The sequence below is a fragment of the Serratia plymuthica NBRC 102599 genome (assembly GCF_001590925.1).
GTDB lineage: Bacteria > Pseudomonadota > Gammaproteobacteria > Enterobacterales > Enterobacteriaceae > Serratia > Serratia plymuthica.
The window spans coordinates 1-53,387 of sequence record NZ_BCTU01000017.1; the positions used below are offsets into that span (position 1 = coordinate 1).

Annotated in this window: 54 protein-coding genes; 36 read left to right on the forward strand and 18 right to left on the reverse strand. The window is 55.2% G+C overall.

What is annotated here, in order from left to right:
* Positions 1-210: 210 nt before the first annotated feature.
* The gene (mltA, locus tag SPL01S_RS12735) at positions 211-1,353 is read left to right on the forward strand and encodes a murein transglycosylase A (protein WP_062868376.1); all 1,143 of its coding nucleotides are present in this window, start codon (positions 211-213) and stop codon (positions 1,351-1,353) included.
* Positions 1,354-1,445: 92 nt separating this feature from the next.
* On the forward strand, positions 1,446-2,252 hold the full coding sequence (gene tcdA / locus SPL01S_RS12740) for a tRNA cyclic N6-threonylcarbamoyladenosine(37) synthase TcdA (RefSeq protein ID WP_004952255.1): 807 nt from the start codon (positions 1,446-1,448) through the stop codon (positions 2,250-2,252).
* On the opposite strand, the gene csdE is transcribed toward tcdA, so the two are convergent.
* The gene (gene csdE / locus SPL01S_RS12745) at positions 2,243-2,677 is read right to left on the reverse strand and encodes a cysteine desulfurase sulfur acceptor subunit CsdE (protein ID WP_063200294.1); all 435 of its coding nucleotides are present in this window, start codon (positions 2,675-2,677) and stop codon (positions 2,243-2,245) included. The genes tcdA and csdE overlap by 10 nt on opposite strands.
* Positions 2,678-2,695: 18 nt before the next feature.
* A complete protein-coding gene (csdA, locus tag SPL01S_RS12750) occupies positions 2,696-3,901 on the reverse strand; it encodes a cysteine desulfurase CsdA (RefSeq protein WP_063200297.1) in 1,206 nt (401 codons plus the stop codon).
* A gap of 194 nt (positions 3,902-4,095) precedes the next feature.
* On the opposite strand from csdA, the gene SPL01S_RS12755 reads away from it, so the two are divergent.
* The 4 genes from SPL01S_RS12755 (at position 4,096) to rlmM (ending at position 7,173) form a co-directional block, all read left to right on the forward strand.
* The gene (locus tag SPL01S_RS12755) at positions 4,096-4,320 is read left to right on the forward strand and encodes a YgdI/YgdR family lipoprotein (RefSeq protein ID WP_004952250.1); all 225 of its coding nucleotides are present in this window, start codon (positions 4,096-4,098) and stop codon (positions 4,318-4,320) included.
* A gap of 392 nt (positions 4,321-4,712) precedes the next feature.
* Positions 4,713-5,630, forward strand: coding sequence for a transcriptional regulator GcvA (locus tag SPL01S_RS12760; RefSeq protein ID WP_004952248.1), 918 nt, complete (start codon positions 4,713-4,715; stop codon positions 5,628-5,630).
* 51 nt (positions 5,631-5,681) lie between these two features.
* A complete protein-coding gene (locus SPL01S_RS12765) occupies positions 5,682-6,077 on the forward strand; it encodes a DUF423 domain-containing protein (RefSeq protein WP_004952246.1) in 396 nt (131 codons plus the stop codon).
* Positions 6,070-7,173, forward strand: coding sequence for a 23S rRNA (cytidine(2498)-2'-O)-methyltransferase RlmM (gene rlmM, locus SPL01S_RS12770; RefSeq protein ID WP_013814279.1), 1,104 nt, complete (start codon positions 6,070-6,072; stop codon positions 7,171-7,173). The genes SPL01S_RS12765 and rlmM overlap by 8 nt, the downstream gene beginning before the upstream one ends.
* 26 nt (positions 7,174-7,199) lie before the next feature.
* On the opposite strand, the gene xni is transcribed toward rlmM, so the two are convergent.
* The 3 genes from xni to queF all read right to left on the reverse strand — a co-directional run bounded on the left by xni (position 7,200) and on the right by queF (position 10,540).
* Positions 7,200-7,958: a flap endonuclease Xni gene (xni, locus tag SPL01S_RS12775; protein ID WP_063200300.1), complete on the reverse strand. Its 759-nt coding sequence runs from the start codon at positions 7,956-7,958 to the stop codon at positions 7,200-7,202.
* Between the two features lie 192 nt (positions 7,959-8,150).
* Positions 8,151-9,515, reverse strand: coding sequence for a nucleotide 5'-monophosphate nucleosidase PpnN (gene ppnN / locus SPL01S_RS12780; RefSeq protein WP_063200302.1), 1,365 nt, complete (start codon positions 9,513-9,515; stop codon positions 8,151-8,153).
* A 179-nt stretch (positions 9,516-9,694) separates the two neighbouring features.
* On the reverse strand, positions 9,695-10,540 hold the full coding sequence (gene queF / locus SPL01S_RS12785) for an NADPH-dependent 7-cyano-7-deazaguanine reductase QueF (RefSeq protein ID WP_004952239.1): 846 nt from the start codon (positions 10,538-10,540) through the stop codon (positions 9,695-9,697).
* A 63-nt stretch (positions 10,541-10,603) separates the two neighbouring features.
* Between queF and syd the strand changes: the two genes are divergently transcribed.
* Both syd and SPL01S_RS25250 read left to right on the forward strand, forming a co-directional pair.
* On the forward strand, positions 10,604-11,155 hold the full coding sequence (gene syd / locus SPL01S_RS12790; protein ID WP_004952238.1) for a SecY-interacting protein: 552 nt from the start codon (positions 10,604-10,606) through the stop codon (positions 11,153-11,155).
* Positions 11,156-11,400: 245 nt separating this feature from the next.
* The gene (locus SPL01S_RS25250; protein ID WP_020439677.1) at positions 11,401-11,556 is read left to right on the forward strand and encodes a hypothetical protein; all 156 of its coding nucleotides are present in this window, start codon (positions 11,401-11,403) and stop codon (positions 11,554-11,556) included.
* A 219-nt stretch (positions 11,557-11,775) separates the two neighbouring features.
* Here SPL01S_RS25250 and SPL01S_RS12795 read toward each other — a convergent pair whose 3' ends face one another.
* Positions 11,776-13,014, reverse strand: coding sequence for an MFS transporter (locus SPL01S_RS12795; RefSeq protein ID WP_004952237.1), 1,239 nt, complete (start codon positions 13,012-13,014; stop codon positions 11,776-11,778).
* Between the two features lie 184 nt (positions 13,015-13,198).
* Between SPL01S_RS12795 and SPL01S_RS12800 the strand changes: the two genes are divergently transcribed.
* The 3 genes from SPL01S_RS12800 to SPL01S_RS12810 are packed head-to-tail and all read left to right on the forward strand — an operon-like array spanning position 13,199 to position 14,781.
* Positions 13,199-13,528 carry a YqcC family protein gene (locus tag SPL01S_RS12800; RefSeq protein ID WP_004952236.1) on the forward strand — a complete coding sequence of 110 codons (330 nt, stop codon included), beginning with the start codon at positions 13,199-13,201 and terminating at the stop codon, positions 13,526-13,528.
* Complete coding sequence (gene truC / locus SPL01S_RS12805; protein WP_062868370.1) at positions 13,528-14,301, forward strand: tRNA pseudouridine(65) synthase TruC; 774 nt, start codon at positions 13,528-13,530, stop codon at positions 14,299-14,301. The genes SPL01S_RS12800 and truC overlap by 1 nt, the downstream gene beginning before the upstream one ends.
* Before the next feature lie 30 nt (positions 14,302-14,331).
* Positions 14,332-14,781 carry a flavodoxin gene (locus SPL01S_RS12810; RefSeq protein ID WP_004952234.1) on the forward strand — a complete coding sequence of 150 codons (450 nt, stop codon included), beginning with the start codon at positions 14,332-14,334 and terminating at the stop codon, positions 14,779-14,781.
* Between the two features lie 113 nt (positions 14,782-14,894).
* On the opposite strand, the gene SPL01S_RS12815 is transcribed toward SPL01S_RS12810, so the two are convergent.
* The 4 genes from SPL01S_RS12815 to map all read right to left on the reverse strand — a co-directional run bounded on the left by SPL01S_RS12815 (position 14,895) and on the right by map (position 19,830).
* The gene (locus SPL01S_RS12815) at positions 14,895-15,284 is read right to left on the reverse strand and encodes a DUF3461 family protein (RefSeq protein WP_004952233.1); all 390 of its coding nucleotides are present in this window, start codon (positions 15,282-15,284) and stop codon (positions 14,895-14,897) included.
* A 129-nt stretch (positions 15,285-15,413) separates the two neighbouring features.
* Positions 15,414-16,238, reverse strand: coding sequence for a 2,3,4,5-tetrahydropyridine-2,6-dicarboxylate N-succinyltransferase (gene dapD, locus SPL01S_RS12820; protein ID WP_004952232.1), 825 nt, complete (start codon positions 16,236-16,238; stop codon positions 15,414-15,416).
* Positions 16,239-16,284: 46 nt separating this feature from the next.
* Entirely contained in the window at positions 16,285-18,963 is a 2,679-nt protein-coding gene (gene glnD / locus SPL01S_RS12825) for a bifunctional uridylyltransferase/uridylyl-removing protein GlnD (protein ID WP_063200305.1), read from the reverse strand.
* A gap of 72 nt (positions 18,964-19,035) precedes the next feature.
* Complete coding sequence (gene map / locus SPL01S_RS12830; RefSeq protein WP_004952228.1) at positions 19,036-19,830, reverse strand: type I methionyl aminopeptidase; 795 nt, start codon at positions 19,828-19,830, stop codon at positions 19,036-19,038.
* Positions 19,831-20,185: 355 nt separating this feature from the next.
* Between map and rpsB the strand changes: the two genes are divergently transcribed.
* The 21 genes from rpsB (at position 20,186) to SPL01S_RS12935 (ending at position 44,467) form a co-directional block, all read left to right on the forward strand.
* Positions 20,186-20,911, forward strand: a complete 726-nt coding sequence (gene rpsB, locus SPL01S_RS12835; protein WP_004952226.1) for a 30S ribosomal protein S2 — start codon at positions 20,186-20,188, stop codon at positions 20,909-20,911.
* A gap of 128 nt (positions 20,912-21,039) precedes the next feature.
* Positions 21,040-21,891: a translation elongation factor Ts gene (tsf, locus tag SPL01S_RS12840; protein ID WP_004952224.1), complete on the forward strand. Its 852-nt coding sequence runs from the start codon at positions 21,040-21,042 to the stop codon at positions 21,889-21,891.
* A gap of 149 nt (positions 21,892-22,040) precedes the next feature.
* Positions 22,041-22,766, forward strand: a complete 726-nt coding sequence (pyrH, locus tag SPL01S_RS12845; RefSeq protein ID WP_004952223.1) for a UMP kinase — start codon at positions 22,041-22,043, stop codon at positions 22,764-22,766.
* Between the two features lie 123 nt (positions 22,767-22,889).
* Entirely contained in the window at positions 22,890-23,447 is a 558-nt protein-coding gene (frr, locus tag SPL01S_RS12850) for a ribosome recycling factor (protein ID WP_006327538.1), read from the forward strand.
* 157 nt (positions 23,448-23,604) lie between these two features.
* Positions 23,605-24,801: a 1-deoxy-D-xylulose-5-phosphate reductoisomerase gene (gene ispC, locus SPL01S_RS12855; protein ID WP_063200308.1), complete on the forward strand. Its 1,197-nt coding sequence runs from the start codon at positions 23,605-23,607 to the stop codon at positions 24,799-24,801.
* A gap of 278 nt (positions 24,802-25,079) precedes the next feature.
* The gene (gene ispU, locus SPL01S_RS12860) at positions 25,080-25,838 is read left to right on the forward strand and encodes a (2E,6E)-farnesyl-diphosphate-specific ditrans,polycis-undecaprenyl-diphosphate synthase (RefSeq protein WP_004952217.1); all 759 of its coding nucleotides are present in this window, start codon (positions 25,080-25,082) and stop codon (positions 25,836-25,838) included.
* Positions 25,839-25,847: 9 nt separating this feature from the next.
* A complete protein-coding gene (gene cdsA, locus SPL01S_RS12865; protein WP_004952216.1) occupies positions 25,848-26,696 on the forward strand; it encodes a phosphatidate cytidylyltransferase in 849 nt (282 codons plus the stop codon).
* Between the two features lie 28 nt (positions 26,697-26,724).
* Positions 26,725-28,080 (forward strand): sigma E protease regulator RseP, encoded by a 1,356-nt coding sequence (rseP, locus tag SPL01S_RS12870; protein WP_004952215.1) that lies wholly within the window; start codon positions 26,725-26,727, stop codon positions 28,078-28,080.
* Positions 28,081-28,115: 35 nt separating this feature from the next.
* Positions 28,116-30,518 (forward strand): outer membrane protein assembly factor BamA, encoded by a 2,403-nt coding sequence (gene bamA / locus SPL01S_RS12875; protein ID WP_063200311.1) that lies wholly within the window; start codon positions 28,116-28,118, stop codon positions 30,516-30,518.
* A 158-nt stretch (positions 30,519-30,676) separates the two neighbouring features.
* Entirely contained in the window at positions 30,677-31,174 is a 498-nt protein-coding gene (gene skp, locus SPL01S_RS12880; protein WP_004952213.1) for a molecular chaperone Skp, read from the forward strand.
* Positions 31,175-31,177: 3 nt separating this feature from the next.
* Positions 31,178-32,200, forward strand: a complete 1,023-nt coding sequence (gene lpxD, locus SPL01S_RS12885) for a UDP-3-O-(3-hydroxymyristoyl)glucosamine N-acyltransferase (protein WP_004952212.1) — start codon at positions 31,178-31,180, stop codon at positions 32,198-32,200.
* A gap of 160 nt (positions 32,201-32,360) precedes the next feature.
* Positions 32,361-32,816: a 3-hydroxyacyl-ACP dehydratase FabZ gene (fabZ, locus tag SPL01S_RS12890; RefSeq protein WP_006327526.1), complete on the forward strand. Its 456-nt coding sequence runs from the start codon at positions 32,361-32,363 to the stop codon at positions 32,814-32,816.
* Positions 32,817-32,819: 3 nt separating this feature from the next.
* Positions 32,820-33,608, forward strand: coding sequence for an acyl-ACP--UDP-N-acetylglucosamine O-acyltransferase (gene lpxA / locus SPL01S_RS12895; RefSeq protein WP_004952210.1), 789 nt, complete (start codon positions 32,820-32,822; stop codon positions 33,606-33,608).
* Positions 33,609-33,611: 3 nt separating this feature from the next.
* The gene (gene lpxB, locus SPL01S_RS12900) at positions 33,612-34,760 is read left to right on the forward strand and encodes a lipid-A-disaccharide synthase (protein ID WP_063200314.1); all 1,149 of its coding nucleotides are present in this window, start codon (positions 33,612-33,614) and stop codon (positions 34,758-34,760) included.
* On the forward strand, positions 34,757-35,350 hold the full coding sequence (gene rnhB / locus SPL01S_RS12905; protein WP_063200318.1) for a ribonuclease HII: 594 nt from the start codon (positions 34,757-34,759) through the stop codon (positions 35,348-35,350). The genes lpxB and rnhB overlap by 4 nt, the downstream gene beginning before the upstream one ends.
* An 87-nt stretch (positions 35,351-35,437) precedes the next feature.
* Positions 35,438-38,926 (forward strand): DNA polymerase III subunit alpha, encoded by a 3,489-nt coding sequence (dnaE, locus tag SPL01S_RS12910; RefSeq protein WP_041417147.1) that lies wholly within the window; start codon positions 35,438-35,440, stop codon positions 38,924-38,926.
* 12 nt (positions 38,927-38,938) lie between these two features.
* Positions 38,939-39,898, forward strand: coding sequence for an acetyl-CoA carboxylase carboxyl transferase subunit alpha (accA, locus tag SPL01S_RS12915; protein ID WP_004952206.1), 960 nt, complete (start codon positions 38,939-38,941; stop codon positions 39,896-39,898).
* Positions 39,899-40,073: 175 nt separating this feature from the next.
* Positions 40,074-42,230, forward strand: coding sequence for a lysine decarboxylase LdcC (locus SPL01S_RS12920; protein ID WP_063200323.1), 2,157 nt, complete (start codon positions 40,074-40,076; stop codon positions 42,228-42,230).
* 108 nt (positions 42,231-42,338) lie between these two features.
* Positions 42,339-42,728: a VOC family protein gene (locus tag SPL01S_RS12925; RefSeq protein ID WP_004952202.1), complete on the forward strand. Its 390-nt coding sequence runs from the start codon at positions 42,339-42,341 to the stop codon at positions 42,726-42,728.
* A 93-nt stretch (positions 42,729-42,821) separates the two neighbouring features.
* The gene (gene tilS, locus SPL01S_RS12930) at positions 42,822-44,132 is read left to right on the forward strand and encodes a tRNA lysidine(34) synthetase TilS (RefSeq protein ID WP_063200336.1); all 1,311 of its coding nucleotides are present in this window, start codon (positions 42,822-42,824) and stop codon (positions 44,130-44,132) included.
* 17 nt (positions 44,133-44,149) lie between these two features.
* Positions 44,150-44,467, forward strand: coding sequence for a c-type cytochrome (locus SPL01S_RS12935; RefSeq protein WP_111738515.1), 318 nt, complete (start codon positions 44,150-44,152; stop codon positions 44,465-44,467).
* A gap of 85 nt (positions 44,468-44,552) precedes the next feature.
* Here SPL01S_RS12935 and rof read toward each other — a convergent pair whose 3' ends face one another.
* Positions 44,553-44,810 carry a Rho-binding antiterminator gene (gene rof, locus SPL01S_RS12940; protein WP_004952197.1) on the reverse strand — a complete coding sequence of 86 codons (258 nt, stop codon included), beginning with the start codon at positions 44,808-44,810 and terminating at the stop codon, positions 44,553-44,555.
* Positions 44,803-45,003, reverse strand: a complete 201-nt coding sequence (locus SPL01S_RS12945; RefSeq protein WP_006318652.1) for a YaeP family protein — start codon at positions 45,001-45,003, stop codon at positions 44,803-44,805. Before SPL01S_RS12945 ends, rof begins: the two co-directional genes overlap by 8 nt.
* A gap of 215 nt (positions 45,004-45,218) precedes the next feature.
* Here SPL01S_RS12945 and SPL01S_RS12950 point away from each other — a divergent pair, with 215 nt between their 5' ends.
* The 3 genes from SPL01S_RS12950 to nlpE are packed head-to-tail and all read left to right on the forward strand — an operon-like array spanning position 45,219 to position 46,897.
* Complete coding sequence (locus SPL01S_RS12950; RefSeq protein ID WP_004952190.1) at positions 45,219-45,767, forward strand: YaeQ family protein; 549 nt, start codon at positions 45,219-45,221, stop codon at positions 45,765-45,767.
* Between the two features lie 3 nt (positions 45,768-45,770).
* Positions 45,771-46,184 (forward strand): alternative ribosome rescue aminoacyl-tRNA hydrolase ArfB, encoded by a 414-nt coding sequence (gene arfB / locus SPL01S_RS12955; RefSeq protein WP_004952187.1) that lies wholly within the window; start codon positions 45,771-45,773, stop codon positions 46,182-46,184.
* A gap of 29 nt (positions 46,185-46,213) precedes the next feature.
* Positions 46,214-46,897: an envelope stress response activation lipoprotein NlpE gene (gene nlpE, locus SPL01S_RS12960; protein WP_013814255.1), complete on the forward strand. Its 684-nt coding sequence runs from the start codon at positions 46,214-46,216 to the stop codon at positions 46,895-46,897.
* A gap of 52 nt (positions 46,898-46,949) precedes the next feature.
* On the opposite strand, the gene proS is transcribed toward nlpE, so the two are convergent.
* The 6 genes from proS to metN form a co-directional block, all read right to left on the reverse strand.
* The gene (proS, locus tag SPL01S_RS12965) at positions 46,950-48,668 is read right to left on the reverse strand and encodes a proline--tRNA ligase (protein ID WP_004952181.1); all 1,719 of its coding nucleotides are present in this window, start codon (positions 48,666-48,668) and stop codon (positions 46,950-46,952) included.
* A 120-nt stretch (positions 48,669-48,788) separates the two neighbouring features.
* Positions 48,789-49,496 (reverse strand): tRNA (N6-threonylcarbamoyladenosine(37)-N6)-methyltransferase TrmO, encoded by a 708-nt coding sequence (gene tsaA, locus SPL01S_RS12970; RefSeq protein WP_062868362.1) that lies wholly within the window; start codon positions 49,494-49,496, stop codon positions 48,789-48,791.
* Positions 49,493-49,897 carry an envelope stress sensor lipoprotein RcsF gene (gene rcsF / locus SPL01S_RS12975; RefSeq protein WP_020439672.1) on the reverse strand — a complete coding sequence of 135 codons (405 nt, stop codon included), beginning with the start codon at positions 49,895-49,897 and terminating at the stop codon, positions 49,493-49,495. Before rcsF ends, tsaA begins: the two co-directional genes overlap by 4 nt.
* Before the next feature lie 115 nt (positions 49,898-50,012).
* Positions 50,013-50,828: a MetQ/NlpA family lipoprotein gene (locus SPL01S_RS12980; RefSeq protein ID WP_004952177.1), complete on the reverse strand. Its 816-nt coding sequence runs from the start codon at positions 50,826-50,828 to the stop codon at positions 50,013-50,015.
* Positions 50,829-50,888: 60 nt separating this feature from the next.
* The gene (locus SPL01S_RS12985) at positions 50,889-51,542 is read right to left on the reverse strand and encodes a methionine ABC transporter permease MetI (RefSeq protein WP_006327515.1); all 654 of its coding nucleotides are present in this window, start codon (positions 51,540-51,542) and stop codon (positions 50,889-50,891) included.
* A complete protein-coding gene (metN, locus tag SPL01S_RS12990; RefSeq protein WP_063200329.1) occupies positions 51,535-52,566 on the reverse strand; it encodes a methionine ABC transporter ATP-binding protein MetN in 1,032 nt (343 codons plus the stop codon). Before metN ends, SPL01S_RS12985 begins: the two co-directional genes overlap by 8 nt.
* Before the next feature lie 187 nt (positions 52,567-52,753).
* On the opposite strand from metN, the gene gmhB reads away from it, so the two are divergent.
* Positions 52,754-53,317 (forward strand): D-glycero-beta-D-manno-heptose 1,7-bisphosphate 7-phosphatase, encoded by a 564-nt coding sequence (gmhB, locus tag SPL01S_RS12995; RefSeq protein WP_063200332.1) that lies wholly within the window; start codon positions 52,754-52,756, stop codon positions 53,315-53,317.
* Positions 53,318-53,387 lie beyond the last annotated feature (70 nt).

Consider the following 53,387-nt stretch of genomic DNA (forward strand, 5'->3'; position numbering starts at 1 on the left):
ATGGAAGCGCACTATACTCTCCGTGCATTTTGTTGCAACCCTTTTTGCAATTAATTGAGTTAAAGCCATCTTTATGCTGAATTAGTCCGCAATTTGCGTTCTTTTTCATCGTTATCCGCCGTGCGGGTTTTTTTATTTGCGGCGATTCCCTTATCTATGGGTGTTTGTTATCGTTCGCCGGTAGATCATATCTGTTTGAGAGTGTGTGCGATGAAAGGACGTTGGGGCAAATACCTGCTGGGCGGGTTGATGGTAGCGGTATTGGCAGGCTGTTCGTCAAAGCCGACCGACCGGGGGCAGCAGTATAAGGATGGGCATCTGGATCAGTCGCTGGAGTTGGTGAATCAACCCAACGCCAAAGGCGTGCCGGTTAACGCCAGGGATTACTCGAATCAGCTGATGGAGATTAGAAACGCTTCTCCCGCACTGTTTAATCGCAACAACAGCACCTTTCAGGCAGTGCAAAGCTGGATGGCCGCCGGTGCCGATACCCGTCAACTGAACCAATACGGTCTCAGCGCCTATCAGATGGAAGGCGTGGACAACTACGGGAACGTGCAGTTCACCGGCTACTATACGCCGGTCGTGCAGGCGCGCTATACCCAGCAGGGTGAGTTCCGTTACCCGCTGTACCGCATGCCGCCAAAAGGCAAAGGCCGCCTGCCGGATCGCGCAGGCATTTACTCTGGCGCGCTGGATGACCGTTATATCGTTGCCTACACCAACTCGCTGATGGACAACTTTATGATGGAAGTTCAGGGCAGCGGCTATGTGGATTACGGCAATGGTCAGCCGCTGGTGTTCTTCGGTTACGGCGGCAAGAACGGCCATGCCTATCGCAGCATCGGTAAAGTGCTGATCGATCGCGGCGAAGTGGCCAAGGCGGATATGTCGATGCAGGCGATTCGCCAGTGGGCCGATACCCACAGCGCAGCAGAAGTGCGTGAGTTGCTGGAGCAGAACCCTTCCTTTGTGTTCTTCCGTCCGGAGGCTTTTGCGCCGGTACGGGGCGCCAGTGCGGTACCTTTGATTGCCAAAGCTTCGGTAGCTTCCGACCGTTCACTGATCCCGGCAGGCACCACGCTGCTGGCAGAAGTGCCTCTGCTGGACAACAAGGGTAAATTCACGGGAAAATATGAGATGCGCCTGATGGTGGCTCTGGACGTGGGCGGCGCTATCAAAGGCCAGCACTTCGATATGTACCAGGGCATCGGGCCGGACGCCGGCCACTCGGCGGGGTATTACAATCATTACGGCCGAGTCTGGGTGCTGAAAGGCGGTAACACCGGTACGCCATTGTTCACCAGCCAGACTTCTTCCGCTAACGGCGGTTCGTTGTTGGTTACCCGCTGACGACAATAAGTCATAGGGTACGCCGATATTGACCCGCAAGGGCCGGATCTTCCGGCCCTTATCATTTGCATTGTTAAGGTAAGTAACGCGTTATGAGCACAGCCTATTCTGAAGCCTATCTGCAGCGTTTTGGCGGCACGGCACGTTTATACGGTCAGCAGGCGCTGGCGCTGTTTGCCCAGGCGCATGTGTGCGTGATTGGCATCGGCGGCGTGGGTTCCTGGGCGGCAGAGGCTCTGGCCCGTACCGGTATCGGCGCCATTACGCTGATCGATATGGATGATGTCTGCGTCACCAATACCAACCGCCAGATCCATGCGTTGCGCCAGCACGTTGGCCAGTCAAAGACGGAAGTGATGGCGGAGCGCATTCTGGCGATCAACCCTGAATGCCGGGTAACCTGCATTGACGACTTTATAACTGCGGACAACGCGGCAGAGCTGCTGAACAACAATTTCAGCTACGTGATCGACGCGATCGATAGCGTACGGCCGAAAGCTGCGCTGCTGGCTTATTGCCGTCGTTACAAGATCCCGGTGGTCACTACCGGCGGCGCCGGCGGGCAAATAGATCCGACGCAGATAGCGGTAGCCGATTTGGCAAAGACCATTCAGGATCCGCTGGCGGCCAAGCTGCGCGAGCGGTTGAAGAATGATTTCAACGTGGTGAAAAACAGTAAGGGCAAGCTCGGCATTGATTGCGTGTTTTCCAGCGAACCGCTGGTGTATCCGCAGCCGGACGGCACGGTTTGCGCATCACGCAGCACCGCGGAAGGGCCAAAAAGAATGGATTGCAGCGCGGGATTCGGTGCGGCGACCATGGTTACCGCGACCTTTGGCTTTGTCGCCGTGTCCCACGCCTTGAAGAAAATGGTGGCGAAAGCCGCGCGTCAGGCGTAACGAGCGGCGATCGCTTTCACCCCGGCGGCCAACGCTTCCAGCCCGCTGGCACGGGTGGCGCTGAGCTGAGCGCGCAGCGCCAGTTGCTCAAACAGCGCCAGCGGATCCATTGCCGCAATTTGCTGCGGCGTTTTACCTTCCACTGCCGTCAGCACGACCGCCAGCAGGCCGCGTACGATGCGGCCTTCGCTGTCGCCATAAAAATGCAGCGTGCCGTCAGCCAATAATTGATGCCCCAGCCAGACGCGGTTCTCACAGCCGCTGAGCTCCATCTCTGCCGTGCGTAACGGCTCCGGCAGTGGCGGCAACTGTTTCGCCAGCATAATCAGTTGGCGATAGCGATCTTCCCACTGCTTAAGCGCGGTAAATTTTACGATCAGCGCCTCGGCGGTAATTTCGCTGCCAAAGGGATGTGGGGCAAGCATAGCGTCTCCGAAGTTAATTTAGTCGGCCAGCAGATCTATGGCGTTGATCAGCGCTGTCACCAGGTTTTCAACGTCTTCCGTGGTGTTGTAAGGCGCGAATGACGCACGCAGTGTACCGCTGACGCCCAACGCCGCCATCAGCGGCTGGGCGCAGTGCTGGCCGGCGCGCAGCGCGATGCCTTGCTCTGCCAAAAGAGTGACGATATCGCTGTGATGAATGCCGGCAATATCGAATGCCAGCAGGCTGGAACCTGAACAGCGGAAGCTGCGAAAGCCCGGTAACTGCGCCAGCCGTTGCTCGGCCAGATCGGCCAAATCGCGGCTGTAGCGCTCGGCGCCTGCTCTATCCTGAGTGCCAAGCCATTCCAGCGCGGCAGCCAGCCCCAGTACGCCGGCGATATTGGGTGTGCCGGCCTCAAAGCAGTGCGGTGGTTTCTGCGGCGTGAAGCCCTCGAATGACGCCTGGGTCAGCATTTTACCGCCGCCTTGCCACGGCGCCATCAGTGCCAGTAATTCGCTTTTTCCGTACAGCGCACCTATGCCGGTCGGGCCATAGAGTTTGTGGCCGGAGAAAGCGTAAAAATCAATATCAAGCTGCTGAACGTCGGCCGGGCAGTGCACTATGCCCTGTGCTCCGTCGATCATCACGCGCGCGCCGACGCCGTGGGCCAGAGTGATGGCTTGCGCCAGATCCGGGCAACCGCCGGTGACGTTGGACATTTGCCCCAGCGCCAACAGCCGGGTTTTATCGTTGAGCAGCCTGGGGAGCTGTGCCAGGTCCGGCAGGCGATCGACACCAAGCGGCAATTTCACCACCCGCGCGCCAGTTTGTTCCGCCACCATCAACCAGGGGATCAGGTTGGCGTGGTGTTCGGCTTCGCTCACCAGAATTTCGTCACCCGGTTGCAGCCGGGGGCGGGCATAGCTTTGCGCCACCAGATTGATTGCCTCGGTGGTACCGCGTACCCAAATAATGTCATCGGCCGTGGGGGCATTGATCAGCGTAGCGACCTGCCGGCGCGCCTGTTCGAAGCGGGCGGTCAAATCCTGTGCCACGCGGTGTTGGCTGCGATGCACCGTGGCGGCATCGTCACGGTAAAACTGCTGCGTCGCCGCGATAACCGCCAGCGGCTTCAACGCGGTGGCGGCGCTGTCGAGATAAATTCCCGCCTGCTGCAGGGCCGGAAACTGATTACGAAAATCGGTGGGATTAAAAGGTGTCATACCCTGATTGTCACTGGCTGAGTCAATGGGTGATCCTGTCCTATTTTTTCGTCGGAGACAAGTTCTCCCGTCCATTAGGACTTATCGCCTGGAAATCTCTGATAAGTTTGTTATGCTATTAAGTGCCTGCCAGGTAATGGCGTTAAATAACATAAAAGGTTTTTTACAGCATTTTTATCTACAAGGAGTCCGCAATGAAGAAAACAGCCGCAGTTATTTCTGCTCTGATGCTAACGTTTACCCTGGCCGCATGTTCCAGCAATTACGTAATGCATACCAATGATGGACGCACCATTGTCGCTGACGGAAAACCAAAGGTGGATAACGACACAGGCATGATCAGCTATAAAGACGCCAACGGCGTTGAACAGCAGATCAACCGTTCAGACGTGAAAGAGATGGTTGAAAGCAACCAGTAACCTCGTCAAAAAACGGGCAAAAAAAAGCACCGCAAATATTGCGGTGCTGCATAAAATCACTATGGACAGACAGGGTAAATGTACAGGAAGTGAAAAAACAGTAGCTTAGCTACCATGTCTGGATTGCCAGACAATTTGCAAACACAACATCATAACCACAAGCCAAAAGTTCATCGGCGTCCTCGACACCCACTCCCTTTTCGTTCCGGCCCGGGAAGTGCCGCCACTATAGGTATTTGCTGGCGCATGCTCAACGGACAATTTATAATGGCTCGGATTAAAAAAACTAATGATAGCGGTTTGCTGTCGTGGACCTGTAACTTGGTACACAGCGTCGCCTGATTTTTTATGCCGAATCATTCGGAATATTGTTACACAAAAGTAGCTAATAAATGTCTAAACGCTTACCACCTCTCAATGCGCTGCGGGTCTTCGACGCGGCGGCTCGCCACCTGAGTTTCACCAAAGCGGCAGAAGAGCTGTTCGTTACCCAGGCCGCTGTGAGCCATCAGATCAAGTCGCTGGAGGACTTCCTCGGCCTGAAGCTGTTTCGGCGGCGCAATCGCTCGCTGCTGCTGACGGAAGAAGGGCAAAGTTATTACCTGGATATCAAGGAAATCTTCTCTTCGATCAACGAAGCTACCCGCAAGTTGCAGGCGCGCAGTGCCAAGGGGGCATTAACCGTCAGTTTGCCGCCGAGTTTCGCCATTCAGTGGTTGGTGCCGAGGCTCTCTGGCTTTAACTCAGCTTATCCGGGGATCGACGTGCGCATCCAGGCAGTGGACCGTGAGGAAGAGAAGCTGGCGGACGATGTCGATGTAGCGATTTTTTATGGTCGCGGCAATTGGCCAGGGGTGCGCGCCGAACGTTTATACGCGGAATATCTGTTGCCTGTGTGTTCACCCAGTCTGCTGACCGGGGAACATGCGTTAAAAGTGACGGACGATCTGGCTTATCACACGCTACTGCATGATACTTCACGCCGCGATTGGCTGGCTTATACCCGACAGTTGGGATTGCAGCACATTAATGTGCAACAGGGGCCGATTTTCAGCCACAGCGCAATGGTGGTTCAGGCTGCGGTTCATGGTCAGGGAGTGGCGCTGGTGAATAACGTGATGGCGCAAACTGAAATCGAAGCCGGGCGGCTGGTTTGCCCGTTTAACGATGTACTGGTCAGTAAAAACGCTTTTTATCTGGTATGCCATGACAGCCAGGCAGAACTGGGTAAAATAGCCGCCTTTCGTCAGTGGATCCTGGCACGGGCAGCCAGCGAGCAGGAGAAATTCCGCTTTCGCTATGAACAATAAGGCCGGCCGCCGTTCTGCGGCAGCCGGTTTTCTTCAATAAGGTAAATAACGATGAGCAGTCGTTCAATGCTGATTTTTGCCGCTATCAGCGGCTTTGTATTTGTTGCCCTGGGCGCGTTTGGCGCGCACGTATTAAACGGCACGCTGGGTGCAAACGAGATGGCCTGGATCCGTACCGGGTTGGATTACCAAGGGTTCCATACCCTGGCGATCCTGGTGCTGGCGGTGGCGATGCAGCGCCGCGTCAGCCTGTGGTTTTATTGGAGCGGGGCGCTGTTGGCGCTCGGCACCGTACTGTTCAGCGGCAGTCTGTATTGTCTGGCGCTGTCACACCTGAAGGTCTGGGTCTATATCACGCCGGTTGGCGGCGTGTGCTTCCTGATCGGTTGGGCATTGATGTTGATTGGCGCTTTGCGTCTGAGGAAAAAGGCCGAGCGCCATGAATAAGCTTGCGTTGTATTGCCGTCCTGGTTTTGAAAAAGAGTGTGCGGCGGAAATTACCGCCAAGGCTGCCGAGCTGGAAGTCTTTGGGTTTGCCCGGGTAAAAGATAACAGCGGCTACGTGCTGTTCGAGTGCTATCAGCCGGATGACGCCGACCGCCTGGCGCGGGAAATCCCGTTCCGTGAACTGATTTTTGCCCGCCAGATGCTGGTGGTTGGCGAACTGCTGCGCGACCTTCCGCCGGAAGATCGCGTGTCACCGATTGTCGGCATGTTGATTGGCGTGGTCGATCGCGGCGGTGAGCTGCGAGTGGAAGTGCCGGATACCAACGAAAGCAAAGAGCTGATGAAGTTCTGCCGCAAGCTGACCGTGCCGCTGCGTGCCGCAATGCGTGAGCAAAAGGTGCTAATGGCGCGTGAGAACGCGACCCGTCCGGTGGTTCATGTGTTCTTTATCGCACCGGGTTGCTGTTATGTCGGCTACTCCTTCAGTAACAACAATTCGCCGTTCTATATGGGGATTCCGCGCCTCAAGTTCCCTTCTGACGCGCCGAGCCGTTCTACGCTGAAACTGGAAGAGGCGTTCCACGTGTTCATTCCCGCCGATGAGTGGGACGAACGTTTGAGCAGTGGCATGCATGCGGTCGATCTGGGCGCTTGCCCGGGCGGCTGGACCTATCAACTGGTGCAACGCAGCATGATGGTGCATGCGGTGGATAATGGCCTGATGGCGCAGAGCCTGATGGATACTGGGCAGGTTACGCATCACCGCGCCGACGGTTTCAAATACGAACCAAGCAGCAGCAAGATTTACTGGCTGGTGTGCGACATGGTGGAGAAACCGGCCAAAGTGACCAGCTTGATGATCCAGTGGTTGGTCAAAGGTTGGTGCCGTGAGGCGATTTTCAACCTGAAGCTACCGATGAAAAAACGTTACGAAGAGGTTTCGCAGAATCTGCAGACCATCAAGGAAGCGTTGGACGCGGTTGGCATCAGTTCAGAAATTCATGCTAAACAGCTTTATCACGATCGTGAAGAAGTCACGGTACATGTGCGCCGTATGTGGTCGGCGGTGCCGGGACGTCGCGACGAGCGTGAATAATTGACCGGGCGCTGCTTGCAGCGCCTTTAGCTAACCGGTAACCGCAACTGCTGCAGGTTGCCGGTTAACGTCAAATCGGTGCGCAGCGTGGCGACCTTTTTACTGACGTAAGCCATGTCGCGGTGTTGTTGCAACTTGCCGCGCCATTTTTCCGCCACCTGTTCCAGATCCTGATACAGCTCATCCAACGTACCCGCCTGTTGTAATAACAATACCGCCGTTTTTGGCCCGATGCCGGCCACGCCAGGAATTTTGCTGCTGCTTATTCCCGCCAGCCCCCAGTAATCCGCCAATTGCTGTGGCGCAACCCCGAATTCCTGTTGCACAAAGGGCATGTCCAGCCAGCGTTTCTGGAAGTAATCGCGGATCTGCACGTTGGGCGCCAACAGTTGGCAATAACCTTTGTCGGTGGACACTATCGTCACCTGATGGCCGCCGCCGGCGACCTTGGCCGTCAGCGTTGCCGCCAGATCGTCCGCCTCATTGCCCGGCGAATGCCAACAGGCGACGCCGAGCGCTTCGAATGCCTGCCGCAGCTGTGGCATTTCCTGCTGTAAGTTTTCCGGCATCGGCGAGCGTCCGGCTTTGTAGTCGGGCAGAATTTGGTGACGCCAGCTTTCACTGCGGTCATCTTCGTCGAATACTGCCACCGCATGGGTTGGCCGGCTGTGCTGGATCAGCTGTTGCAGCGCATGCTGGCAGGCATTCACGCAGGGAGAACCCTGCACGGCGTGGATGCGGCGAATTAAGTTCAGGGCGTCAACAATCAGTAGGTGTATAGGCATTTATTCGTCGTCTTTCAAGCCGCAGCGTGGCTGACTTCCCGTACCCATCCCAGTTTCTGTAGCGGGCGAATATATCGCTCCGACGAATGCGGGCACAGAATGGAGCGTATCTACAATGCCTGAGTACGCTTGCCGCCTGGCTGTAGAGTAAAGTCAGATAAAAGAAGGGCGGCTCTACGCCGCCCTGAGGTATCAGGCTACGATTTCATAGCAGGGCACATAGGCGCTGCCCGGTAGCTTCATGCGGTGCTGGGCGACAAAGCCCTGCAACAGACTGTCCATTTGTTTCATCATCTGCGGCTCGCCGTGCAGTTTGTACGGGCCAAATTGCTCAATGGCATGAATGCCATTTTCCTTCACGTTGCCGGCCACGATGCCGGAAAACGCGCGGCGCAGCGCAGCGGCCAACTGTTCGGCCGGTTGGTCCGGATACAGATTGAGATTCGCCATGTTTTCGTGGCTTGGTTCAAACGGCAGTTGCAGATCGGGTGCTATGCGGATCGACCAGTTAAAACTGTAGGCATCGCCGGTGTTGCGACGGTTCTCTTTCACCAGCGGCATGGCTTTTTTCATCTGCCGCGCCACTTCGGCCGGATCGTCGATGATGATGGTGTAATGACGGCGCGCTTCATCACCCAGGGTGTTCATGATGAACTCGTCCAGTACGCGGAAGTAATCGGCGCTCTCTTTCGGCCCGGTGAGGATCAGTGGCAATACCTGTTCGCTGTTTTCCGGATTCATCAAAATACCCAGCAGATACAGCAGCTCTTCCGCCGTGCCGACGCCACCCGGGAAGATGATGATGCCGTGTGCGATGCGCACGAAGGCTTCCAGACGTTTTTCGATGTCCGGCATGATCACCAGCTCATTGACCAGTGGGTTAGGCGGCTCGGCGGCGATGATCGAAGGTTCGGTCATGCCGATAAAACGGCTGTTGCGGTAGCGCTGTTGCGCATGGCCTACGGCGGCGCCTTTCATCGGCGCTTCCATCGCTCCCGGCCCACAGCCGGTGCAGATATTCAGCTCGCGCAGGCCAAGCTGGCTGCCGACTTTGCGGGCGTACAGGTATTCATTTTCATTGATGGAGTGGCCGCCCCAACACACCACCAGATTAGGATCTTCATCGAGGTGCAACGCTCGGGCGTTGCGCAGGATGGAGAATACCAGGTTGGTGATGTGGGCCGAATTTTCCAGGTTCAGATGCTGGAAACGGCCGGCGCTGTCGATTTGGCCGTGAACGAACAGGATATCGCGCAGCACGGCGAACAGGTTGGCCTGCAGAGAGCGGATAATTCTGCCGTCGACAAAGGCATCTTCCGGTGGGTTCACCAGCTCGAGTTTGACCCCGCGCTCACGGCGCAGAACGTTGATATCAAAGGTTTCATAGCGTAAAAGCAGCTGTTTGCTGTTGTCGGTTTGACTGCCGGAATTCAACACGGCCAGCGAACAGTTGCGGAACAAACGGTACAGATCGCTGCTGGCGGTGCGCTTCAGCATGTCTACTTCCAGCTGCGACAGCAAATCCATAGAGCCAAGCGGGCTGATGTGTGTAATCAAGGTAACTCCTTTGCACCCGAGGCGGGGCAGTAGTAATCCATACGCAGCAGAACAGCACTCGTTATTGTTAGCGCACTGCGGTCAATGACTGGCCGCAGCCTTTCTTAACCTTACCGCCGTCCCCTGATTTTTACCAATACAAACCGCTCGTTAGCTTAGTTGTTGAGCAATGCTTCGCACTATTGGCGCGCCAGACGGCCATGCGATGGCACAAAGTCAAGGTTACTGCGCCAGGGGTTGATGTCCAGACCGCCGCGACGGGTGTAGCGCGCATACACCGACAGGCTCTCTGGCCGGCAATAGCGCATCAGATCGTTGAAGATGCGCTCAACGCACTGTTCATGGAATTCGTTGTGGTGACGGAAGGACACCAGATAGCGCAACAGCGCTTCACGATCGATTTGTGCGCCACGATACTGGATTTGCACCGACCCCCAGTCGGGTTGGTTGGTGATCAGGCAGTTTGACTTCAGCAGGTGGCTGACAAGTTGCTCTTCAACCTGACGGGTGCCGGTGGCGTTCAGCAGGTAATCGGCGTTGAACTCGTAGTTATCAATACGGATGTCCTGATGATCGATGCATTCTCCCTCCAACCGGGCGATAGGGCTGCCTTCCACCTGATCGATGCTGAACAAGGCGACGCTGACATCACCCTGCGCGCAGGCGGACAGATCGCGTTGCAGCGTGCTGCGCACCGTCTCCCAGTCGGTAAATTGGGTCTGGTTAAAGCTGTTGAGGTAAAGCTTGAAACTTTTGGATTCGATGAGGTTGATGCTGTTGGCGTTGAGGCTAATCTCGCCCACCGCGACCTGCGGCAAGCCGTTGCCGTTCAGCCATGAGAGCTCATACAGGGTCCAGATATCGGCACCGTGGAACGGCAGGCTGTCCGGATACAAACCCAGCGGTTCACGGTTCATGCTGCGCGGCACCGCCTGCAGCAGCTGAGCGTCGTAGCGATCGCGGTATGCGGTAGGTTTGCCCAGAGTCAGTGCCGACAGGGCGTGATGGTCTTGATAGGAGGACATCTGCTGTCACCTCGGTGATAGATAGGTACAATAGCCTCCAGTTTACCGTATGCGAGAAAAAATATGGACCATGATGTACCGAACGCCCTGCGTGAATTCACCCAGCGCTATGTCGATCTTTGGCAGCAGGAGCGCGGTCATGCGCCGGCGAGCCAGGATTTGTACGGCGTGCCATCGCCTTGCATTGTAGAAACGCGCGACGATGAAGTGCTGTGGTTGCCGCAACCCTTCCCCCCGGCGATGACGTTGGAAAAAGTGGAGGTCGCGCTTGAGATACGGCTGCAACCGGACATTAACCTGTTTTATACCCAGCAGTATGCGGGGGATATGAGAGCGCAGTTCGGTGAGCACCTTGTGACCTTGCTGCAGGTGTGGAGCGAAGACGATTTTATTCGCCTGCAGGAGAATTTGATCGGCCATTTGGTGACGCAAAAGCGGCTGAAGCTGTCGCCGACGTTATTCCTGGCAACCACTGAATCCGAGATGACGATGGTCTCGCTGTGCAACGTCAGCGGCAATGTCGTACTGGAACAATTCGGCAGCGATAAACGCACCTTGCTGGCGGCTTCGCTGGGGAATTTCCTCGATGCATTGCGCCCTCAGTTGAGTATTTAACGCCGTATCTAGCCTCACTCGTGTGAGATATCTCGCACACGGGCTGTGAGAGATCGCTTTTAATTTTTTGTGGGCTGCGATCTGGATTGTCTTTATTGTTATCCAGATCAATTGGTTAGATTTTCTTTAGGATAACTCTTAGTGTTAATTTAGCCTGATCCTTATGCTAATCCCTTGTGAAGCCGAGATAATTAAGCGATCTTATGGTTACCGGAACGGATACGGTGGAGCAGGAAAGCATCAGGATGATGCAGCTTCAGGAAGAGGAAATGGATGCGCTCAGTGAAGAGCGAAGGACGGCGTCAGGAGATGCCAAGGATGTTTCAGGATTGAAACCAGGGACACCTCCAGGATGGAGATTGAGAGCCGGCAAAGGAGGGTTGGCGGGTCATGAAGACTAAGGAACCGCGTCAGGACGATGCTACAGGATAGAGCAAGGACGGTTGGGTCAGGATGGCCGCAGGAAAAGTTTTCAAGGATTGAGCAGGGAGCACACTGTGTAGCGGGACAGCTATAAAACGAACCGGGGGCACTGTTAACGCAGTGCCCCCAACTTTTTATGGCGGTTTTATATCTTAAGTATCAAAGAACACTACCCCTTCTCAAACTCTTCGTTATTGTTAACCAATCGCCCCCAGCGTATCGCCGTTGCTCTGTGTTTTCGGCAACAGGAACAGCGTGGCGTAAATATCCAACAGATATATCGCCGCCAGCAGGCTGATTGCCGCCGTGAAGGACACCTGCGTCACCAATGCCCCAATCACCAATGGCCCCAACCCGCCTACGCCGCGCCCGAGATTAAACAAAATATTTTGTGCGGTAGCGCGCACCTGGACCGGATAGGTATCGGAGATCAACGCGCCGTAGCCGCCAATCATGCCATTGACGAATAACCCCATTAGCGCGCCGGCGAACAGCATCAGCATGGGATCGCCAAGTTGCGCATAGACCACGACCATCACCACGGCGCCAATCTGATAGACAATAAAAATCTTCCAGCGGGCGAAGCGATCGGCCAATACACCAAACAGCCAGATGCCCAGCGTCATTCCGAGCACGGTTACTGCAGTCCACAGGCCAGATTTGGTCAGCGAAAAACCGAAATTTTTTGCCAGGTAGGTCGGCATCCAAATCATCAGCCCGTAATACCCGAAGTTCTGCACTGAGCACAGAATAAAAATGCCGATACTGGCTTTGCTGGTGGTCCGGTCTTTAAACAGCAGCTTTACGCGCTGGGTAAAGGAGAGCTGCTGGCCACTATTTTGTTGGCGTACGAATTCCTCCGGCTCACCCAGTGTGCGGCGGATGAGAAATGACGCGATTGCCGGCAGTAACCCAACCAGGAACATGCCGCGCCAGCCGATATGCGTCAACAGCAGCGGGGTGAGGAAAGCCGCCGCCAGAACGCCAAGTTGCCAGCCCATGCCAACATAGGCGGAGGCGCGGTTGCGTTTTTCCGCCGGCCAGGCTTCGGCTATCAGCGCCATGCCGATGCCGAACTCTCCCCCCAACCCGATCCCCGCCAGCGTGCGATAGGCGAGCAAATCCCAATAGCCCTGCGCCAGAGCGCACAGGCCGGTAAACAGGGAGAACATCAGGATGGTGATGGTCAGTACCCGGATGCGGCCAAAGCGATCGCTGAGGTGGCCGAAAATCACGCCGCCCAATACGGCGCCGATCAGCGTCCAGGTCACCAGTGAGCCGGCGGCGGAAGAGGTTAGCCCCAGTTCGATGCTGATGGCCGGCAGCATAAAGCCGAGGATCAGCAGATCAAAGCCGTCCATCGCGTAACCGGTGACCGAAGCCAGCATGGCTTTGCCGGGCGTTGCATGATTTTTTATTGGTGTGATTGCAGGCATGTGTCTAATCTTTGCGGTTTATTCGGTGAACTCATTGTGCCGTGCGGCGGCGTGCGCCACCAGATCAAATGCGGTCGATCTCATCAACTCAGCCGAATTTGGGCTATAAAGGGTAAAATGCTATGCTTTGCCGCCTTTCAGCCGCGCCGCTGAATATCATGGTTTAAACGGATCGGGAATGCAGATGAGTATACAAAATCAGGTTCGCCTTAGTTTGCAGGCGATTGAACAGTCAATGCGAGAGCTGGCGCTGTGGCAAGCCACGCCACCCGAGCCTGAAGCCTTCGCCAGCACCGAACCCTTCTGCGTAGACAGCATGCTGGCCGAAGAGTGGCTGCAATGGATATTTCTGCCGCGGATGTACGCGCTACTGGATGCGCATGCGCCATTGCCGACGCGTTTTGCCATTACGCCTTACTTTGAAGAGGCGCTGAAAGATAAGGATCCGAACTGCATGCCGCTGCTGGTGCTGCTGGAACGTTTGGATCTTATGTTGAATAAAGAACCGCAATAATGATTGAGATTCTTTACCAGGATGAGTATTTGGTGGCGGTGAACAAGCCGTCGGGTTGGCTGGTGCATCGCAGCTGGCTGGATCGCCATGAAACCCGGTTTATGATGCAGACGGTGCGTGACCAGATAGGCCAGCACGTGTTTACCGTGCATCGCCTCGACCGCCCGACCTCCGGCGTGCTGTTGATGGCGCTGTCCAGCGAAGTGGCGCGTCTGCTGTCGCAGCAGCTCGAGCAACATCAAGTGCAGAAAACCTATCATGCGGTGGTGCGTGGCTACGTGCAGGAAGGGGCAACTCTCGACTACCCGCTGACGGAAGAACTGGACAAAATCGCCGATAAGCATGCCGCTGCCGATAAAGGCCCGCAGCCGGCGGTCACCCACTACCGGCCACTGGCGCAGGTGGAGATGCCGGTGGCCATTGGCCGTTATGACAGCGCGCGCTACAGTCTGATGGAACTGAAGCCGGAAAACGGCCGTAAGCATCAGTTGCGTCGCCATATGGTGCATCTTCGTCATCCGATCATTGGTGACAGTAAGCACGGCGACCTGCGTCAGAACCGCGGCATGGCCCAGCACTTCGGCTGCCCGCGCTTGATGCTGCACGCCAGTCATCTGCAGTTGAACCATCCTGTGACCGGTGAGCCGTTACTGATTTCCGCACGCTGGGATGAACCCTGGCAGGGAGTCATGTCGCAGTTTGGCTGGGCAGGGGGGTTCCCTGAGCTCGCCGGGGTTGAGTTTAGTGCGGCTAACGGTCAGGATAACGGGTAATTTTCAAAGGTAATTGAGGGAGTAGGGGCAATGGCTCAGGTTGGAATCTTCGTGGGAACGGTCTACGGCAACTCACTGCTGGTGGCGGAAGAGGCGGAAAATATCCTTGGCGAGCAGGGGCATGAGGTCAAACTGTTTGAAGAGGGCACGCTTGAGGCTTGGCAATTCTACCGCCAGCACTATGCGCTGGTGATCACCTCCACCACCGGTCAGGGCGATTTACCGGACAGCATTGCGCCGCTGTTCCACGCCATCCGCGATCAGGTCGGCTACCAGCCGGAACTGCGCTATGGGCTGATTTCGCTCGGTGACAGCAGTTATGACAATTTCTGTGGCGCAGGGCGTGCGTTTGATGCGCTATTGCAAGAGCAGGGAGCAACCCGCGTGGGAGATGTGTTGGAAATCGATGCGATGGAACAGCCTGAGCCGGAAGTGGTTTCTTGCCCGTGGGTTGAGCAGTGGGGCTCACTGCTGAAATAAGATACCGACCCGCCGTCTTTCAGGCGGCTTCCGACAGATTTGTTGTAAGGGGCGAAGTTATTTGCCCCGACTAATACGGGCGCAGCATGCCGCGCCCTACAGCGAGCGGGTTCTTATTTTCCGCGGGTCAGTTTTTCCAGATCGGATTCGATCTCGGCAATTTTGTGGGATACCACGCCTTCCAGATGACGCAGGTCATCAAGAATTTTGCGTTTCAGATCCACTTCGACCTGATCGCGCTGGCACAGTTGATCCAGTTCATCAATTACGTAACGCAGGTTCGGGTTTATCTCGTGAATTTCTTTGTAACCCTGACCGGCATTATCCGCCACCACGGTTTTGCGTTGGCGCGGGTATTTGAACTTCACGCTCTTGGCAAAGAATTCGCCTTTATCCTTGCGGAAGTAAATCTTAAGAATGTCGTTATTGGCCTCCTGACGCAGGCTATAGCGATCGACATCTTCCGGTTGACTGATTCCCAAGCTTTTCAGGTTGTCATACATAATAGCGCCACCTTATAAATAGACTTTATTCCACGGTCTGGGATTATGGCGAAAAACCGCGCCAGAGACTGTGACTGCTCGCGTACTGAAGACAAAAAAATAGCGGGTGAGTCACCCGCCAGGTCTATTTTAGTCGATGGTGCGCAATAACTCATTAATGCCGACTTTACTGCGCGTTTTGGCGTCGACTTTCTTGACGATGACCGCACAGTACAGGCTGTAAGAACCGTCTTTGGACGGCAGGTTACCTGAAACCACCACCGAGCCGGCCGGAACGCGGCCGTAATGCACTTCGCCGGTTTCACGGTCATAAATGCGGGTGCTCTGGCCGAGGTAAACGCCCATGGAGATCACCGAACCTTCTTCGACGATCACGCCTTCAACCACTTCTGAACGCGCGCCGATGAAGCAGTTGTCTTCAATGATGGTCGGGTTGGCCTGCAGCGGTTCCAGTACGCCACCGATGCCGACGCCGCCGGACAGGTGAACGTTTTTGCCAATCTGCGCGCAAGAACCCACGGTAGCCCAGGTATCGACCATGGAGCCTTCGTCAACGTAAGCGCCGATATTCACGTAGGACGGCATCAATACGGTATTGCGTGCAATGAATGCACCCTGGCGAACGGTCGCCGGCGGTACCACGCGGAAGCCTTCTTTCTGGAAGCGCGCTTCGTCGTAATCGGCAAACTTCATCGGCACTTTGTCGTAGTAACGGGTTTCGGCACCGTCCATCACTTTGTTGTCGTTGATGCGGAAAGAAAGCAGCACGGCCTTTTTCAGCCACTGATGCGTAACCCACTGACCGTCAATCTTCTCGGCAACGCGCAGGGCGCCGCTGTCCAACAGGCCGATCACCTGGTTTACCGCTTCGCGCGTTACGGTGTCTACGTTCGCCGGAGTGATATCCGCGCGGCGTTCGAAGGCGCTTTCAATAACGTTTTGTAATTGCTGCATGCTGTTCTCTGTCCTGATGTTGTTGTCTACGAAAAGGTAACTTGTATCACATTTTATCGTTTGGATTGAGGGCCTCTGTCAACCGTTGTTCCAACTTTCTGCGCGTTTCCGAATTCAGAGCGCGCCGATCGCTGTCTGCCAGAATAAATAAGTCCTCAACTCGCTCGCCAATGGTGGAAATTCGCGCGCCGTGCAGCGACAGGCCGAGATCGGCGAACACTTCGCCCACTCGCGCCAGCAAACCTGGTTGATCAAGGGCGGTCAGCTCCAGATAGCTGCGGCGATCGGTATGGGTCGGCAGGAAGTTGACTTCGGTCGGCACGCTGAAATGGCGCAGCTTGGAGGATGGCCTGCGTACGCGCGGCGGCTGATATTCCCGCTGGGTGATGGTTTGCACCAGCGCATGGCGGATCGCCGCATGGCGGTCCTGAGCCAGCGGGCTGCCGTCCGGCTCTAACACGATGAAGGTATCCATCGCCATGCCGTCGCGATTGGTGAAAATCTGTGCGTCGTGTACGCTCAGGTTACGGCGATCCATCTCGCCGGCCACGGCGGCAAACAGGTAAGGGCGGTCCGGGCTCCAGATGAAGATTTCGGTGCCGCCGCGTGTTGCCTGGCGGCTGACCAGCACCAGGGGTTTGGTGGAATCATGGGCCAGCAGATGACGGGCGTGCCAGGCCAGTTGGTTGGGCGAATGGCGCAGGAAGTAGTCGGCCCGGCAGCGGCTCCAGATGCGGTGCAACGCCTCTTCGTCGATATTGTCCATGCGCAGCAGCGCCAGCGCCTGCAGGCGGTGGTGACGTACACGTTCGCGCAAGTCCGGGCTGTTTTGCATGCCGCGGCGCAACTGTTTTTCCGTCGCAAAGTACAGCTCACGCAACAGGCTCTGTTTCCAGCTGTTCCACAGTGTTTCGTTGGTGGCGCAGATATCCGCTACCGTCAGACAAACCAGATAGCGCAGGCGCGTTTCGCTCTGCACTTCAGCGCTGAATTGCTGGATAACCGTGGGATCCTGGATATCGCGGCGCTGGGCGGTCACCGACATCAGCAGATGGCAGCGTACCAGCCAGGCCACCAGTTGGGCCTCGCGAGAATTCAGACCGTGCAGTTCGGCGAACTCCAGCGCATCCTGTGCGCCGAGGATTGAGTGGTCACCGCCGCGACCTTTGGCGATATCGTGGAACAGCGCCGCCAGCAGCAGAAGTTCTGGGTTCGGCAGGCGCGGATAGAGCTCCACGCACAGCGGATGGCGTGGCCGCGTTTCTGCATCGGCGAAACTTTCCAGCTTTTGCAGAACCCGAACGGTGTGTTCGTCGACAGTATAGGCGTGGAACAGATCGAACTGCATTTGCCCGACGATCTTGCCCCACTGCGGCATATAGGCCCACAGCACGCTGTGACGATGCATCGGTACCAGCGCGCGCGACACTGCGCCAGGGTGGCGCAAAATGGCCATAAACAGATCGCGTGCTTCCGGAATGTTGCACAGCGGTTGTTTCAGATGGCGGCGTGCATGGCGCAATTGGCGCACGGTGGTGGAGTAAATGCCTTTGATTTCGCGGTTGCGTACCATCAGGTAAAACATCCGCATGATGGCTTCCGGCTGGCGGATGAACAACGTTTCGTCACGCAGGTCTATCAGATCGCCGCGCAGCTGGAAATCCTCGTTCAGCGGGCGTGGCTTTTCCGTGGCGTCCAGCGCCAGTATCGCTTCGTCGAACAGTTGGAGCAGCATATGATTCAGTTCGCCGACGCGGCGCGTCATGCGGTAGAAATCCTTCATCATGTGTTCAACCGGTTCGTTGCCTTCCCCCTCATAACGCAGCAATTGCGCCACATTGAGTTGGCGATCGAACAGCAGCCGGTTGTCGTAACGCGGTAGCACCAAATGCAGTGCGAAGCGGATACGCCACAGGAAGCTCTGGCATTCATTGAGCTCGTTGCGTTCGGCTTGGGTGAGAAAGCCGAAACCGACCATTTCGTCCAGAGAGGTGGCGCCAAAGTGACGGCGCGCTACCCACAGCAAGGTGTGAATATCTCTCAGGCCGCCGGGGCTGCTCTTGATGTCTGGCTCCAGGTTGTAGCTGGTGCCGTGGTAACGCTGGTGGCGTTCCTGCTGCTCAGCCACCTTGGCGTGGAAAAATTGGGGGGAGGGCCAGAAGCCGTCGCTGAAGATGTGTTTTTGCATCTGCAGGAACAGCGCGACGTCGCCGCAGATCATGCGCGACTCAATCAGGTTGGTGGCCACGGTCAGGTCCGCCAGCCCTTCAAGCAGGCACTCTTCCAGCGTGCGTACGCTGTGGCCCACCTCCAGTTTCAGATCCCACAGCAGGGTGATAAATTCCCCCACGCGCTGCGACTGTTGTTCATTCAGGCGGCGCTGGCTGAGCACCAGCACATCAATATCCGACAGCGGATGAAGTTCGCCGCGGCCATAGCCGCCTACCGCCACCAGGGCGGTTTCCGGGATATCCTCGAAACCGTAAAAGATCCACAGACGACGCAGCAGGCGATCGATAAAGTCGCTGCGGGCCGCGACCAGGCTTTCGGCGCTGGAGCCGGCGTTGAACGCTGCCGCCAACCACAGCTGAAACTGTTCAAGACGCAGTTTCAGTGCAACGCAATTAATCTCTTCATCGCCATAGGCGTTGGGATACTCAGGCTGCTTCGGCACGGCCTGTTGCTCAATGACCGAGTTGCTTTGTTCGCGAAAATTTTCAGACATAATACGCAGCCCATAAAAAAAGCCGGCATAAGCCGGCCTGTGACAAGAAACAGCGGTATGTGACCGCGTTTCTTACTGTTCGTGCGTAATGATGTTGGGGATGGTGTCATCCTTGCGCAACGTCATTATCTCGCAGCCGTTATCTGTGACCACAATAGTATGCTCATACTGCGCCGACAAGCTGCGATCTTTAGTTTTTACCGTCCAGCCGTCTTTCATGGTGCGGATGCGGTAGTCACCGGCATTGACCATCGGCTCGATGGTGAACGCCATGCCGGCCTGCAGTACCACGCCACCGTCGTCGGCGTCATAGTGCAGAACCTGCGGTTCTTCGTGGAATACTTCGCCGATGCCATGACCGCAGTATTCACGCACCACGGAAAACTTCTCGGCTTCGACGAATTTCTGGATCTCTTTGCCCAGGGTGCGCAGGCGGATGCCCGGCTTCACCATTTTCAGCGCCAGATACAGGCTTTCCTGGGTAACGCGACACAGCCGCTCGCCCAGAATGGTCGGCTTGCCGACGATGAACATCTTGGAGGTATCGCCGTGGAAGCCGTCTTTAATGACGGTCACGTCGATATTGACGATGTCGCCGTCCTTCAACACTTTGTCATCGCTCGGGATGCCGTGGCACACCACTTCATTTACCGAGATGCACACGGATTTCGGGAAGCCGTGGTAGCCGAGGCAGGCGGAGATGGCCTGTTGCTCGTTGGTAATGTACTCGTGACAGATACGGTCCAGTTCGCCGGTGGTCACGCCAGGTTTGACGTGCGGCTCGATAATTTCCAGCACTTCAGCGGCCAAGCGGCCCGCCACGCGCATTTTTTGGATGTCATCAGGTGTTTTAATTGAGATTGCCATGAAATTCGTCCGCAGGTGTCGTGCTCGCCGACAACAGAAAGAAATAAGAAGCAGTCTCTTATGGTATCAGCCCGGCCAGAAGCTGCCAAATTTCATTTGTCGGTGCCCAGGTAAACGCAACAAAAGTTGGTGTCGGTGGCAGGTTTATGGTATAAAGCGCGCCGGCGATCCGTAAGTTGATCTTGTGTCGATAACGGAAATAGCCGAAGCACTTTAACTGCACTCACATTGTGTAAATAACACACACGTATCGGCACATACACCGGGGTGCTCTGAGGTGATTTATCACCGTCGGGGTCGGCGTTATGGGATACGTGGAGGCATAACCCCAACTAATCTATATAGAGGTTTAATCATGGCAACTGTTTCCATGCGCGACATGCTCCAGGCCGGTGTACACTTTGGTCACCAGACCCGTTACTGGAACCCGAAAATGAAGCCTTTCATCTTCGGCGCACGTAACAAGGTTCACATCATCAACCTGGAAAAAACCGTACCAATGGCCAACGCAGCACTGGCTGAACTGACCAAGATCTCTTCCCGTAAAGGCAAGATCCTGTTCGTTGGTACCAAGCGCGCAGCAAGCGAAGCGGTAAAAGAATATGCTAACAACTGCGATCAGTTCTTCGTGAACCATCGCTGGTTGGGCGGCATGCTGACTAACTGGAAAACCGTTCGTCAGTCAATCAAGCGTTTGAAAGATCTGGAAATCCAGTCTCAAGATGGCACCTTCGACAAGCTGACCAAGAAAGAGGCGCTGATGCGTACTCGCGAACTGGCCAAGCTGGAAAACTCTCTGGGTGGTATCAAGGACATGGGTGGTCTGCCTGACGCTCTGTTCGTAATCGATGCAGATCACGAACACATCGCGATCAAAGAAGCCAACAACCTGGGTATCCCGGTATTCTCTATCGTTGATACCAACTCCGATCCAGACGGCGTTGACTTCATCATCCCTGGTAACGACGATGCAATCCGTGCAATCAAATTGTACCTGACTGCCGTTGCTGCCGCCGTCCGTGAAGGTCGTTCTCAAGATCTGGCCGTTCAGGCGGAAGAAAGCTTCGTAGAAGCTGAATAATAAGGCAAGCTCGTCACTGAGCCCTTATTAACCAGGTATTGAATATGTTGGTTAGAGGGGCCTAAATAGGCCCCTTTTGCTTATCTGAATGAGAACTATCTCCTTGCGAGATAACCGAGGAAAAAGAAATGGCTGATATTACCGCTGCCCTGGTAAAAGAACTGCGTGAGCGTACTGGCGCCGGCATGATGGATTGTAAAAAAGCTCTGGTCGAGTCTAACGGCGACATCGAGCTGGCAATCGAAAACATGCGTAAATCTGGTGCGATCAAAGCGGCGAAAAAAGCAGGCAACGTAGCTGCTGACGGCGTGATCAAAACCAAAATCGAAGGCAACTACGGCGTTATCGTTGAAGTTAACTGCCAGACTGACTTCGTTGCTAAAGATGCCGGTTTCCAGGCGTTCGCTGACAAAGTGCTGGATGCTGCTGTTGCAGGTAAAATCACTGATGTTGACGTATTGAAAGCACAGTTCGAAGAAGAACGTGTAGCGCTGGTTGCAAAAATCGGTGAGAACATCAACATCCGTCGCGTTGCTTCCCTGGAAGGCGAAGTGTTGGGTAGCTACCTGCACGGCGCGCGTATCGGTGTTCTGATTGCCGCTAAAGGCGCTGACGAAGAACTGGTTAAGCAAATTGCCATGCACGTTGCGGCCAGCAAACCTGAATTCGTTAAGCCTGAAGATGTGTCTGCTGAAGTGGTAGAAAAAGAGTACCAGGTTCAGTTGGACATCGCCATGCAGTCTGGCAAGCCGAAAGAAATCGCAGAGAAAATGGTTGAAGGCCGCATGAAGAAATTCACCGGCGAAGTTTCTCTGACCGGTCAGCCTTTCGTTATCGAGCCAAGCAAGACTGTTGGCCAAGTGCTGAAAGAGCACAACGCTGACGTTGTTAACTTCATCCGCTTCGAAGTGGGCGAAGGCATCGAGAAAGTTGAAAATGACTTTGCTGCTGAAGTTGCAGCAATGAGCAAACAGTCTTAATGATTGTTAATGGAGCCGCCGTCTGGCGGTTCCGTTTTATCCAGCCAGAATTAACACCGGTGGCAAGCCCTGTGGCACTATACTCAGCACAGGCGCGCTTCATCGGCTGAAATCCCCAATACTAATACTGCTTCTTAGGACAGAACACCATGGCAACCAATGCAAAACCCGTATATCAGCGTATTCTGCTCAAACTGAGTGGCGAAGCCCTGCAAGGTGCAGAAGGTTTTGGTATCGACGCCAGCGTTTTGGATCGCATGGCTCAGGAAGTTAAAGAGCTGGTCGAACTGGGAATTCAGGTCGGTGTAGTGATTGGCGGCGGTAACCTGTTCCGCGGCGCGGGTCTGGCTCAGGCCGGAATGAACCGCGTAGTGGGCGACCACATGGGAATGCTGGCTACTGTGATGAACGGCCTGGCTATGCGTGATGCACTGCACCGTGCCTATGTGAACGCCCGCCTGATGTCTGCTATTCCGTTGAACGGTGTGTGTGACAACTACAGCTGGGCCGAGGCCATCAGCCTGCTGCGCAATAACCGCGTGGTGATCTTCTCTGCCGGTACCGGCAACCCGTTCTTCACCACCGATTCGGCAGCTTGCCTGCGCGGGATCGAGATTGAAGCCGACGTGGTACTGAAAGCGACCAAAGTGGATGGTGTATACTCCGCCGATCCGGTTAAAAACCCGGATGCAACGCTGTACGAACATATAACCTATCAAGACGTGCTTGAGCGCGAGCTGAAAGTGATGGACCTGGCGGCGTTTACGCTGGCCCGCGATCACGGTCTGCCGATCCGCGTATTCAACATGAACAAGCCGGGCGCGTTGCGCCGCGTAGTGATGGGTGAAAACGAAGGCACGCTGATCAGCAAATAAGGCTGTTCTGCCAAATTTAACGGGAGCGGGTAACGCTATGCGTTGAGCGCTTTCCTCAAGTAAAATTCACGGGCTATACTGATGTATAGCCTGCCAAGTAACCCGTTTCTAAAGGTTCGCAACGTGATTAATGAAATCAGAAAAGATGCTGATTCACGCATGGAAAAAAGCGTAGAAGCATTCAAAACCCAAATCAGCAAAATCCGTACCGGCCGTGCTTCTCCAAGCATCCTGGACGGCATCATGGTGGAATACTATGGTTCTGCTACGCCGCTGCGTCAGCTGGCTAACGTGACCGTAGAAGACTCCCGCACCCTGGCCATCAACTTGTTTGATCGTTCTCTGGGTTCAGCGGTAGAAAAAGCCATCATGTCTTCAGACCTCGGCCTGAACCCAAGTTCAGCAGGCAGCGTGATCCGCGTTCCGCTTCCTCCTCTGACTGAAGAGCGCCGTAAAGATCTGATCAAAGTAGTGCGCAACGAAGCCGAGCAGGGCCGTGTGGCCGTGCGTAACGTTCGCCGCGACGCCAACGACAAAGTGAAAGCGCTGCTGAAAGACAAAGAAATCAGCGAAGACGAAGATCGTCGCTCACAGGATGACGTTCAAAAACTGACCGATGCTTACATCAAACTTCTGGATGCCGCTTTGGCGGATAAAGAAAAAGAGCTGATGGAATTCTAATCAGCATCGCGCAGAAAAAAAGCGTCGCCTGGGCGGCGCTTTGTTTTTTGTGGCGCAGATCCCGTTTCATCGTACTGATTGATCATGGACAAGCTGTGGCCAAGGTTACACACTGGAACACCTTCGATCTCATCAGACAGTTATTCAGAGCGAACTCATGAAGCAACTGACTATTCTTGGTTCCACCGGCTCAGTGGGAACCAGCACCCTGGCCGTGGTCAGGGAAAATCCCGACCGTTTTGCGATTAAAGCGCTGGTTGCCGGCCGCAATGTAGCGGTGATGGCGCAACAGTGTATGGAGTTTCGCCCGGCTTATGCTGCGATGGCGGACGAAGGCGCGGCGCGCGAATTGCGCGACGTACTGGCGGAAAACGGCATTGACACTGAGGTAATGGCGGGCGAACAGGCTGCCTGTGAGTTGGCGGCGCTGGATGATGTCGATCAGGTCACTGCGGCTATTGTCGGCGCTGCCGGGCTGTTGCCGACGCTGGCGGCGATCCGTGCCGGCAAACAGGTATTGTTGGCGAACAAAGAGTCGCTGGTGACCTGTGGCCGTCTATTTATGGATGCCGTGCAAAAGAGCCAGGCGCAGTTATTGCCCCTGGACAGCGAACACAACGCGATTTTTCAGAGTTTGCCTGAAAGCATTCAGCGTCAGTTGGGATACTCTTCATTAGTCGATCATGGTGTCTCGCGCATTGTGCTTACCGGTTCTGGCGGCCCGTTCCGTTCGACGCCGCTGGAGCAGTTTGCCACGATGACGCCGGACCAGGCCTGCGCCCATCCTAATTGGTCTATGGGGCGCAAGATCTCGGTGGATTCCGCCACCATGATGAACAAAGGTCTGGAATATATTGAGGCCCGTTGGCTGTTCAACGCTTCGGCCGAACAAATGGAAGTGATTCTGCACCCGCAGTCGGTGATCCACTCGATGGTGCGCTATGCTGATGGCAGTGTGCTGGCCCAGTTGGGCACGCCGGATATGCGTACGCCAATCGCCCATGCGATGGCTTACCCGCAGCGGGTCAGTTCTGGTGTGGAAGCGCTGGATTTCTGCCGTATCGGCTCGTTGACCTTTGCCGAACCTGAGCGGGAGCGTTACCCTTGCCTGTATCTGGCGATTGACGCCTTTGATGCCGGCCAGGCGGCAACCACCGCGCTGAATGCGGCTAACGAAGTGGCCGTTGCGGCCTTCCTGCAAGAGCAGATTCGCTTTACCGATATCGCGGCAGTGAACCAAAAAGTGGTCGAACGGCTGTCTTTGCAGGAACCGTCCTGCATTGATGCGGTCTTAGAAATAGATCGCCAGGCCCGTGAAGTTGCCGTTGGGTTAGTGAAGTCACTGCGTGGTTGATAGCGGCTATTATCCTATTTTGTTCGTAAATTACGCGTGCTGCAGTGGGGCCGTTTGTTCATGCCCGGCTGAGGTGGTATAGTCTGCGCCACCTGTCAGCGGTTATACCGTTGAATTATGGCCTGATTGGCATCTTGGATGTCGATAGCGCCCCGGATATGACCGGGTGTGCGGGGGCAGACTGAAAAGCCGTGTCGGGCACACGGCTTTTTTTGCGCGTAAGGGCCTGATGTTCCGGAAGGGCAGTTGTATTTCTATTGAGGAAATAAGTACGAGTTATGTCGTCCGCAAATCAACAAGAGGCTAATCCGTCCATCCCTGGGCCACGACATGTCGCCATTATTATGGACGGCAACGGGCGCTGGGCTAAACGTCAGGGCAAGTTACGTGTCTTCGGTCATAAAGCAGGGGTGAAATCGGTACGTCGTGCGGTCAGTTTTGCCGCCAACAACCATTTAGATGCACTCACGCTTTATGCCTTCAGCAGCGAGAACTGGAATCGCCCGGTACAAGAAGTTTCCGCGCTAATGGAGCTCTTTGTCCGTGCCTTGGACAGCGAAGTAAAAAGCCTGCATAAACATAACGTCAGACTGCGGGTGATCGGCGACATCAGCCGTTTCAGCACGCGTTTGCAGGAGCGGATCCGTCGCTCTGAGCAACTGACAGAAAATAACGATGGCCTGACGCTCAACATTGCCGCCAACTACGGTGGCCGTTGGGATATCATTCAGGGAGTAAGGGAGTTGGCTGAGCAGGTGCAGGGTGGTTTGCTGCGTCCGGATCAGATCAGCGAAGAGTTATTGGGCGAGCGGGTCTGCATGAACGATTTGGCGCCGGTGGATCTGGTTATCCGCACCGGCGGTGAACACCGCATCAGTAACTTCTTGCTGTGGCAAATTGCTTATGCCGAACTTTACTTTACTGATGTACTCTGGCCTGATTTTGATGAACTTGTCTTTGAAGGTGCGCTGAATGCATTTGCACAACGTGAGCGCCGCTTCGGGGGAACAACACCTAACGGCGCCGATGCGTCCTAGGGGGAACTTTTGCTGAAGTATCGCCTCATAACTGCTCTGATCTTGATTCCGATTGTTATCGCGGCGCTGTTTTTGCTGCCGCCGGTGGGCTTTGCCCTGGTAACGCTCGTTGTGTGCATGTTAGCTGCCTGGGAGTGGGGCCAACTGGCCGGTTTTACTTCCCGCTCGCAGCGCATCTGGTTGGCGATACTGTGTGGTTTCCTGCTGGCGCTGATGATGCTCAGCGTTCCAGCCTATCACCAGTCGGTCCATTTGCCTCAGGTGGGCGGGCCGCTGTGGTTGTCACTGGCCTGGTGGCTGGCAGCCCTGCTGCTGGTGCTGTTTTATCCCGGCTCAGCCGCGCTGTGGCGTAACTCACGCCCGATTCGCCTGCTCTTTGGCCTGTTGACCATTGTGCCGTTCTTTTGGGGCATGCTGGCGTTGCGTCAATTCGGCTACGAACAAAACCACTTCACCGGCGCTTGGTGGCTGCTGTACGTGATGCTGCTGGTTTGGGGCGCGGATTCCGGCGCCTACATGTTCGGCAAGCTGTTTGGCAAGCACAAGCTGGCACCGAAGGTGTCTCCGGGGAAAACCTGGGAAGGATTAATCGGCGGTCTGGTGACCTCGGCGCTGATATCATGGTTGTTCGGCCGTTACGCACCCTTGAACGTGGTGCCGGCAACCTTACTGATTTGTTCGGTGATCGCCGCGCTGGCGTCTGTGCTGGGCGACCTTACCGAGAGCATGTTCAAACGCGAAGCGGGTATCAAAGACAGTGGTCATCTGATACCGGGTCATGGCGGCATACTGGATCGTATCGACAGCCTGACCGCAGCAGTGCCTGTATTTGCCTGCCTGATGCTGTTAGTGTTTTAATCCGTCAACGGCGGGGAGTGAAGGGATTATGGTTAGCGTGCTCTGGAACTTAGTCGCATTTCTTGTTGCGCTCGGTGTTTTAATCACCGTGCATGAGTTCGGGCACTTTTGGGTCGCTCGTCGCTGCGGCGTCCGTGTAGAACGCTTCTCCATCGGTTTTGGCCGCGCGTTATGGCGCCGCACAGACCGCCAGGGTACCGAGTACGTGATTGCCCTGATCCCGCTGGGCGGTTATGTGAAGATGCTGGATGAGCGGGTTGATTCGGTTGCGCCGGAACTCCGTCATCAGGCGTTCAACAATAAAACCGTCTGGCAGCGCGCAGCTATTATCAGCGCCGGCCCCATCGCCAACTTCCTGTTTGCTATCCTTGCTTATTGGCTGGTGTTCATTATCGGTGTGCCCAGCTTCCGTCCTGTGATTGGTGAAATATCTCCACAATCGATTGCCGCACAGGCCGAAATTTCACCCGGAATGGAACTAAAGTCCGTTGATGGCATCGAAACGCCTGATTGGGAGTCAGTTCGTCTGGCTCTGGTGGCGAAGATTGGCGACGCGGAAACCGAAGTCGGTATCGCTCCGTTCGGTTCTTCGCAGGTAGTGACCAAAACTCTGGATTTACGCCAGTGGAATTTTGAGCCGGACAAGCAAGATCCCGTGGTCGCGTTGGGTATTATTCCGCGCGGCCCACAGATAGAATCGGTACTTGCCGAAGTGCAGCCGGATTCGGCGGCGCAAAAGGCGGGTTTGCAAGCGGGGGACAGGATCGTTAAAGTCGATGGTCAGCTGTTGGGCCGTTGGCAAACGTTGGTCAAGCGGATCCACGATGGTCCTGGGCAACCGCTGGTTTTAGAGATTGAAAGAAACGGTGCCCCCTTGTCTTTGACGCTGATACCGGATACAAAGCCGGTGGGAAAAGACAAAAGCGTGGGGTTTGCGGGCATCATTCCGAAAGTGTTGCCGCTGCCGGACGAGTATAAGACGATTCGTCAGTATGGACCATTCCCGGCGCTGTATCAGGCCGGGGACAAGACCTGGCAGCTTATGCGGCTTACGGTCAACATGCTGGGTAAATTAATAACCGGTGATGTAAAGCTGAACAACCTGAGTGGCCCGATTTCGATTGCACAGGGAGCAGGGGCGTCAGCTGGGGTTGGGTTTGTGTATTATCTGATGTTTCTCGCGTTGATTAGTGTCAACCTGGGTATCATCAACCTGTTCCCATTACCGGTGTTAGATGGTGGGCATCTCCTCTTCCTGGCGATAGAAAAGCTGAAGGGTGGGCCGGTTTCCGAGCGAGTACAGGACTACAGTTACCGCATTGGTTCGATCGTGTTGGTGCTTTTAATGGGTCTTGCACTTTTCAATGATTTTTCTCGTCTTTAGGGGCGAGAATAGGTTAGGAAGAACGCATAACAACGATGGCGATGAAAAAGTTGCTCATAGCGTCGCTGCTGTTTGGCAGCGCCACCGTATACGGTGCAGACGGGTTCGTAGTGAAAGATATTCATTTCGAAGGCCTGCAGCGAGTCGCCGTCGGTGCGGCGTTACTCAACATGCCGGTTCGCGTAGGCGATACCGTCACTGACGATGATATCAGTAATACCATCCGTGCCTTGTTTGCCACTGGCAACTTCGAGGACGTTCGCGTGCTGCGCGATGGTAATACGCTGATCGTTCAGGTTAAGGAACGTCCTACCATTGCCAGCATCACTTTCTCCGGCAACAAGTCGGTGAAGGATGACATGCTCAAGCAAAACCTGGAGGCCTCTGGCGTTCGGGTTGGCGAGGCGCTCGACCGCACCACGATTTCCAGCATTGAAAAAGGGTTGGAAGACTTCTACTACAGCGTCGGTAAATACAGTGCCTCGGTGAAAGCCGTAGTCACGCCATTGCCGCGTAACCGTGTCGACCTGAAACTGGTGTTCACGGAAGGGGTTTCCGCCAAGATTCAACAAATCAACATTGTCGGCAACCATGCCTTCACTAACGATGAGCTGATTTCACGTTTCCAATTGCGTGATGAAGTGCCGTGGTGGAACGTGGTTGGTGACCGCAAATACCAGAAGCAAAAGCTGGCGGGCGATCTTGAAACCCTGCGCAGTTTCTATCTGGACCGCGGCTACGCACGCTTCAATATTGATTCGACTCAGGTCAGCCTGACGCCGGATAAAAAAGGCATCTATATCACCGTCAACATCACTGAAGGTGAGCAGTACAAGCTCAGCGGCGTGATGGTGAACGGCAATCTGGCCGGGCACTCGGCGGAAGTCGCGCAGTTGACCAAGGTCGAACCGGGTGAGCTGTATAACGGCAGTAAAGTGACCAAGATGGAAGACAACGTCAAAACGATGTTGGGCCGTTATGGTTACGCTTACCCGCGAGTGGCCACTCAGCCTGAAATCAACGACGCGGATAAAACCGTCAAGTTGCACGTGAATATCGATGCGGGCAACCGCTTCTACGTGCGCCGTATCAAGTTTGAAGGCAACGACACCAGTAAAGACTCCGTACTGCGCCGTGAAATGCGTCAGATGGAAGGCGCCTGGCTGGGCAACGCTCAGGTTGAGCAGGGTAAAGAACGTCTGAACCGTTTGGGCTATTTTGAAACGGTCGATGTGGAAACCCAGCGCGTGCCGGGTACCGCCGATCAGGTTGACGTCACCTACAAGGTGAAAGAGCGCAACACCGGTACCTTCAACTTCGGCGTCGGTTACGGCACCGAGAGCGGCGTCAGTTTCCAGGCGGGCGTCCAGCAGGACAACTGGCTGGGTACCGGCTACTCCGTCGGCATCAGCGGCACCAAGAACGACTACCAGACTTATACCGAGCTGTCTGTAACCAACCCGTACTTCACTGTTGACGGTGTTAGTTTGGGTGGCCGTATCTTCTACAACGACTTTAAAGCCGATGACGCGGACCTGTCCGATTATACCAACAAGAGTTACGGTATTGACGGTACTCTGGGCTTCCCGATCAACGAAAACAACTCGTTGCGTACCGGCCTGGGTTATGTCCACAACGGCCTGTCGAACATGCAGCCGCAGATTGCCATGTGGCGTTATCTGGACTCGATGGGTCTGAACCCGAACACCAACGATCGTGCCAGCTACTCTGCCGATGACTTCACGCTGAATCTGGGTTGGACCTATAACAACCTTGACCGTGGTTATTTCCCAACTTCGGGTAACCGCACCACGCTGAATGGTAAAGTCACCATTCCGGGGTCGGATAACGAATACTACAAGATGACGCTGGACAGCGTGCAATACGTGCCGATCGACGACGACCGCTCCTGGGTGTTGTTGGGTCGTGGTCGTCTGGGTTATGCCGATGGTCTGGGCGGCAAAGAGATGCCGTTCTACGAGAACTTCTATGCCGGCGGCTCAAGCACAGTTCGCGGTTTCGGGTCTAATACCATTGGTCCGAAAGCGGTGTACTACAACTCCAGTTCGTACAGCTGTTCCAACAGTACCAAGATTTGTAATTCGGATGATGCAGTGGGTGGTAACGCCATGGCAGTTGCCAGTATGGAGCTAATCACGCCAACGCCATTTATCAGCGAAAAATACGCCAACTCAGTGCGTACCTCGCTGTTCATGGATGCAGGTACCGTGTGGGATACCAACTGGGATAACAGCAAGACGCAAGGCTTCGACATTCCAGACTACAGTAAAGCGAGCAATATCCGCGTTTCTGCCGGTATTGCCTTGCAATGGATGTCGCCGCTGGGCCCGTTGGTGTTCTCTTATGCCAATCCGCTCAAGAAATACGAAGGTGACAAGTCCGAACAGTTCCAGTTTAACATTGGCAAGACCTGGTAACAGGTCCGGCTTCTGGGTATAGCAGTTATTAAGAATCGCAAATGCCAGATGCCCGTAAGAACACAGAGAGATGATTCTCATTGTTTCACGGGGTAAGTCTGGCAGATTGTGTACTTCAGTGTCATATGACACAAATGGGTGATGGTAAGGAGTTTATAGTGAAAAAGTGGTTGTGTGCCGCAGGCCTCGGTTTAGCAATGGCTGCTTCAGCTGGCGTTCAGGCAGCAGATAATATCGCTGTAGTTAACGTCTCCAGCATTTTCCAACAGTTGCCAGCGCGTGAAACCGTGGCTAAACAGCTGGAAAACGAGTTCAAAGGCCGTGCGGGCGAACTTCAGAACATGGAGCGTAGCCTTCAGACCAAAATGCAACGTTTGCAGCGTGATGGCGCTACCATGAAAGCCAGCGATCGCAGCAAATTGGAAAAAGACGTGATGGCTCAGCGCGAGCAGTTCTCTCAGAAAGCGCAGGCTTTTGAGCAGGATAACCGTCGCCGCCAGATGGAAGAGCGTAACAAAATCCTGAGCCGTATTCAGGACGCTGTGAAATCTGTTGCCAGCAAAGAAGGCTACGACGTAGTTATCGATGCTAACGCCGTTGCTTATGCAGGTTCTTCTAAAGACATTACTGCTGACGTGCTGAAACAGGTTAAATAAGACATGCTTTCAATTCGACTGGCTGATTTAGCGCAGCAGTTGGATGCACAATTGCACGGTGATGGCGATCTCGTCATCACCGGCATTGCTTCTATGCATTCGGCACAGGCTGGCCAAATCACGTTTTTGTCAAACAGCCGCTATCAAGAGCAGCTGGCCTCCTGCCTGGCAAGCGCAGTGGTGCTTACCGAGGCAGATTTACCACACTGCCGTTCTGCGGCGTTGGTGGTTAAAAACCCTTACCTGACTTACGCGCGCATGGCGCAACTGATGGACACCACGCCGGCTCCTGCTGAGGATATCGCCCCAAGCGCGGTTATCTCACCTGAAGCCACTCTGGGGCAGCATGTTGCCATTGGGGCAAATGCGGTGATCGAGTCAGGCGCAGTACTCGGCGATAACGTGGTTATCGGCCCGGGTTGCTTTATCGGCAAACGCGCACGCATTGGCGCAGGTACGCGCCTGTGGGCGAACGTAACGATTTATCATGAAGTCGAGATCGGTCAACATTGCCTGATTCAATCAGGAACTGTGATTGGCGCTGATGGTTTCGGCTATGCCAACGAACGCGGCAACTGGATTAAAATTCCCCAGTTGGGCACGGTGATTATCGGCGATCGCGTCGAGATCGGCGCTTGCACCACCATTGACCGCGGCGCGTTGGATAACACCCAAATCGGGAATGGTGTTATCATCGACAACCAATGCCAGATTGCACATAACGTTGTGATTGGCGACAATACTGCCGTTGCCGGCGGTGTGATTATGGCGGGCAGCCTGAAAATCGGCCGCTATTGCCAGATTGGTGGAGCCAGTGTGATCAACGGTCACATGGAGATCGCCGACAAGGTTGTTGTCACTGGAATGGGAATGGTTATGCGACCAATCACCGAACCTGGGGTATACTCTTCGGGCATTCCGTTACAACCCAACAAAGTTTGGCGTAAAACCGCTGCGTTGGTGATGAATATCGATGAGATTAGCAAGCGCTTAAAAGCTGTCGAACGAAAAGTCGGAAAAGACTAATCACTGCCGCCCGCCTCGCTGGGTACAAAACGAAACGCGTTGGTCATAAGACCAAAAGCGCAAAGAGTTGTTAATTTGCGGCCTGCATGATGATCTCCTTTTGGGGTCAGCGCAGGCCGTGTTGTTGATGCCATCAGTTTTTAGAGACAGGAAGAGTATTTTGACTACTGACACTCATACTCTGGATATTGCAGAAATTTTGGAGTTGCTTCCTCACCGTTACCCGTTCTTGCTGGTCGATCGCGTCCTTGAGTTTGAGGAGCACAAATTCCTGCGTGCGGTGAAGAACGTATCTGTAAATGAGCCGTTTTTCCAGGGGCACTTCCCTGGTAAGCCGATTTTTCCAGGCGTATTGATTCTGGAAGCAATGGCGCAGGCTACCGGTATTCTGGCGTTTAAAAGCGTCGGCAAACTGGAGCCGGGCGAATTGTATTACTTTGCCGGTATCGACGAAGCCCGTTTCAAACGACCGGTAGTGCCAGGCGATCAGATGATCATGGAAGTCACCTTTGAGAAAACTCGTCGTGGTCTGACGCGCTTCAAAGGCGTAGCGACCGTTGACGGCAAAATTGTTTGCGAAGCAACCATGATGTGTGCGCGCAGCCGGGAGTCTTAATCCGTGATTGACAAAACCGCCTTTATCCATCCAAGCGCGATTATCGAAGAAGGCGCCGTTATCGGCGCTGGCGCGCACATCGGTCCCTTCTGTTACGTCGGCTCCCAGGTGGAAATCGGCGCTGGCACGGTACTGAAATCCCACGTTGTGGTGAATGGTGTGACCAAAATCGGCCGTGACAATCAGATCTATCAATTTGCCTCTATCGGCGAAGCGAATCAGGATCTGAAATACGCGGGTGAACCGACACGTGTCGAGATTGGCGATCGCAACCGCATCCGCGAAAGCGTCACCGTTCATCGCGGTACGGTGCAAGGTACCAGCCTGACCAAGATCGGCGACGACAACCTGTTTATGGTGAATGCGCACATTGCCCACGACTGTATCGTCGGCAATCGCTGCATCTTCGCCAACAACGCGACGCTGGGCGGCCACGTTGAGGTTGATGATTATGCGATCATTGGCGGCATGACGGCGGTGCACCAGTTCTGTGTGATTGGTGCTCACGTTATGGTTGGCGGCTGCTCTGGCGTTGCTCAGGATGTGCCACCTTTTGTCATCGCGCAGGGTAACCACGCCACGCCATTCGGTATCAATATCGAAGGGTTGAAGCGTCGTGGTTTTGATAAAGAGGCGCTGCATGCCATCCGTAACGCCTACAAACTGCTTTATCGCAGCGGTAAAACGCTGGACGAAGCCAAACCTGAAATCGAAGCCCTGGCCAAAGAGCAGCCGGTAGTGCAGCAGTTCCTCGATTTCTTTGGCCGTTCAACCCGCGGTATTATTCGCTGACCTATGCAAAATCGTCCATTGACTATCGGATTGGTCGCCGGAGAAACTTCCGGTGATATTCTTGGCGCCGGTTTAATCCGAGCGCTCAAGGCGCAGATCCCCGACGCGCGTTTTGTTGGCGTCGCCGGCCCGCTGATGCAGGCTGAAGGCTGCGAAACCTGGTACGAAATGGAAGAGCTGGCGGTAATGGGCGTGGTGGAAGTGCTTGAGCGCTTGCCACGCCTGTTGAAGATCCGCAAGGATCTTACCCGCCGGTTCAGTGAATTGAAGCCGGACGTGTTTGTCGGCATCGATGCGCCCGACTTCAATATCACGCTGGAAGGCCGTCTCAAGCAGCGCGGCATCCGCACTATCCACTATGTCAGTCCGTCGGTCTGGGCCTGGCGTCAGAAGCGCGTTTTCAAAATTGGCAAAGCCACCGATCTGGTGTTGGCGTTTCTCCCTTTCGAAAAAGCGTTTTACGATCGTTTCAACGTTCCCTGTCGGTTTATCGGCCACACCATGGCCGACGCCATGCCGCTGCAGCCGGACAAACTGGCCGCGCGGGCTACGCTGGGCATAGCCCCTGATGCACGTTGCCTTGCCTTGTTGCCTGGCAGCCGTGGTGCGGAGGTCGAGATGCTGAGCGCTGACTTCCTGAAGACCGCCCAACTGCTTCGCACCCGTTATCCTGAGCTGGAAGTGGTAGTGCCGCTGGTTAACGCCAAACGGCGTGAACAGTTCGAACGTATCAAGGCTGAAGTGGCGCCGGATCTGACCGTTCACCTGCTGAATGGCCAGGGCCGTGAGGCAATGATCGCCAGCGATGCGGCATTGCTGGCCTCGGGCACCGCAGCGCTGGAGTGTATGCTGGCCAAATGCCCGATGGTGGTGGGTTACCGCATGAAGCCGTTTACCTTCTGGTTGGCGCAGCGGTTGGTGAAGACGCCGTATGTCTCACTGCCTAACCTGCTGGCCGGGCGTGAAATCGTCACCGAACTGTTGCAGCACGACTGTGTGCCGGACAAACTGGCGGCGGCCCTGATGCCGTTGCTGGAAGACAGCCCGCAGACCGAAGATCTGAAACAGACGTTCCTTACCTTGCACCAAAGCATCCGTTGCGGTGCTGATGAACAGGCCGCTCAGGCTGTGTTGGAGCTGGTAAAAGCATGATTGAACCCTTTATCTATCCCGCCGCCACGTTGATTGCCGGTGTGGACGAGGTAGGCCGTGGCCCCTTGGTGGGCGCAGTAGTGACCGCCGCAGTGATCCTCGACCCCACTCGGCCGATTATTGGCCTGGCAGATTCGAAAAAACTCAGTGAAAAACGCCGTCTGGCACTGTATGACGAAATCGTGGAGAAGGCCTTGTCCTGGAGCCTGGGGCGTGCCGAGCCGGACGAGATCGATCGGTTGAACATCTTGCACGCCACCATGTTGGCCATGCAGCGTGCGGTTGCCGGATTGCATATCGCGCCGGACATGGTATTAATCGACGGTAACCGTTGCCCGAAATTGCCAATGCGCTCGCAGGCGGTGGTAAAGGGTGATAGCCGCGTGGCTGAAATCAGCGCTGCCTCCATTCTGGCGAAGGTGACGCGCGATCGTGAAATGACCGAATTGGATCGCGAGTTCCCGGATTACGGTTTTGCGCAGCATAAAGGCTATCCGACCGCCTTCCACCTGGAGCGCCTGGCCGTGCTGGGTGCGACCGAACATCATCGCCGCAGCTTTGCCCCAGTAAGAAGGGCGCTGGAGCGGTAATCTGCCGGCCTGGGTATCCGGGCTGTGCGCACGATAGCGTTAACCCGGGTTCAGCGTGCTGAGCCCCCTAGTTTCAGGTATCTGGATATGGCCGAACCTCGTTTTATTCACCTGCGCGTTCATAGTGACTACTCCATGATTGATGGATTAGCCAAGATCGGGCCGTTGGTGAAAAGAGCCGCCGCGTTAGCCATGCCTGCTTTGGCAATTACCGATTTCACCAACCTGTGCGGGTTGGTGAAGTTCTATGGCAGTGCGCATGGCGCCGGGATCAAACCGATCATCGGCGCGGATTTTCATGTGCAAAGCGAAGTGCTGGGCGATGAGCTGGCGCAGCTCACCGTACTGGCCGCCAATAATGACGGTTATCAAAACCTGACGCTGCTGATTTCCCGCGCTTACCAGCGTGGTTACGGCGCCGCCGGCCCGATTATTGACCGCGACTGGCTGATAGAACACCGCGAGGGGTTAATCCTGCTTTCTGGTGCCCGTCAGGGGGACGTCGGCAAATTTTTGCTGCGCGGTAACCAGCAACAGGTAGATCAGTGCCTGGACTTCTATCAGCAATATTTCCCGGACAGCTATTACCTTGAACTGATCCGCACAGGCCGGCCGGACGAAGAAAACTACCTGCATGCAGCCGTAGCGCTGGCGACCGAACGTGGGTTGCCGGTGGTGGCCACCAACGACGTGCGTTTTCTGGTAGAGGATGACTTTGACGCCCATGAGATCCGCGTCGCCATCCATGACGGTTTCACGCTTGACGATCCCAAACGCCCGCGCAACTACAGCACGCAGCAATATATGCGCAGCGCAGACGAGATGTGCGAGCTGTTTGCCGACATCCCGGAAGCGCTGCTCAACAGCGTCGAAATCGCCAAGCGCTGCAATGTCACCATCCGTCTTGGCGAATACTTCCTGCCACAGTTCCCGACCGGTGATATGACCACCGAAGATTTCCTGGTACTCAAATCGAAGGAAGGGCTGGAAGAGCGCCTGGAATTCCTGTTCCCGGATCCGGAAGTGCGCGCACAGCGCCGCCCTGAATACGACGAACGTCTGGATATTGAGCTGAAAGTGATCAACCAGATGGGCTTCCCGGGCTACTTCCTGATCGTAATGGAATTCATCCAGTGGTCGAAAGATAACGATGTGCCGGTAGGGCCGGGACGCGGTTCCGGTGCCGGTTCACTGGTGGCCTATGCGCTGAAAATCACCGATCTTGATCCGCTGGAATTTGATTTGCTGTTCGAACGTTTCCTTAACCCGGAACGTGTTTCGATGCCCGACTTCGACGTCGACTTTTGCATGGAAAAACGCGATCTGGTGATTGAGCACGTGGCGGAGATGTATGGCCGCGAGGCGGTATCTCAGATCATTACCTTCGGCACCATGGCGGCCAAAGCGGTTATTCGCGACGTGGGCCGCGTGCTGGGGCACCCCTATGGTTTCGTCGATCGCATCTCCAAGCTGGTGCCGCCCGATCCGGGCATGACGCTGGAAAAGGCGTTTGCCGCCGAACCGCAACTGCCGGAAATTTACGAGGCTGACGAAGAAGTCAAAGCGCTGATCGACATGGCGCGCAAGCTGGAAGGGGTGACGCGTAACGCCGGTAAGCACGCCGGTGGCGTGGTTATTGCGCCTACCAAGATCACTGACTTCGCGCCGCTGTACTGCGATGCCGAAGGGAATCACCCGGTCACCCAGTTTGACAAGAATGATGTGGAATACGCTGGGCTGGTGAAGTTCGACTTCCTTGGCTTGCGCACCCTGACCATCATCGACTGGGCGCTGGGGATGATCAATGCCCGGCGAGCGAAAAGCGGGCTGGAACCCATTGATATCGCGGCTATTCCGCTCGAAGACAAAAAAAGCTTCGATATGCTGCAGCGCTCGGAAACCACTGCGGTATTCCAGCTCGAATCACGCGGCATGAAGGATCTGATCAAGCGCCTGAAACCTGACTGTTTCGAAGATATGATCGCACTGGTGGCGCTGTTCCGTCCGGGCCCGTTGCAGTCAGGCATGGTGGATAACTTCATCGACCGCAAACACGGCCGCGAAGAGATTTCTTACCCGGATATCCAGTGGCAGCATGAGTCGCTTAAGCCGGTGCTGGAACCGACCTATGGCATCATCCTGTATCAGGAACAGGTCATGCAGATTGCCCAGGTGCTGGCCGGCTATACGCTGGGCGGCGCGGACATGCTGCGTCGTGCGATGGGTAAAAAGAACCCCGTTGAGATGGCCAAGCAGCGCGGCGGTTTCGAAGATGGGGCAAAATCACGTGGCATCGACGGTGAACTGTCGGTAAAAATCTTCGATCTGGTAGAGAAATTTGCCGGTTACGGCTTTAACAAATCGCACTCCGCCGCCTATGCGCTGGTGTCCTACCAGACGCTATGGTTAAAGGCCCACTACCCGGCCGAGTTTATGGCGGCGGTAATGACCGCCGATATGGACAACACCGACAAGGTCGTGGGGTTGGTGGATGAATGCTGGCGCATGGGCCTGAAAATCCTGCCGCCGGACATTAACAGCGGCCAGTACCATTTCCACGTCAACGATGAAGGCGAGATCGTTTACGGTATCGGCGCGATAAAAGGCGTCGGAGAAGGGCCGATTGAAGCCATTCTCGAAGCGCGAAACAGCGGGGAGCAGGGCTACTTTAAAGACCTGTTCGATCTCTGCGCGCGCTCCGATGTCAAAAAACTCAACCGCCGAATTCTGGAAAAACTGATCATGTCCGGGGCATTCGACCGCCTTGGACCGCATCGCGCGGCGCTGATGAGCTCACTGGGCGACGCGTTGAAAGCAGCCGATCAGCATGCGAAAGCTGAAGCTATCGGCCAGGTGGACATGTTTGGCGTCCTGGCGGAAGCGCCGGAACAAGTGGAGCAATCCTACGCCAATGTGCCCCGCTGGCAGGAGCAGGTAGTGCTGGATGGCGAACGGGAGACGTTGGGGCTATACCTGACCGGCCACCCGATCACCCAGTACCTGAAGGAGATCGAACGTTACGCCGGTGGCCAGCGTTTGAAAGATATGCACCCGACGGATCGGGGCAAAATGACGACCGCCGTTGGGCTGGTGATCGCCTCGCGGGTTATGGTCACCAAGCGCGGTAACCGCATCGGGATTTGTACGCTGGATGACCGTTCAGGCCGTCTGGAAGTGATGTTATTCACCGATGCGTTAGAAAAATACCAGCATTTGTTGGAAAAAGACCGTATCCTGATCGCCAGTGGACAGGTCAGCTTTGATGACTTTAGCGGTGGGCTTAAAATGACGGCCCGCGAACTAATGGACATCAGTGAAGCCCGTGAAAAATACGCTCGTGGGCTTGCTATCTCGCTGACGGACAGGCAAATTGATGACCAGCTTTTGAACCGTCTCCGTCAGTCGTTGGAACCCCATCGCTCGGGGACGATTCCAGTGCATCTTTACTATCAACGGGAAGATGCGCGGGCCAAGCTGCGTTTTGGCGCAACCTGGCGCGTGACGCCCACCGACCGCTTGTTGATAGATTTGCGGACTTTGGTAGGTAATGAGCAGGTGGAACTGGAATTTGACTAATATAGGAATGCTATGAGTCTGAATTTTCTTGATTTTGAACAGCCGATTGCAGAGCTGGAAGCGAAAATTGACTCGCTGACTGCAGTCAGTCGTCAAGACGAAAAATTAGATATTAATCTGGACGAAGAGGTTCAGCGCCTTCGTGAAAAGAGCGTTGAGCTGACGCGCAAGATTTTTTCCGATCTTGGGGCCTGGCAAGTTGCCCAATTGGCACGCCACCCGCGCCGTCCTTATACCCTGGATTATATCAAACACATCTTTACCGACTTCGAAGAGTTGGCTGGCGACCGCGCTTACGCCGATGACAAAGCGATCGTTGGTGGTATTGCGCGCCTGGATGGCCGCCCGGTGATGATCATTGGTCATCAGAAAGGCCGCGAAACCAAAGAAAAAATCCGCCGTAACTTCGGTATGCCGGCACCAGAAGGCTATCGCAAGGCACTGCGCCTGATGGAAATGGCTTCTCGCTTCAAGATGCCGCTGATCACTTTCATCGACACGCCAGGGGCTTACCCGGGCGTGGGCGCGGAAGAACGCGGCCAGTCTGAGGCCATTGCCCGCAACCTGCGTGAAATGTCTCGCCTGAATATCCCGGTGATCTGCACCGTGATCGGCGAAGGCGGTTCTGGCGGCGCGTTGGCGATCGGCGTTGGCGATAAAGTGAATATGTTGCAGTACAGCACCTATTCGGTGATCTCGCCGGAAGGTTGCGCCTCAATTCTGTGGAAGAGCGCCGACAAAGCGCCGTTGGCCGCAGAGGCGATGGGTATTACCGCACCGCGCCTGAAAGAGCTGAAGCTGATCGATTCGGTGATCCCGGAGCCGCTGGGTTCCGCTCACCGTGACGTCCCGGCGATGGCCGCCTCGTTGAAAGCGCAATTGCTGGCTGACTTGAAAGATCTCGACGGCCTGAACAATGAAGAGTTGCTCAATCGCCGCTACCAGCGCCTGATGAACTACGGCTATTGCTGAGTGTCGTTCTGCGTTGCAAAAAACCGCCTTCGGGCGGTTTTTTTATATCTGATGAAAAAGGCACTGTTATGAGCAAACTTTTTGCGGAGCGGTGCGCAGCATCCCGATGACGGGGTACACACTATCGGATTTTCATGTTGTTATAGAAGTTTGGCGGAACTGACAGGAGCAGCCAATGAATATCATCGCAATCATGAGCCCAACGGGCGTCTATTACAAAGATGAGCCTATTCGTGAGCTGCACACCGCATTGGCTACGATGGGTTTCCAGTTGGTTTACCCGAAAAATGGCGGCGATTTGCTGAAGCTGATCGAGGCCAATGCGCGTATTTGCGGAGTGATTTTCGACTGGGACGACTACAGCCTGGAGCTGTGCAGCGAAATTAACGAGCTGAATGAATATCTGCCGCTATATGCGTTTATCAACCAGTATTCCACCTTCGACGTCAGTCTGCATGAAATGCGCATGGTGCTGTATTTCTTTGAGTATGGCTTGAATGCGGCAGATGATATTGCGCAGCGTATCCAGCAATACACCGCAGAATATATCGACACCATTACACCGCCCTTAACCAAGGCACTATTCAACTATGTGCGCGAGGGTAAATACACCTTTTGCACCCCAGGGCATATGGCCGGCACTGCCTTCCAGAAAAGCCCGGTTGGCTGCCTGTTTTACGATTTTTTCGGTGCCAACACCTTAAAAGCCGACGTCTCCATATCGGTGACCGAGCTGGGTTCGCTGCTGGACCATACCGGCCCGCATCTGGAGGCCGAAGAGTATATTGCGCGTACCTTTAACGCCGAGCAGAGCTATCTGGTGACCAATGGCACCTCCACCGCCAACAAGATTGTCGGCATGTATTCGGCTCCTGCAGGCAGCACGGTGTTGATTGACCGCAACTGCCATAAATCGCTGTGCCATCTGCTGATGATGAGCGATATCGTCCCGATCTACCTGCGCCCGCTGCGTAACGCCTACGGCATTCTTGGCGGTATCCCGCAGCATGAGTTTACCCATGAGAGCATTGCCGGCCGGGTTGCCGCCACCGCGAATGCCAGTTGGCCGGTACATGCGGTGATCACCAACTCGACTTATGACGGCCTGCTGTATAACACCGATTACATCAAGCAGACGCTGGATGTGCCATCAATCCATTTTGACTCCGCCTGGGTACCCTATACCAACTTCCATCCAATCTACGAAGGCAAGAGCGGCATGAGCGGTGAGCGCACGCCCGGCAAGGTGATCTACGAAACGCAGTCCACGCACAAGCTGCTGGCGGCATTCTCGCAGGCCTCAATGATTCACATTAAAGGCGATTACGACGAAAGCACCTTTAACGAAGCCTATATGATGCATACCACCACTTCGCCGAACTACGGCATTGTGGCGTCGATGGAGACTGCCGCCGCAATGCTGCGCGGCAACCCTGGGCGGCGGTTGATTAATCGCTCGGTAGAGCGCGCGCTGCATTTCCGTCGTGAGGTGCAGCGGTTGCGGGAGGAGAGCGATAGTTGGTTCTTCGATATCTGGCAGCCTGAAGAGATCGACGAGGCACAATGCTGGCCGTTGAACCCGGACGATAATTGGCATGGGTTTGGCAATACCGACAGCGATCACATGTACCTCGATCCGATCAAGGTGACGATCCTGACGCCGGGAATGAACGAGCTGGGTACGCTGGAGGAGAGCGGGATCCCGGCGGCGCTGGTGGCGAAATACCTGGACGAGCGCGGCATCGTGGTGGAAAAAACCGGGCCTTATAATCTGCTGTTCCTGTTCAGCATCGGCATTGATAAAACCAAGGCGATGAGCTTACTGCGTGGCCTGACCGATTTTAAACGCGCTTACGATCTTAATCTGCGGGTGAAGAACATGCTGCCGGATCTGTTCGCGGAGGATCCTGATTTCTATCGCAATATGCGTATTCAGGATCTGGCAGCCGGGATCCACCGGTTGATCTGCCGGCACGATCTGCCGCGGCTGATGCTGCGGGCATTCGATGTGCTGCCGGAAATGAAGCTGACGCCGCACCAAATGTTCCAGCAGCAGGTACGTGGCAATGTGGAAACCTGCGAACTGGATCAACTGGTGGGCAAGGTGGCGGCCAATATGATCCTGCCTTATCCACCAGGCGTGCCGTTAGTGATGCCGGGTGAGATGATCACCGAGGAGAGCCGTGCGGTGCTCGATTTCTTGCTGATGCTGTGCTCCATCGGCGAGCGTTATCCCGGCTTTGAAACCGATATCCACGGTGCGAAATTGACCGAGGACGGACGTTATCTGGTGAAGGTACTGAAAACGCCGCCGGCTGATATCAACGTTTGAGCTGCTAACCTTTATGACAGCCCCGTTTGTCCCGCGGGGCTTTTTACCGTTGACGTTGCAACCCTCGCCGGATACCGTGCCTCATCAAGCAGACAATGAGGCATTACCATGTTGGCATTACGTCAGGTGCATCACATCGCAGTGATTGGTTCAGACTATGCGGCCAGTAAGCATTTCTACTGCGACATCCTCGGTTTTACCCTATTGGGCGAGTTTTATCGTGAAGAACGAGATTCATGGAAGGCGGATCTGGCGCTCAATGGACAATACAGTATCGAACTGTTCTCCTTTCCGTCACCACCGGCTCGCGTCAGCCGTCCAGAAGCATGTGGCCTGCGCCACCTGGCGTTCAGTGTAGACGACATCGAACAGGCTATCGCGCATCTGGAAGCCGCCGGGATCCTGTGCGAACCGGTACGCGTCGATCCTTATACCCAGTCCCGTTTTACTTTTTTCAGCGATCCTGATGGATTGCCACTGGAACTGTATGAACAATGAAGGCTTGTCTGAAGGCATCGGGCTGGTTAACGTGCAGCCCTATGGGCGTTATGGCGGTTTCCTGCTGCTTGTCAGGCGATGAACGATAAACCCATGAATACCGATCAACTTTCCGTACAGGTCAGCCGACAATTGGGTACGAAGCGGCATTTGCTGGTGGCGTTCAGCGGTGGCCTGGATTCCAGCGTATTGTTGCACCTGCTGGTGGGGCTGCGGCGGCAATGGCCGGATCTGCAGTTGCGTGCGGTGCATGTGCACCACGGCCTGAGCGCTTTTGCCGATGAATGGGTGGCCCATTGCCAACGTCAATGCGCCGCCTGGCAGTTGCCGCTGGTGGTCCAACATGTGCAGGTGGATGGCAGGCAGGGCGGGATTGAAGCTGCGGCCCGTGCGGCGCGTTACTCAGCCTTTGCCGCTACGCTGGCGGCCGATGAGGTCTTGCTCACGGCGCAACATCTTGATGACCAATGTGAGACCTTCCTGCTGGCGCTGAAGCGCGGCAGTGGTCCGGCGGGCCTGTCGGCGATGGCCGCTCAGGCATCATTGGGGAATACCCCCTTGCTGCGCCCTTTGCTGGGTATGTCGCGTCTGCAGTTGGAGGGCTATGCACAGCAGCATCAGCTCACCTGGATAGAGGACGACAGCAATCAGGATCCGCGTTTCGATCGTAATTTCCTGCGCCTGCAGGTGCTACCGCTGCTGAACCAACGCTGGCCATATTTTGCCGCCGCGACGGCGCGCAGCGCCAGCCTGTGCGCGGAACAGGAGCAACTGCTGGATGAGCTGCTGGCAGAACAGCTGCAAGCGCTGCTCGATGAAGATAATGCACTGGCGATCGACGGCCTGTTGGGTTGTTCGTCTGCGCGCCGTTTTGCCTTGTTGCGTCGTTGGATCGCGCTGTTTGGCGTTACCATGCCTTCACGCGAACAACTGCAGCGGCTGTGGGACGAGGTGGCGCTCTGCCGGGATGACGCCGAGCCGAAGTTGCAGCCGGGGCCCTATCAGATTCGCCGTTTCCGTCGGCGATTATATCTACTGCCGATAATGGCGGATTTGCGCGAAATCAGCCTGAACTGGTCATTGGCAGAGCCCCTCGAGCTGCCGGATGGATTGGGTAAGCTGAGTAGCGGGGAAGGCGATATTTGTCTGAGGGCACCACAGCCGCAACAGAAGGTGAGCGTTCGTTTTGCCGCTCAGGGAACAATCCGCATCCTTGGCCGAGCTCATTCCCGGCCAGTTAAAAAACTGTGGCAGGAGTTGGGCGTGCCGCCGTGGCAGCGCGAACGTACCCCGCTAATCTATTATGATGACCAGCTTATCGCTGCGCTGGGTGTATTTGTCAGCGAAGCCGGTCAGCCGTCTGAGGGGGAGAGATCCTGGCGACTGCGTTGGCATAAAAAATAATAATAGTATGAGGAGCAATGATGAAATTTGTGAGCGCAATGGCCGTGGTGTTCGGTCTTTTCAGTCTGTCGGCCAACGCGGCGGGAGACGTGGCCGCAGGGAAGGGTAAATCCGCCAGCTGTGTCGCGTGTCATGGCGCGGAGGGGAAGGTGTCGGTACCGATGTATCCGAATCTGGCAGGGCAAAACGCCATGTATCTGGAGCATGCGCTGCAGGCGTATAAAAAAGGGGAGCGCAACGGCGGCCAGGCTGAAGTGATGAAGGCCTACGTCTCGGCATTGTCTGATGATGATATTGCCGATCTGGCAGCTTACTATGCCAGTCTTAAACCATAGCCAGTCTTAAACCCTAGCCAGCCTGAAGCCATAAATGACGAGGGCAGCCGTTGGGCTGCCCTGTTGGGATGGCGTTACCGAAAAATCAATCAGACAGGCTGACGACCACGGTACCGATTTCCGGATGACTGAAACTGAGGATGTGATCCAGACGCAAGCTGAGAGCGTTGCCGGCCTGATCGATAATCAGGTATTCAACACCCTTGGTAAATTTCAGCTCGGTGGCTTTGCCTTCGAGTTTTTCTCCGTCGCGTAACTCCAGCTTCAGAATGTAGTTATGCTGACAGGCGAGTTCCAGGCTTTCATAGTCATCGCAATTGATGGATTGGTACTCATCATTCATCAACATAGTCGCTCACCAATAAGTTAGCGGCGGCAAAGGCCGCCTGTTCCCTAACGGAGGACGGTAGCGCGTTATCCGCAGCAACTTCGTCCAATGCCTTTAACACACATGCTAGCGCATCAGGCACGTAGCCGAGATCCCCACTGCCGATCTCAGCGTAAAAACGGCGTACTAACTCACAGTATTGTTGCACAGTTTCCTCCCTTAAGAACCTCTGCGTCATCGAAGTCCCGTATAGCGATGAGGCCCAGGCTCTCGGAGCTTTACTTAATCCTAGTCGACTATAGCACAGCTGTTGGGGAGTTATTAGCACCTCAGCGCGGCTTTCGCACTGCGCTTTGCCCAGCCGCGCTGGCTGCGGATGGGCCAAATCTAGTACACTGTCGCCTGATAATAATGAGGTCACCCATGGCGCTGAAAGCAACTATTTATAAAGCTACGGTCAATATCGCTGATATGGATCGTCACTTCTACCACGACGCCACGCTCACCCTGGCCCAACATCCTTCCGAAACCGAACAGCGCATGATGCTGCGCCTGCTGGCCTGGATCTGCCACGCCGATGAGCGTCTGGTGTTTACCAAGGGCCTGAGTGCCGAAGATGAGCCGGAAATCTGGCGGCGCAATGACCACAACGGGTTGGAAATGTGGATCGAAATGGGCCTGCCCGATGAGAAGCGCATCAGGAAAGCCTGCAACCAGTCACCGCGAGTGGTGCTTTACGCCTACGGTGAACGCGCCGGACATGTATGGTGGCAGGGTATCCAGAGCAAAGTAGCGAACCACAAAAACCTAAGCATCCGTTTTCTGGATGATGAACAATTAGGCAAGTTGGCGGCGATGGCCAGCCGCAATATGACGCTGCAAGCCACGCTGCAAGAAGGAACTATCTGGCTTTCTGACGCTCAGAATAGTCTGGAAATCCAGTTTGCCGAGTGGCAACAGGCGCAGGTGTGACCGGTGCTGGAACTGTCAAGAAACGTAGCCATACCGGATAACGAGCTGGAACTGACGGCGATCCGCGCGCAGGGCGCGGGGGGCCAGCACGTGAATAAAACCTCAACGGCTATCCATTTGCGCTTTGACATCCGGGCATCCAGCCTGCCAGAGTATTATAAGGAAAGGCTGCTGGCCCTGAATAATCATTTAATTACTGCCGACGGCGTGGTGATTATTAAAGCGCAGGAATATCGCAGCCAGGAATTAAACCGCGAGGCGGCGCTGGCCAGGCTGGTGGCGTTGATTCAGCAGGCGATGGTGGTGGAAAAAGCGCGCAGAGCGACCAAGCCCACGAAAGGGGCAAAATTACGCCGGCTGGAAGGCAAGGTACGTAAAGGCGCGACAAAAGCGCTGCGTGGCAAAATCCGCACTTAAGGATACATGAACACAGTAGGAGAATAGCTGTGAAGAAAATAACAATAGCCCTGTTTTTAGCGGCAGGGGCACTCTCATTATTGGGATGTAATAATCAGTATCAGCCGAAAGAACAACCTCTTCAGGCGATGCAGCAGAGCTATCAGGGCGTACTGCCTTGCGCTGATTGCAGTGGTCTGGATACTGCGCTATTCCTGGATGAAGACGGCACTTTCATTTTGCAGGAAACCTATCGCGAAACCAAAGACGGGGACCAGAGCTTTGCCGATTATGGTAAATGGGCGCGAACCGCCGATAAGCTGGTACTGACCGACAGCCATGGCGAAAAACGCTATTTCCGCCCGGTAGGCAAGAGTCTGGAAATGTTGGACCAAAGCGGCGCAGTGATCGAATCCACGCTGAACTACCGCCTGGATCCGGTGGAGAAAGCGTTGCCTAAAACGCCGATGGCGCTCAAAGGCAGCTATACCTACATGGCGGATGCCGCGGTGTTCAAGGATTGCGCCACCGGCAAGACTTTCCCGGTAGACAATACTATCGCGTTGGAACAAGGGTATGCCAAAGCGTACAAAACCCCCGGTGAGCCGGTGTTCCTGACCTTGAATGGCCATTTCAGCGTACAGCCTTCCATGGAGGAAGGGCAGACCGAGAAGGCGTTGGTTTCGGACGGCAAGATAGTCTTCGATAAGAACAAGAACTGCGACAGCAAATAATCGCTATAAAAAAACCCGCCGAGGCGGGTTTTTTACTTTCTGACACAGCCGTTTAGCGCTTGATCTGCCCCAGCAGGAAATCAACGATTTCGCCGGTTTTGATCATTTGCTTCTCGCCGACGCGGCGATTTTTGTATTCAATCTCTTCGCTATCGAGGTTACGGTCGCCGATGACGATTGAGTGTGGCACGCCAATCAGTTCCATATCCGCGAACATTACGCCTGGACGCTCTTTGCGGTCGTCGAGAATAACGTCGATGCCGTGCGAACGCAGGGTGTTGTACAGTTCTTCAGCCAGCGCCTGCACGCGGAAGGATTTGTGCATGTTCATTGGCAGAATAGCCACCTGGAATGGGGCGATGGCGTCCGGCCAGATGATCCCGCGATCGTCATGGTTCTGTTCGATGGCGGCAGCCACTACGCGGGTGACCCCGATGCCGTAGCAACCCATGGTCAGAACCTGGTTACGGCCATCTTCACCCTGAACGGTGGCTTTCATCGCTTCAGAGTATTTGGTGCCGAGCTGGAAGATATGGCCCACTTCGATACCGCGTTTGATCAACAGCGTGCCTTTACCGTCCGGGCTGGCGTCGCCTTCCACAACGTTACGAATATCGGCAACCTGCGGCAGAGGCAGATCGCGCTCCCAGTTAATGCCGAAGTAGTGTTTGCCGTCGATATTAGCGCCGGCGCCAAAATCGCTCATCGCCGCTACGCTGCGATCGGCCACGACCGGAACCTGCAGATTGACCGGGCCGAGGGAACCAGGGCCGGCACCGACGATGGCGCGGATTTCTTCTTCGGTGGCAAAGGTCAACGGAGCGGCTACCTGTGGCAGCTTCTCGGCCTTGATTTCGTTCAGCTCATGATCGCCGCGTACCAGCAGGGCAACCAGCTTGTGGCCGCTTTCTTTTTCGGCGTGCACCAGTAGCGTCTTGACGGTCTTCTCAACCGGCAGTTGGAATTGCTCTACCAGTTCGGCGATGGTCTTGGCATTTGGCGTATCCACAATGCGTAGTTCTTCGCTGGCTGCCGCGCGCGGCTGAGCCGGCGCCACTGCTTCTGCCAGTTCGATATTGGCGGCAAAGTCAGAACCGGTAGAGAACACGATATCGTCTTCACCGCTGTCGGCCAGCACCTGGAACTCGTGTGATGCGCTACCGCCAATCGAGCCGGTATCGGCATGCACTGGGCGGAAATCCAGGCCCATACGGCTGAAGATTTTGCTGTAGGCTTCGTACATTGCATCGTAGGTCGCCTGCAGGGATTCCTGCGAAGTATGGAATGAGTAGGCATCTTTCATCAGGAATTCGCGAGAACGCATCACGCCGAAACGGGGGCGCACTTCATCGCGGAACTTGGTCTGAATCTGGAAGAAGTTCAGCGGCAGCTGTTTGTAAGAGCTGATCTCGTTACGGATCAGATCCGTAATCACTTCTTCGTGCGTTGGGCCCAGCACAAACGGACGTTCGCCGCGATCGACAAAGCGCAGCAGCTCAGGACCATACTGTTCCCAACGACCGCTTTCCTGCCATAAATCAGCGGGTTGAACCACCGGCATGCAAACTTCGATCGCGTTGGCATTGTTCATTTCTTCGCGGACGATGTTCTCAACCTTTTTCAGAACGCGCAGGCCGGTTGGCAGCCAGGTGTAAAGACCTGAGGCCAGCTTGCGAATCATCCCGGCGCGCAGCATCAACTGGTGGCTGATCACTTCGGCGTCGGCAGGTGTCTCCTTCAGGGTGGAGAGCAAATATTGGCTAGTACGCATGGTGTTTTGGTTCCGTTAGAACTGCAAATTGCATCGGGCAGCCACAGTGGCGGCCAAAAGTGACAAAAGTGGTTTAGTTTACCAGTGCGAGCGGGTTGTCAAAAGAGAGACGGTGGAATTTTAACGCAGGTCGAGTGACAACACCTCGGTTTGCTGATCCACCACCCGCCAGCGCACGTTGAAATCCAGCAGCCAAACCGCATAATCCCGTTCCGCTTCTTCTCCCTTTCGGTAGGCCGGGCGTGGATCCTGGGCCAGCACCTGGGTGATAAAACGCCGCAGTTGCGGATAGCGTTGTTGGTGCTGCTGTAGCTGTTGTTCAGCCTCGGGGGTAAAACGCACTGGCATATCGCCGGCGGGCGCCGTCTGAGCAAACCCGGCGCGGGCCTGCGGTTGGCTTTCGGCAAACGGCAGGTAGGGTTTGATATCCACCACCGGCGTGCCATCAACCAGATCCAGGCTACCCAGTTCCAGCACCACTTCGCCCCCTTGAACACGTACGCCTTTTAATTCGATTAACGACATGCCTAGCGGGTTAGGGCGGAAGGTAGAACGGGTGGCAAAGACCCCCATCCGGGCATTGCCGCCCAGGCGCGGTGGCCGCACGGTGGGACGCCAGCCGCCTTCCAGGGTTTGATGAAAAATAAACATCACCCACAGGTGGCTGAAATCGCTGAGACCGCGTACTGCTTCCGCCTGATTGTAGGGCGGTAGCAGTACTAACTCACCGCCACCGTCTTCGACCAACCCCGGCTGGCGAGGTACGGCGAACTTTTCTTTATACGGTGAACGGATGGTTCCGATCTGATTGAAGACAAACTCGGTCATTTGGACGAAACGCTAAGCGCTGAACCCTGGCAAATAGCCTGTTGGTAGCAACCGGCAACGCCGCCGACAATCTGACAGTCGTGCAGCAGCACGGCGTTTGCTTTCATGTAAGAAGCGCGGATCTGCATGCGTTTACGGGCCGTCGCCAGATTTGGCGGTGAATCCTGTACGGTGGTCTGGCATGACTCGCCAGAGACTTCACCCAGATCGCGGAAAGGTTTACCCACTAATTCTTCTGCACTTTTATACAGTTTTACCGGCGCTGGACGTGCCGCGGGCGTCGTCTTTGTCGGTGTGGTTACAGTTGGTTTGCTGGTGTTGTTTGTTGAGGAGGGCGCGATACGCTGCGACGAACACCCTGCCAGCGCGAGCGCTAACAAACAGAGAGATAAAACACGCATTGAGATTCCTCTGTCTTTTTATAGAAGTGGCGCTATTGAAGCAATCTACGGCGGAAATAACAAGACGGGCCGGAGCCCGTCTTGCAATTATAGGAATAAAATCGGTAATGAATGATTACCAGCCTTTTACTGCGCCACCGTTAAAGATCTTGTTGGCCGCTTCGTTAACTTCGTCAGACTGGTATGCCTGCACGAACTTCTTCACGTTTTCCGCGTCTTTGTTGTCTTCACGGGCAACCAGCAGGTTAACGTACGGTGAGTCTTTATCTTCAACAAACAGACCGTCTTTGGCAGGAGTCAGGCCGATCTGGCTGGCGTAGGTCGTGTTGATCACCGCCAGTGCGATTTGCTGATCGTCCAGTGAGCGTGGCAACTGTGGCGCTTCCAGCTCTACCAGTTTCAGGTTTTTCGGGTTCTCGGTCACGTCCAGCACGGTCGGCAGCAGGCCAACACCGTCTTTCAGTTTGATCAGGTTAACCTTCTGCAGCAGCAGCAAAGAACGGCCCAGGTTGGTCGGATCATTAGGCAGGGCAACCTGGGAACCGTCTTTCAGCTCATCCAGTGATTTGATTTTCTTGGAGTAACCGGCAATCGGGTAAACGAAGGAATTACCTACCGATACCAGTTTATAGCCGCGATCCTTGATTTGCTGATCCAGATACGGTTTGTGCTGGAAGGCGTTCAGATCGATATCGCCTTTGCTCAGCGCTTCGTTTGGCAGCACGTAGTCATTGAACGTCACCAGTTCAACGTCCAGACCGTATTTCTCTTTCGCCACTTTCTGCGCTATTTCTGCAACCTGCTGCTCAGCACCGACGATAACGCCTACTTTAATATGGTTTGGATCTTTTTCTTCCTGACCGCAGCCTGCCAGAGCCAGAGTACCGATCAGTGCGCCGATTGCCGCGATGGATTTAAATTTTAACGACATATCCCTTCCTCATTAGACTCGCATTAAAAATACGCTGTGTGAGCGCAGTTGCTGTAAAAACTATTTGTGAGTGACGGCTTTCACGATGCGATCGCCACCGAACTGAATCAGATAGACCAGCACCACCAGTAATACTAATACGGTATTCATTACTGTGGCGTTATAACCGATATAGCCATACTGATAACCTATCTGGCCCAGGCCGCCGGCGCCAACTGCGCCGCCCATGGCAGAATAACCAACCAAGGTAATCAGGGTAATGGTGGCTGCGTTCACCAGGCCCGGCAGGGCTTCCGGCAACAGTACCTTTTTAATGATTTGCATCGGGGTGGCGCCCATCGCACGGGCTGCTTCCACCAGGCCGGAGGGGATCTCCAGCAGGGCGTTTTCCACCATGCGGGCGATAAACGGCGCTGCGCCCACGGTCAAGGGGACGATGGCCGCCTGCAGGCCGATCGAGGTGCCGACGATCAGGCGGGTAAACGGAATCATCCACACCAGCAGGATGATGAACGGGATGGAACGGAACACGTTCACCAGCCCGGACAAGGTTTTATACAGCGTATTGTTGGCGACGATTTGCCCCGGGCGGGTCACATACAGCAGCACGCCAACCGGCAGGCCGAGCACGAAACCGAAGAAGCCGGAGACAAAGGTCATCGCGACGGTTTCCCACACGCCACGTGCCATTAACCACATCATTGCCTCAGACATAACCCAGAACCTCTACTTTTACCTGATTTTCCTGCAGGAATTTAATCGTTGCCAGCGCGTCTTCGTCGCTGCCGTGCAGCTCAGCCAGCATCACGCCGAATTTCACACCGCCGGCATAATCCATCTGGGCGCTGATGATGTTGTTATTGACGTTGAAGCGGCGAGCGGCTTCTGACAGCAAGGGCGCATCAACGGACTGGCCGGTGAATTCCAGGCGCAGCAACGGTTGACGGCCGCCACTGCGTTCCGGCGCCAAACGCTTGGCATAATCGTCCGGGATATCCAGATGCAACGTGGATTGGATAAACTGTTGGGCCAGCGGCGTTTTCGGGTGCGAGAACACTTCGCTGACGCTGTCTTTTTCAATCAACTGCCCCTGACTGATGACTGCTACCTGATCGCAGATGCGTTTCACCACGTCCATTTCATGGGTGATCAACAGGATGGTCAGGCCGAGGCGGCGGTTAATGTCTTTCAGCAGTTCCAGAATCGAACGGGTAGTTGCCGGATCCAGCGCGCTGGTGGCTTCGTCACACAGCAGCACTTTGGGTTGGCTTGCCAGCGCGCGAGCAATCGCCACACGCTGCTTTTGGCCACCGGACAAATTGGCAGGATAGGCGTCATGTTTGTCTGACAGCCCGACCAGCTCCAATAGTTCGGTCACCCGTTTTCTTATTTCAGCGCGCGGGGTGTTGTCCAGTTCCAGCGGCAGCGAAACGTTGCCAAATACCGTGCGGGAGGACAGCAGATTAAAGTGTTGGAAAATCATGCCAATCTGACGGCGAGCGCGTGTCAATTCGCTTTCAGACAGCGAGGTCAGATCCTGTCCGTCAACCAACACCTGGCCGGAGGTTGGGCGCTCAAGCATGTTGGCGCAGCGGATCAGCGTACTTTTACCGGCACCGGAAGCACCGATAACGCCATAGATTTGCCCGGCAGGGACGTGAAGAGTCACGTCAGAGAGCGCATTAATAGAGCGCGAACCCTGCTGGAACACTTTGGTGATGTTAGAAAGTTTAATCATATTCTTCTTATTTTAGCGTGGTTGCCCGTGGCTAGATAAAAGTAAACCTTGGCGTGGACCAAGGTATGAGTCAGATGTTAAGGCGTCTAGACGTCCAAGTCAACGACCAACGCCGTTCTCTGCCGTTCTCAGCACTGGGTAAAACATGCGATACTGTACTCGTTTTCAGGCCCTCAGGAGTAAACCGGTGACACAAAGCGTTCCAGCAATTTTCCTAGATCGTGACGGCACGATTAATGTTGATCATGGCTACGTCCATGAAATCGATAATTTCCACTTTATTGATGGCGTGATTGACGCCTGTCGCGAACTTAAAAAGATGGGCTTTGCTCTGGTATTGGTCACCAACCAATCCGGCATTGCGCGCGGCAAGTTCGACGAAAAACAGTTTATGTACCTGACCGAGTGGATGGACTGGTCGCTGGCCGATCGCGATGTTGACCTGGATGGCATCTATTTCTGTCCGCATCACCCAGAGGCAGTAATAGAAGAGTACCGCCAGACGTGCGACTGCCGTAAACCGCAGCCGGGCATGTTGCTGCAGGCACAGCAAGAACTGAACATCGACATGGCCTCTTCTTATATGGTGGGTGACAAACCGGAAGATATGCAGGCTGCCATCGCGGCAGGTGTTGGTACTAAAGTGCTGGTGCGTACCGGCAAGCCGGTCACCGAACAAGGCGAGAAACTGGCGGATTGGGTGTTAAACAGCCTGGCAGAGCTGCCGGAAGCCATCAAAAAGCGGGTTTAGTAGGCGTTATGCATGAATAGTGAGCGGTCAGAAAAAAAGTGAATATTAATCCTTGTCATTCTGAGCCGGC

Coding starts and splice junctions, on each gene's coding strand:
- mltA (WP_062868376.1), top strand. CDS start 211: ATGAAAGGACGTTGGGGCAAATACCTGCTGGGCGGGTTGATGGTAGCG.
- tcdA (WP_004952255.1), top strand. CDS start 1,446: ATGAGCACAGCCTATTCTGAAGCCTATCTGCAGCGTTTTGGCGGCACG.
- csdE (WP_063200294.1), bottom strand. CDS start 2,677: ATGCTTGCCCCACATCCCTTTGGCAGCGAAATTACCGCCGAGGCGCTG.
- csdA (WP_063200297.1), bottom strand. CDS start 3,901: ATGACACCTTTTAATCCCACCGATTTTCGTAATCAGTTTCCGGCCCTG.
- SPL01S_RS12755 (WP_004952250.1), top strand. CDS start 4,096: ATGAAGAAAACAGCCGCAGTTATTTCTGCTCTGATGCTAACGTTTACC.
- SPL01S_RS12760 (WP_004952248.1), top strand. CDS start 4,713: ATGTCTAAACGCTTACCACCTCTCAATGCGCTGCGGGTCTTCGACGCG.
- SPL01S_RS12765 (WP_004952246.1), top strand. CDS start 5,682: ATGAGCAGTCGTTCAATGCTGATTTTTGCCGCTATCAGCGGCTTTGTA.
- rlmM (WP_013814279.1), top strand. CDS start 6,070: ATGAATAAGCTTGCGTTGTATTGCCGTCCTGGTTTTGAAAAAGAGTGT.
- xni (WP_063200300.1), bottom strand. CDS start 7,958: ATGCCTATACACCTACTGATTGTTGACGCCCTGAACTTAATTCGCCGC.
- queF (WP_004952239.1), bottom strand. CDS start 10,540: ATGTCCTCCTATCAAGACCATCACGCCCTGTCGGCACTGACTCTGGGC.
- syd (WP_004952238.1), top strand. CDS start 10,604: ATGGACCATGATGTACCGAACGCCCTGCGTGAATTCACCCAGCGCTAT.
- SPL01S_RS25250 (WP_020439677.1), top strand. CDS start 11,401: ATGATGCAGCTTCAGGAAGAGGAAATGGATGCGCTCAGTGAAGAGCGA.
- SPL01S_RS12795 (WP_004952237.1), bottom strand. CDS start 13,014: ATGCCTGCAATCACACCAATAAAAAATCATGCAACGCCCGGCAAAGCC.
- SPL01S_RS12800 (WP_004952236.1), top strand. CDS start 13,199: ATGAGTATACAAAATCAGGTTCGCCTTAGTTTGCAGGCGATTGAACAG.
- truC (WP_062868370.1), top strand. CDS start 13,528: ATGATTGAGATTCTTTACCAGGATGAGTATTTGGTGGCGGTGAACAAG.
- SPL01S_RS12810 (WP_004952234.1), top strand. CDS start 14,332: ATGGCTCAGGTTGGAATCTTCGTGGGAACGGTCTACGGCAACTCACTG.
- SPL01S_RS12815 (WP_004952233.1), bottom strand. CDS start 15,284: ATGTATGACAACCTGAAAAGCTTGGGAATCAGTCAACCGGAAGATGTC.
- dapD (WP_004952232.1), bottom strand. CDS start 16,238: ATGCAGCAATTACAAAACGTTATTGAAAGCGCCTTCGAACGCCGCGCG.
- glnD (WP_063200305.1), bottom strand. CDS start 18,963: ATGTCTGAAAATTTTCGCGAACAAAGCAACTCGGTCATTGAGCAACAG.
- map (WP_004952228.1), bottom strand. CDS start 19,830: ATGGCAATCTCAATTAAAACACCTGATGACATCCAAAAAATGCGCGTG.
- rpsB (WP_004952226.1), top strand. CDS start 20,186: ATGGCAACTGTTTCCATGCGCGACATGCTCCAGGCCGGTGTACACTTT.
- tsf (WP_004952224.1), top strand. CDS start 21,040: ATGGCTGATATTACCGCTGCCCTGGTAAAAGAACTGCGTGAGCGTACT.
- pyrH (WP_004952223.1), top strand. CDS start 22,041: ATGGCAACCAATGCAAAACCCGTATATCAGCGTATTCTGCTCAAACTG.
- ispC (WP_063200308.1), top strand. CDS start 23,605: ATGAAGCAACTGACTATTCTTGGTTCCACCGGCTCAGTGGGAACCAGC.
- ispU (WP_004952217.1), top strand. CDS start 25,080: ATGTCGTCCGCAAATCAACAAGAGGCTAATCCGTCCATCCCTGGGCCA.
- rseP (WP_004952215.1), top strand. CDS start 26,725: ATGGTTAGCGTGCTCTGGAACTTAGTCGCATTTCTTGTTGCGCTCGGT.
- bamA (WP_063200311.1), top strand. CDS start 28,116: ATGGCGATGAAAAAGTTGCTCATAGCGTCGCTGCTGTTTGGCAGCGCC.
- lpxD (WP_004952212.1), top strand. CDS start 31,178: ATGCTTTCAATTCGACTGGCTGATTTAGCGCAGCAGTTGGATGCACAA.
- lpxB (WP_063200314.1), top strand. CDS start 33,612: ATGCAAAATCGTCCATTGACTATCGGATTGGTCGCCGGAGAAACTTCC.
- rnhB (WP_063200318.1), top strand. CDS start 34,757: ATGATTGAACCCTTTATCTATCCCGCCGCCACGTTGATTGCCGGTGTG.
- dnaE (WP_041417147.1), top strand. CDS start 35,438: ATGGCCGAACCTCGTTTTATTCACCTGCGCGTTCATAGTGACTACTCC.
- accA (WP_004952206.1), top strand. CDS start 38,939: ATGAGTCTGAATTTTCTTGATTTTGAACAGCCGATTGCAGAGCTGGAA.
- SPL01S_RS12920 (WP_063200323.1), top strand. CDS start 40,074: ATGAATATCATCGCAATCATGAGCCCAACGGGCGTCTATTACAAAGAT.
- SPL01S_RS12925 (WP_004952202.1), top strand. CDS start 42,339: ATGTTGGCATTACGTCAGGTGCATCACATCGCAGTGATTGGTTCAGAC.
- tilS (WP_063200336.1), top strand. CDS start 42,822: ATGAATACCGATCAACTTTCCGTACAGGTCAGCCGACAATTGGGTACG.
- SPL01S_RS12935 (WP_111738515.1), top strand. CDS start 44,150: ATGATGAAATTTGTGAGCGCAATGGCCGTGGTGTTCGGTCTTTTCAGT.
- rof (WP_004952197.1), bottom strand. CDS start 44,810: ATGAATGATGAGTACCAATCCATCAATTGCGATGACTATGAAAGCCTG.
- SPL01S_RS12950 (WP_004952190.1), top strand. CDS start 45,219: ATGGCGCTGAAAGCAACTATTTATAAAGCTACGGTCAATATCGCTGAT.
- proS (WP_004952181.1), bottom strand. CDS start 48,668: ATGCGTACTAGCCAATATTTGCTCTCCACCCTGAAGGAGACACCTGCC.
- tsaA (WP_062868362.1), bottom strand. CDS start 49,496: ATGACCGAGTTTGTCTTCAATCAGATCGGAACCATCCGTTCACCGTAT.
- rcsF (WP_020439672.1), bottom strand. CDS start 49,897: ATGCGTGTTTTATCTCTCTGTTTGTTAGCGCTCGCGCTGGCAGGGTGT.
- SPL01S_RS12980 (WP_004952177.1), bottom strand. CDS start 50,828: ATGTCGTTAAAATTTAAATCCATCGCGGCAATCGGCGCACTGATCGGT.
- SPL01S_RS12985 (WP_006327515.1), bottom strand. CDS start 51,542: ATGTCTGAGGCAATGATGTGGTTAATGGCACGTGGCGTGTGGGAAACC.
- metN (WP_063200329.1), bottom strand. CDS start 52,566: ATGATTAAACTTTCTAACATCACCAAAGTGTTCCAGCAGGGTTCGCGC.